The sequence below is a fragment of the Ottowia cancrivicina genome (genome assembly GCF_029813755.1).
In the GTDB taxonomy this organism is placed as follows: domain Bacteria; phylum Pseudomonadota; class Gammaproteobacteria; order Burkholderiales; family Burkholderiaceae_C; genus Ottowia; species Ottowia massiliensis.
In genome coordinates, this window is sequence record NZ_JARVII010000018.1 from 1 (window position 1) to 54420 (window position 54420).

54 protein-coding genes and 1 pseudogene are annotated in these 54420 nt (G+C 63.5%); 32 read left to right on the top strand and 23 right to left on the bottom strand.

What is annotated here, in order from left to right:
- From QB898_RS09000 to QB898_RS09010, 3 genes are all read left to right on the top strand, one after another.
- The coding region (locus tag QB898_RS09000; RefSeq protein WP_279524675.1) for a hypothetical protein at positions 1-201 on the top strand (201 nt) is incomplete at its 5' end.
- A 202-nt stretch (positions 202-403) separates the two neighbouring features.
- Entirely contained in the window at positions 404-880 is a 477-nt protein-coding gene (locus tag QB898_RS09005; protein ID WP_279524676.1) for a hypothetical protein, read from the top strand.
- 115 nt (positions 881-995) lie between these two features.
- Positions 996-1727, top strand: coding sequence for an imidazole glycerol phosphate synthase subunit HisH (locus QB898_RS09010; protein WP_279524677.1), 732 nt, complete (start codon positions 996-998; stop codon positions 1725-1727).
- A gap of 22 nt (positions 1728-1749) precedes the next feature.
- Here the strand turns inward: QB898_RS09010 and QB898_RS09015 are convergent, their stop codons facing one another.
- On the bottom strand, positions 1750-2034 hold the full coding sequence (locus tag QB898_RS09015) for a hypothetical protein (RefSeq protein ID WP_279524678.1): 285 nt from the start codon (positions 2032-2034) through the stop codon (positions 1750-1752).
- A gap of 264 nt (positions 2035-2298) precedes the next feature.
- On the opposite strand from QB898_RS09015, the gene QB898_RS09020 reads away from it, so the two are divergent.
- From QB898_RS09020 to QB898_RS13440, 7 genes are all read left to right on the top strand, one after another.
- Positions 2299-3027 (top strand): hypothetical protein, encoded by a 729-nt coding sequence (locus QB898_RS09020; protein ID WP_279524679.1) that lies wholly within the window; start codon positions 2299-2301, stop codon positions 3025-3027.
- A 106-nt stretch (positions 3028-3133) separates the two neighbouring features.
- The gene (hisA, locus tag QB898_RS09025) at positions 3134-3910 is read left to right on the top strand and encodes a 1-(5-phosphoribosyl)-5-[(5-phosphoribosylamino)methylideneamino]imidazole-4-carboxamide isomerase (RefSeq protein ID WP_279524680.1); all 777 of its coding nucleotides are present in this window, start codon (positions 3134-3136) and stop codon (positions 3908-3910) included.
- Positions 3911-4495: 585 nt separating this feature from the next.
- Positions 4496-5236, top strand: coding sequence for a 7-cyano-7-deazaguanine synthase QueC (queC, locus tag QB898_RS09030; RefSeq protein ID WP_279524681.1), 741 nt, complete (start codon positions 4496-4498; stop codon positions 5234-5236).
- Between the two features lie 324 nt (positions 5237-5560).
- Positions 5561-5962: a type II toxin-antitoxin system Phd/YefM family antitoxin gene (locus QB898_RS09035; RefSeq protein WP_279524682.1), complete on the top strand. Its 402-nt coding sequence runs from the start codon at positions 5561-5563 to the stop codon at positions 5960-5962.
- A 9-nt stretch (positions 5963-5971) separates the two neighbouring features.
- Complete coding sequence (locus QB898_RS09040; protein ID WP_279524683.1) at positions 5972-6421, top strand: TA system VapC family ribonuclease toxin; 450 nt, start codon at positions 5972-5974, stop codon at positions 6419-6421.
- A gap of 20 nt (positions 6422-6441) precedes the next feature.
- Entirely contained in the window at positions 6442-9426 is a 2985-nt protein-coding gene (alaS, locus tag QB898_RS09045; protein ID WP_279524720.1) for an alanine--tRNA ligase, read from the top strand.
- Positions 9427-9709: 283 nt separating this feature from the next.
- Positions 9710-9886 carry a hypothetical protein gene (locus QB898_RS13440; RefSeq protein WP_428982787.1) on the top strand — a complete coding sequence of 59 codons (177 nt, stop codon included), beginning with the start codon at positions 9710-9712 and terminating at the stop codon, positions 9884-9886.
- On the opposite strand, the gene QB898_RS09050 is transcribed toward QB898_RS13440, so the two are convergent.
- Both QB898_RS09050 and QB898_RS13445 read right to left on the bottom strand, forming a co-directional pair.
- Positions 9870-10037, bottom strand: coding sequence for a hypothetical protein (locus QB898_RS09050; protein ID WP_279524684.1), 168 nt, complete (start codon positions 10035-10037; stop codon positions 9870-9872). The two genes, QB898_RS13440 and QB898_RS09050, sit on opposite strands and share 17 nt — an antisense overlap.
- Before the next feature lie 14 nt (positions 10038-10051).
- Positions 10052-10096, bottom strand: a pseudogene (locus tag QB898_RS13445) (hypothetical protein); the annotation flags it as partial.
- A 308-nt stretch (positions 10097-10404) separates the two neighbouring features.
- Here QB898_RS13445 and QB898_RS09055 point away from each other — a divergent pair.
- The gene (locus QB898_RS09055) at positions 10405-10641 is read left to right on the top strand and encodes an alpha/beta hydrolase family protein (protein WP_279524685.1); all 237 of its coding nucleotides are present in this window, start codon (positions 10405-10407) and stop codon (positions 10639-10641) included.
- Positions 10642-10685: 44 nt separating this feature from the next.
- Complete coding sequence (locus QB898_RS09060; protein ID WP_279524686.1) at positions 10686-11030, top strand: alpha/beta hydrolase family protein; 345 nt, start codon at positions 10686-10688, stop codon at positions 11028-11030.
- A 192-nt stretch (positions 11031-11222) separates the two neighbouring features.
- Here the strand turns inward: QB898_RS09060 and QB898_RS09065 are convergent, their stop codons facing one another.
- The 3 genes from QB898_RS09065 to QB898_RS09075 form a co-directional block, all read right to left on the bottom strand.
- Positions 11223-11609, bottom strand: coding sequence for a hypothetical protein (locus QB898_RS09065; RefSeq protein ID WP_279524687.1), 387 nt, complete (start codon positions 11607-11609; stop codon positions 11223-11225).
- A gap of 260 nt (positions 11610-11869) precedes the next feature.
- Positions 11870-12274, bottom strand: coding sequence for an RnfH family protein (locus QB898_RS09070; RefSeq protein WP_279524688.1), 405 nt, complete (start codon positions 12272-12274; stop codon positions 11870-11872).
- Complete coding sequence (locus QB898_RS09075) at positions 12271-12723, bottom strand: type II toxin-antitoxin system RatA family toxin (protein WP_279524689.1); 453 nt, start codon at positions 12721-12723, stop codon at positions 12271-12273. The genes QB898_RS09070 and QB898_RS09075 overlap by 4 nt, the downstream gene beginning before the upstream one ends.
- Before the next feature lie 132 nt (positions 12724-12855).
- Between QB898_RS09075 and smpB the strand changes: the two genes are divergently transcribed.
- Complete coding sequence (gene smpB / locus QB898_RS09080; RefSeq protein WP_050714613.1) at positions 12856-13344, top strand: SsrA-binding protein SmpB; 489 nt, start codon at positions 12856-12858, stop codon at positions 13342-13344.
- A gap of 611 nt (positions 13345-13955) precedes the next feature.
- Here smpB and mutL read toward each other — a convergent pair.
- Positions 13956-15884 (bottom strand): DNA mismatch repair endonuclease MutL, encoded by a 1929-nt coding sequence (mutL, locus tag QB898_RS09085; RefSeq protein ID WP_279524690.1) that lies wholly within the window; start codon positions 15882-15884, stop codon positions 13956-13958.
- A 57-nt stretch (positions 15885-15941) separates the two neighbouring features.
- Between mutL and QB898_RS09090 the strand changes: the two genes are divergently transcribed.
- A complete protein-coding gene (locus QB898_RS09090; RefSeq protein WP_279524691.1) occupies positions 15942-16130 on the top strand; it encodes a hypothetical protein in 189 nt (62 codons plus the stop codon).
- A gap of 47 nt (positions 16131-16177) precedes the next feature.
- The gene (locus QB898_RS09095; protein WP_279524692.1) at positions 16178-17170 is read left to right on the top strand and encodes an ATP-grasp domain-containing protein; all 993 of its coding nucleotides are present in this window, start codon (positions 16178-16180) and stop codon (positions 17168-17170) included.
- Between the two features lie 4 nt (positions 17171-17174).
- Here the strand turns inward: QB898_RS09095 and QB898_RS09100 are convergent, their stop codons facing one another.
- From QB898_RS09100 to QB898_RS09115, 4 genes are all read right to left on the bottom strand, one after another.
- A complete protein-coding gene (locus QB898_RS09100) occupies positions 17175-17957 on the bottom strand; it encodes a ChbG/HpnK family deacetylase (RefSeq protein ID WP_279524693.1) in 783 nt (260 codons plus the stop codon).
- Positions 17929-18372 (bottom strand): GtrA family protein, encoded by a 444-nt coding sequence (locus QB898_RS09105; protein WP_279524694.1) that lies wholly within the window; start codon positions 18370-18372, stop codon positions 17929-17931. Before QB898_RS09105 ends, QB898_RS09100 begins: the two co-directional genes overlap by 29 nt.
- Positions 18369-19364, bottom strand: coding sequence for a glycosyltransferase family 2 protein (locus tag QB898_RS09110; protein WP_279524695.1), 996 nt, complete (start codon positions 19362-19364; stop codon positions 18369-18371). The genes QB898_RS09105 and QB898_RS09110 overlap by 4 nt, the downstream gene beginning before the upstream one ends.
- 256 nt (positions 19365-19620) lie before the next feature.
- A complete protein-coding gene (locus tag QB898_RS09115; protein ID WP_279524696.1) occupies positions 19621-21114 on the bottom strand; it encodes a glycosyltransferase family 39 protein in 1494 nt (497 codons plus the stop codon).
- Positions 21115-21609: 495 nt separating this feature from the next.
- Here QB898_RS09115 and QB898_RS09120 point away from each other — a divergent pair, with 495 nt between their 5' ends.
- A complete protein-coding gene (locus QB898_RS09120) occupies positions 21610-22257 on the top strand; it encodes a DedA family protein (protein WP_050714606.1) in 648 nt (215 codons plus the stop codon).
- A 100-nt stretch (positions 22258-22357) separates the two neighbouring features.
- Here QB898_RS09120 and QB898_RS09125 read toward each other — a convergent pair whose 3' ends face one another.
- Positions 22358-22672, bottom strand: coding sequence for a hypothetical protein (locus QB898_RS09125; RefSeq protein WP_279524697.1), 315 nt, complete (start codon positions 22670-22672; stop codon positions 22358-22360).
- Between the two features lie 29 nt (positions 22673-22701).
- On the opposite strand from QB898_RS09125, the gene QB898_RS09130 reads away from it, so the two are divergent.
- From QB898_RS09130 to rnhB, 8 genes are all read left to right on the top strand, one after another.
- Entirely contained in the window at positions 22702-23034 is a 333-nt protein-coding gene (locus QB898_RS09130; protein ID WP_102284002.1) for a DUF1840 domain-containing protein, read from the top strand.
- Between the two features lie 307 nt (positions 23035-23341).
- The gene (locus QB898_RS09135; protein ID WP_279524698.1) at positions 23342-24286 is read left to right on the top strand and encodes an AAA family ATPase; all 945 of its coding nucleotides are present in this window, start codon (positions 23342-23344) and stop codon (positions 24284-24286) included.
- Between the two features lie 241 nt (positions 24287-24527).
- Positions 24528-25517 (top strand): DUF58 domain-containing protein, encoded by a 990-nt coding sequence (locus tag QB898_RS09140; protein ID WP_279524699.1) that lies wholly within the window; start codon positions 24528-24530, stop codon positions 25515-25517.
- Positions 25518-25729: 212 nt separating this feature from the next.
- Positions 25730-27844 carry a transglutaminase TgpA family protein gene (locus QB898_RS09145; RefSeq protein WP_279524700.1) on the top strand — a complete coding sequence of 705 codons (2115 nt, stop codon included), beginning with the start codon at positions 25730-25732 and terminating at the stop codon, positions 27842-27844.
- A gap of 37 nt (positions 27845-27881) precedes the next feature.
- A complete protein-coding gene (locus tag QB898_RS09150; protein WP_050714599.1) occupies positions 27882-28307 on the top strand; it encodes an acyl-CoA thioesterase in 426 nt (141 codons plus the stop codon).
- A gap of 34 nt (positions 28308-28341) precedes the next feature.
- Positions 28342-28887 carry a DUF2059 domain-containing protein gene (locus QB898_RS09155; protein ID WP_279524701.1) on the top strand — a complete coding sequence of 182 codons (546 nt, stop codon included), beginning with the start codon at positions 28342-28344 and terminating at the stop codon, positions 28885-28887.
- A gap of 12 nt (positions 28888-28899) precedes the next feature.
- Positions 28900-30144: a lipid-A-disaccharide synthase gene (gene lpxB / locus QB898_RS09160; RefSeq protein ID WP_279524702.1), complete on the top strand. Its 1245-nt coding sequence runs from the start codon at positions 28900-28902 to the stop codon at positions 30142-30144.
- Complete coding sequence (rnhB, locus tag QB898_RS09165) at positions 30116-30772, top strand: ribonuclease HII (RefSeq protein WP_279524703.1); 657 nt, start codon at positions 30116-30118, stop codon at positions 30770-30772. The genes lpxB and rnhB overlap by 29 nt, the downstream gene beginning before the upstream one ends.
- 266 nt (positions 30773-31038) lie before the next feature.
- On the opposite strand, the gene QB898_RS09170 is transcribed toward rnhB, so the two are convergent.
- Entirely contained in the window at positions 31039-33237 is a 2199-nt protein-coding gene (locus tag QB898_RS09170; RefSeq protein ID WP_279524704.1) for a TonB-dependent receptor, read from the bottom strand.
- Between the two features lie 791 nt (positions 33238-34028).
- On the opposite strand from QB898_RS09170, the gene QB898_RS09175 reads away from it, so the two are divergent.
- From QB898_RS09175 to QB898_RS09185, 3 genes are all read left to right on the top strand, one after another.
- Positions 34029-34649, top strand: coding sequence for an NAD(P)H-dependent oxidoreductase (locus QB898_RS09175; RefSeq protein WP_216597141.1), 621 nt, complete (start codon positions 34029-34031; stop codon positions 34647-34649).
- Between the two features lie 208 nt (positions 34650-34857).
- Positions 34858-35175, top strand: a complete 318-nt coding sequence (locus tag QB898_RS09180; RefSeq protein ID WP_279524705.1) for an MBL fold metallo-hydrolase — start codon at positions 34858-34860, stop codon at positions 35173-35175.
- 344 nt (positions 35176-35519) lie between these two features.
- Positions 35520-35921, top strand: coding sequence for a GNAT family N-acetyltransferase (locus tag QB898_RS09185; RefSeq protein ID WP_279524706.1), 402 nt, complete (start codon positions 35520-35522; stop codon positions 35919-35921).
- 91 nt (positions 35922-36012) lie between these two features.
- Here QB898_RS09185 and QB898_RS09190 read toward each other — a convergent pair whose 3' ends face one another.
- The 10 genes from QB898_RS09190 to QB898_RS09235 form a co-directional block, all read right to left on the bottom strand.
- Positions 36013-37425 carry a M16 family metallopeptidase gene (locus tag QB898_RS09190; RefSeq protein WP_279524707.1) on the bottom strand — a complete coding sequence of 471 codons (1413 nt, stop codon included), beginning with the start codon at positions 37423-37425 and terminating at the stop codon, positions 36013-36015.
- A gap of 266 nt (positions 37426-37691) precedes the next feature.
- Positions 37692-38357, bottom strand: a complete 666-nt coding sequence (locus QB898_RS09195) for a class I SAM-dependent methyltransferase (RefSeq protein ID WP_279524708.1) — start codon at positions 38355-38357, stop codon at positions 37692-37694.
- 50 nt (positions 38358-38407) lie between these two features.
- Positions 38408-39907: a M16 family metallopeptidase gene (locus tag QB898_RS09200; RefSeq protein WP_279524709.1), complete on the bottom strand. Its 1500-nt coding sequence runs from the start codon at positions 39905-39907 to the stop codon at positions 38408-38410.
- A gap of 660 nt (positions 39908-40567) precedes the next feature.
- Complete coding sequence (locus tag QB898_RS09205; protein ID WP_279524710.1) at positions 40568-41866, bottom strand: citrate synthase; 1299 nt, start codon at positions 41864-41866, stop codon at positions 40568-40570.
- A 37-nt stretch (positions 41867-41903) separates the two neighbouring features.
- On the bottom strand, positions 41904-42173 hold the full coding sequence (locus QB898_RS09210) for an FAD assembly factor SdhE (RefSeq protein ID WP_050714590.1): 270 nt from the start codon (positions 42171-42173) through the stop codon (positions 41904-41906).
- Between the two features lie 40 nt (positions 42174-42213).
- Complete coding sequence (locus QB898_RS09215) at positions 42214-42918, bottom strand: succinate dehydrogenase iron-sulfur subunit (RefSeq protein ID WP_050714589.1); 705 nt, start codon at positions 42916-42918, stop codon at positions 42214-42216.
- Positions 42919-42970: 52 nt separating this feature from the next.
- Entirely contained in the window at positions 42971-44776 is a 1806-nt protein-coding gene (gene sdhA / locus QB898_RS09220; protein ID WP_279524711.1) for a succinate dehydrogenase flavoprotein subunit, read from the bottom strand.
- A 36-nt stretch (positions 44777-44812) separates the two neighbouring features.
- Positions 44813-45181 carry a succinate dehydrogenase, hydrophobic membrane anchor protein gene (gene sdhD, locus QB898_RS09225; RefSeq protein WP_050714587.1) on the bottom strand — a complete coding sequence of 123 codons (369 nt, stop codon included), beginning with the start codon at positions 45179-45181 and terminating at the stop codon, positions 44813-44815.
- Between the two features lie 18 nt (positions 45182-45199).
- Positions 45200-45631: a succinate dehydrogenase, cytochrome b556 subunit gene (gene sdhC / locus QB898_RS09230; protein ID WP_102284014.1), complete on the bottom strand. Its 432-nt coding sequence runs from the start codon at positions 45629-45631 to the stop codon at positions 45200-45202.
- Positions 45632-45796: 165 nt separating this feature from the next.
- Positions 45797-46582 carry a GntR family transcriptional regulator gene (locus tag QB898_RS09235; RefSeq protein ID WP_279524712.1) on the bottom strand — a complete coding sequence of 262 codons (786 nt, stop codon included), beginning with the start codon at positions 46580-46582 and terminating at the stop codon, positions 45797-45799.
- Between the two features lie 125 nt (positions 46583-46707).
- Here QB898_RS09235 and QB898_RS09240 point away from each other — a divergent pair, with 125 nt between their 5' ends.
- From QB898_RS09240 to QB898_RS09260, 5 genes are all read left to right on the top strand, one after another.
- Positions 46708-47694 (top strand): malate dehydrogenase, encoded by a 987-nt coding sequence (locus tag QB898_RS09240; protein WP_279524713.1) that lies wholly within the window; start codon positions 46708-46710, stop codon positions 47692-47694.
- 345 nt (positions 47695-48039) lie between these two features.
- Positions 48040-49041: an HpcH/HpaI aldolase/citrate lyase family protein gene (locus QB898_RS09245; protein ID WP_279524714.1), complete on the top strand. Its 1002-nt coding sequence runs from the start codon at positions 48040-48042 to the stop codon at positions 49039-49041.
- A gap of 33 nt (positions 49042-49074) precedes the next feature.
- Positions 49075-49626, top strand: coding sequence for a hypothetical protein (locus QB898_RS09250; protein WP_279524715.1), 552 nt, complete (start codon positions 49075-49077; stop codon positions 49624-49626).
- A 59-nt stretch (positions 49627-49685) separates the two neighbouring features.
- Entirely contained in the window at positions 49686-52301 is a 2616-nt protein-coding gene (gene acnB, locus QB898_RS09255) for a bifunctional aconitate hydratase 2/2-methylisocitrate dehydratase (RefSeq protein ID WP_279524716.1), read from the top strand.
- Positions 52302-52732: 431 nt separating this feature from the next.
- Entirely contained in the window at positions 52733-54295 is a 1563-nt protein-coding gene (locus QB898_RS09260; RefSeq protein ID WP_279524717.1) for a GTPase/DUF3482 domain-containing protein, read from the top strand.
- Positions 54296-54420: the final 125 nt, after the last annotated feature.

Here is a 54420-nt window from a genome sequence, read left to right on the forward strand (position 1 = left end):
ATTAGCCGCTGGGACTGGACGCATAAGCTAACCATGATTTCATGCAGCGCTTCTGGCTCCATGACGCTGGAAGATGGGCGCAAAGCGCGCTGGGGAATTAGACCCAGCCGCGCGGCTCTCATCAGAATTGATGGAGGAGACTACCAGGAATACTTCTTCTTTTGCTCGAAAGCGGATTGCGGTTTCTCACCATTCTGGTGACAGGCGGCCATTTCAACAATTGCCTTCAAGCGCAGTGCATGAAGGCAATTTTTTTGGAGACGATGACACGCATAAGCCCCAATGCCCCGCCAGAAATCCGCACAATGAATATTCAATACCGGAATCAGAAGTCTTTGCTCATTCAACAGTTTCCCGCAAAATAGGTTCGGAAGCGCTGACAGCTCGATGGAGATAAACCGTCATGAATTCAAAATGGCTAGTCTGCCTGCCTTTCATTATGACGCCTGGCGTCATGTCCTTGGCCCAAGAAATGCCTGTTCATGATACCTGCGTGGATATATTGGAAGAGGACTTTGCAGACGACACGATCACGCTATGCCCATCGCCATTGCCGCCGATCGAAACGATTCAGGTGGAAGGTTACAGTGAAAGCGAAAAGGATGCAGGAGAGCCGGACTGCAATACATTTCATCCGGACGCTGCCACAGTGCGGCGCTATTTCTCAAAAGCGCGGCAAATCAGCGGCCAGGACTGGATGCATACGCTAACCATGGTTCCATGCAGCGCTTATGGCTCTATGACGCTGCAAGGCGGACGCAAAGCAGAATGGAGCGTTAGCCCCAGCCGCGCAGCTCTGATCAGGATTGATGAAGGGGCAAACCAGGAATACTTCTTCTTTTGCTCGAAAGCGGATTGCGGTTTTCCACCATTCTGGTGACAAGCGGCCATTTCAACAATCGCCTTCATGTGGTGCGTGAAGGCGATTTTTATTGGGATAATGGGGCCAAAATTTGCATATACAGACCATGCAGATTGACTTTTTTTGATATGCCATGACCTCTACTTCCGTCGCTATTGTTGATTACGGCATGGGCAATCTGCGCTCCGTGGCGCAAGCCGTGCTGCATGCCGCACAGGGTCTGCCCGTGAGCGTGGCCGTTACCAGCCAGCCGCAGGCCGTGCGCGATGCCGCGCGCGTCATCCTCCCCGGCCAGGGCGCCATGGGCGACTGCATGGCCGCCTTGCGAGCCAGCGGCTTGCAAGAAGCCGTGCTGCAAGCTGCTGCCAGCAAACCGCTTTTGGGCATTTGCGTGGGCATGCAAATGCTGTTGGAGCACAGTGCCGAAGGCCACACCGCCGCTGGCACGCCGGGGCTGGCACTGCTGCCGGGTGAAGTGCTGAAATTCGACTTCGCGGGCCGCCGCGCGCCTGACGGCAGCGCCTGCAAAGTGCCGCAAATGGGCTGGAACCGCGTGCGTCCCTGCACGCATTCAGGCATCCGGCACCCGCTTTGGGAAGGCGTGCGCAACCTGCCCGCGCCGGGCGAAGGCAGGGCCGCCGGGGCCGAAGAAGCGGATGGCGGCGAGCCGTGGTTTTACTTCGTTCACAGCTACTACGCCTGCTGCGCCCGCGCCGAAGACGTAGCGGGCCAGACCGAATATGGCGGCCTGCGCTTTGCCAGCGCCATCGCGCGCGGCAACCTGTTCGCCACGCAGTTCCACCCCGAAAAAAGCGCGGAACAGGGCTTGCGCCTGTTTCGCAATTTCCTGCGCTGGAATCCGTGAAGGCCGCGAGGGCGGCGCTCATTCAGCAGCGCGCCCGGAAAACGGACGAGTAAATGACTGCGCCTGCTCGCATTGCGCAGGGCATCTTGCGCCTTTCAGCATCCACATTCAGCGGGCCTGTGGAGCCGAGACTGCCAAGAATAAACACTGGTTTTTCAGGTGTTTTTTCAGGTTTGCAGTGATGCTTCCTTGATTTTTTGAATAGACTGCGGATTTTCGGGTCATAGGCATATCTTTGCAGGATTCTCCAAATAAGCAGACAAATTTTCCGGCCTGGAATTCCCAGCAATATTCTGAAAATATCCATGAAGTATTCCGGCTTGGTATTTCATTGGGCAGCAGCGCCCGTCGCGCCCATGACCGGGCAAGCCCTGAACGGCCAGATGCGCCCCCCCCCAGTGCCAGCTGCGATAAAGTCGCCGCCGCCATTGGAGGCCAAGACAGCCGCGCCAATGGCAGGCAAAACCGGTGGCGGCGGCCTGCGCCGAAATCTGTGAAAGTGCAGACGCCCATTCAACGCCTTATTCGCTTTCATTCACCCCGTTCATTCAACCCGCTCAGGAGATTCAACATGGAAAACAATGCGCTCATTCAATACGGCTCCACGCAAGACAGCCGCACTTTCCACGCCGTGCGCCAAACCGAGCAAATCTGCGCATGGACGGTGCTGGGCATTGGCGGCTTTTTGCTGCTCGTGCTCATTGCCAATGTGCTCGGCTCGTTTTTCAAACATGGCATAGGCGAGGCCATTTTGGCGCTGCTGCTTGTGGGCGTGGTGCTGTGCCTGGTCTTTGTGGGCGTTACCAAGCTGCTGGAGCTGCTGGTTTTCAAGCCCTGGAAGGCCGTGCGCTACAGCGCCTGCGCCAAGCGCATGGCCGCCGAGGCGCAGCAAAACGGCCTGCGCCCCGTCGCCGCCCATCAGTGGACATGGCCGCAGCCCGGCGTGCTGGCGCTGGACAGGCAGAACAACGCGCTGTTCGCCTGTGTCTGGGGCAACGGCTACGAGCGCTTGCTGCTTTCGCCGCGCGAAGTCATTGGCGTGAAGGTGGAGCGAGAGTCTGAAATCCATACCGATACGAAGCATGGCGGCAGCTTCGCCATCTTTTCCTCCGGCGGCTGGGGCTACCAGTTCGGCAGCCGCTCCAAGTCCAAGTCCGTCACCATTGAGCGCGCTTTTCTGGAGATTCACTACCAGCGCGAAGGCGCGGCCGCGCCCGGGTGGGTGGCCGTTCCTTATGGCGAGGAGCGCCGCGAGGCCGATTCAATGGCCGTGGCCATCCAGCAATGGCAGCGGCAGTAAGCCAGTCTGCCGGCCATTGGCGTGTTTCTTGCAGGAAAACACTCATTGCGCCCGCTGGCGTGCGCGCCAGAATGCACCGGTTTTCTCTTCTTTCCCAGCAGCATCCATGCTTCTCATCCCCGCAATTGATCTGAAAGACGGCCACTGCGTGCGCCTCAAGCAAGGCGACATGGCCCAGGCCACCACCTTCAGCGAAGCGCCCGCCGACATGGCCGCGCACTGGCTGGAGCAAGGCGCGCGCCGCCTGCATCTGGTTGATTTGAATGGCGCCTTTGCCGGCAAGCCGCAGAACATGGCGGCCATTCGCGCCATCTTGCGGCAAGTGGCGGGCCAGGCGCCCGTGCAGCTGGGCGGCGGCATCCGCGATCTGGACACCATTGAAAAGTACCTGGACGCGGGCATCAGCCACGTCATCATCGGCACCGCCGCCGTCAAAAACCCCGGTTTTCTGAAAGACGCCTGCGCCGCGTTTGACAGCCACATCATCGTGGGCCTGGACGCGCGCGAGGGCAAAGTGGCCACCGACGGCTGGAGCCGCGCCACGCACCACGAAGTGACCGATCTGGCGCGCAAGTTCCAGGACTGGGGCGCGCAAAGCATCATCTACACCGACATAGGCCGCGACGGCATGCTCACCGGCATCAACATCGAGGCCACCGTGCGCCTGGCGCAGGCGCTTTCCATCCCCGTCATCGCCTCCGGCGGCCTGTCTTCGATGAGCGACATCGAACAGCTCTGCGCCGTGCAGGGCGAAGGCATTGAAGGCGTCATCTGCGGCCGCGCCATCTACAGCGGCGCGCTGGACTTTGCCGCCGCGCAGGCCCGCGCCGACGCGCTGTGCGCCAGCGCGGACAAGCCAGCGAGCGGCGCGACCCGCGCGTGAGAGCCTGCTCGCAGCCCAGCCTTCATGCACCGGGTTCAGGTTCAGCGCCTCATTTAGCTCCTCTTTTCATGGCATGAGGTCCTAGTAAAACAAGCGCGGGGCAGCTTTTCGATACCTCTGAATTCGCTCCTGTTTCTGATGTTTCATGGTGCTTGCCAGAAGCTGGCTGCCGCCTGCCGCCAAGGGTGAAATGCCCGTGCGGGCCAAGTTGTCCGCTTCTTGATCCTCCAGATAACCTGTTCACACCCCGTTCGCAGACGCCAGAAGCGCAAACTCGGGCGGTCTGCGGCCTTGCAAGCCCTCGCCGGGCTGCAAATTGAATGCAAGTGAGCTGTGCGTGGAGCACAAGCCCCGTTTGCACCTTGCTGCTCCATCCTGATGCGCCGCCCCTGGCGGTCAGACTTTGCGGCCAGATGCTGAACAGGTTCCGGTTAAGGCGGGCCGTCAGTCCGCGCGGCGATGGCGGGCAAGAAGGCCATGTCCGCTTCAGGCCCGAGGCCGCAAGCCCAGCCAGCGCCAGACCTCCAGCATGGCCAAAGCCAGCGATCTGGCCGCCCCTTTATCTTTGTTGTCCCTTTCACCGCCATGTCTGAAGCACACCGCAACGCCCTCGTTCTGTTTTCCGGCGGGCAGGACTCCACCACCTGCCTAGCCTACGCCCTCACGCGCTACGAGCGCGTGGAAACCATCGGCTTTGACTACGGCCAGCGCCATCGCGTGGAGCTGACGCAGCGGCTGGCCGTGCTTGCTGCGCTGCGCCAGCGCTTTGCGGCCTGGAGCGGGCGGCTGGGAGAGGACCACGTGCTCGATTTGCCCGTGCTCGGCCAGATCAGCGACACCGCCATGACGCGCGACATCGCCATCGAAACACAAGCTGGCGGCGTGCCCAACACCTTTGTGCCTGGCCGCAATTTGCTGTTTCTCACCCTGGCGGCGGCGCTGGCCTGGCGGCGCGGCCTGAGCGTCATCGTCACCGGCGTGTGTGAAACCGATTTTTCCGGCTACCCCGATTGCCGCGACGACACCATGAAAGCCCTGCAAGTGGCGCTCACCCTCGGCATGGACCGCCGCTACGTCATCGACACCCCGCTCATGTGGCTGGACAAGGCCGCCACCTGGCAGCTCGCACACGATTTGGGCCAGCAGGCCGACCCCGCAGGCGGCGGCGCAGACCTGGTGCGTCTGATTACCGAGCACACCCACACCTGCTACCTGGGCGACCGCACCCATCGCCACCCCTGGGGCTGGGGCTGCGGCCACTGCCCCGCCTGCGAGCTGCGCGCCCGGGGCTGGGCGAAATACAGCCAGCCGCGCTCAAGCAGCTGATCGCACCTGGCTCGTAGTCGGGCTATGAACAGCTTCCAGGGCCATCTTTAGCTCCTGAAAGCAAAGCTGGACGTGTCTTGACTGATGGTCTGCCCCAAGGTTCAGGCACCAGGAAAGCAGAAAAAGGCTTTTTCCGCTTCTTTATCAATAGCATGGTGTCTTGGCGGAATGTGCGCCAATGCCGTTTCAATGCGCCTTGAATCCGCTCCTCTTTTTAATGCGCTGGTTTGCGGCGGACTGTCTCGATGCCGCCTAGAATCTGGCTGATTCAACCAGTTGGGCCAGGCCGTGCGCCTGGCCTGTTTTTTCGCAAGGAGACCACACATGACTGCCGCCATGCCGGCCGCGAGCGCGGCCACTGTGGGCTTGTTTGAGGCCAAGACCCGTTTGTCCGAATATGTCGCCCGCGCCGAGAGGGGCGAAGAAGTCATCATCACCCGGCACAACAAGCCCGTGGCCCGCATCGTGCCCATGACGGCTGAAGCGCCCGCGCGGCCCGTGCCGCGTTTTGTGCAGCGCACGTTCCAGATGGGACTGCCGCAGCAGCCAGACGCCGGGCTGGCAGGCGAGCTGGACGTGCAGGCATTTTTGGCGCTGGACGCCCGGCTCAATGCCGAGTGGCAAGCGCAGCAAAAACAGCCGCTGCGCTGTTCTGGCCGCTCCAGGCATGCGGCGCAGCAGCCCGCCGCCAGCGCAGATGCCGCAAGCAAAGCCGCCGCAGATTGAGACCGCGCCGTGAAGCTGCCTGATACCAATGTGCTGGTTTACAGCGTCAATGCCAGCAGCCCCCAGCATGCGGCGGCCACAGTCTGGCTGGAGCAGGCGTTTGCCAGCCAGGCCGTGGCCTTTGCCTGGAATGCGCTGATTGGCTTTGTGCGCATTGCCACGCATCCGCGCGTGATGCCCGCGCCCCTGTCGGTGGCCGAGGCCACAGGCGTGGTGGACGAGTGGCTGGCGCATCCGCATGCCGTGCTGGCGCAGCCGGGCGCCCGCCATGCCGATTTGTTTTTCAAGCTCTTGCTGCAATGCGGCGCGGGCGGCAACCTGACCAATGACGCCCACCTGGCCGCGCTGGCCATTGAGCACGAAGCCGCCGTGGGCACGTTTGACGCCGATTTCCTCCAGTTCAGGGGCGTGCAAGTGGACTTGCTGCGCCCTGATTCTTTTTCTTCACAACAACCATGACGACCCATTCAGTCCCCCATATGTCCGTGGCGCAAATCCGCCAGACTTTTCTCGACTTTTTCGCTGCGCGCGGGCACACCATCGTGCCTTCTTCGCCGCTGGTGCCTGCCAATGACCCCACGCTCATGTTCACCAACAGCGGCATGGTGCAGTTCAAGGATGTGTTTCTGGGCGCCGACAAGCGCCCCTACAACCGCGCCACCAGCGTGCAAGCCTGCCTGCGCGCGGGCGGCAAGCACAACGATCTGGAAAACGTGGGCTACACCGCGCGCCACCACACTTTTTTCGAGATGCTGGGCAACTGGAGCTTTGGCGACTATTTCAAGAAAGAAAGCCTGCAATGGGGCTGGGAGCTGCTCACGCAGGTCTACAAGCTGCCGCCCGAGCGCCTGCTGGCCACCGTCTATCACGAAGATGACGAGGCGTATGACATCTGGACGAAAGTCATCGGCCTGCCGCCCGAGCGCGTGATTCGCATCGGCGACAACAAGGGCGGCAAATACAAGAGCGACAACTTCTGGATGATGGCCGACACCGGCCCTTGCGGCCCCAGCAGCGAAATCTTCTACGACCACGGCCCCCACATCCCCGGCGGCCCTCCCGGCAGCCCTGATGAAGACGGCGACCGCTTCATCGAAATCTGGAACCACGTGTTCATGCAGTTCGAAATGCATGAAGACGGCAGCGTCACCCGCCTGCCCGCGCCCTGCGTTGATACCGGCATGGGGCTGGAGCGCGTGGCTGCCATTTTGCAGGGCGTGCACAGCAATTACGAGATTGATTTGTTTCAGGCGCTCATCCGCGCCGCCGCTCGCGAAGTGGGCGTGCCCTTCAGCATGGACGTGCCCAGCCTGAAGGTGATTGCCGATCACATCCGCGCCTGCTCTTTTCTCATTGCCGACGGCGTCATTCCCGGCAACGAAGGGCGCGGCTATGTGCTGCGCCGCATCATCCGCCGCGCCATCCGCCACGGCTACAAGCTGGGGCAGAAAAAGCCTTTCTTCCACAAACTGGTGCGCGACCTGGTGCAGCAAATGGGCGCGGCCTACCCGCGCTTGGCCGAGCAGGAAGCGCGCATCACCGAAACGCTCAAAACCGAGGAAGAGCGCTTTTTCGAAACGCTGGCCCACGGCATGGAAATTTTGGATTGGGAAACTTCAGAGGCAAAAACCATAGAAAACTGGTTGCACTCCGAGGGATATAAAAAAGTAAATTTCCAGCCAGGCCACGACGTTTTAGGTGGCATTTGGTATGAGGCTTTTGAAAAGGATGGCTACACGCAACTAGCCCTCTTTTTAACTAGCGATGTGAATGAGGAGCGTGCGCTTTCCCTATTTGGTGAAAATGGTTTAGCAAAAGAATCATTTTCTCGATGGAGTCAATATGAAACGTCCCTTCCTTTGAGAAAAGACTTGCTTGTTATAGCTGCTCCAAAAATTGACTCGGACGTAAAAAATATATTTGCAAAATTTCAAACATCTAACTCTGAGAGGGTTCGGCTCAAAGAATTGGCTGATTCAGAGTTCAGTCAATCCAGAGTGCTACATGGTGATGTCGCCTTTAAGTTGCACGATACCTATGGCTTTCCACTTGACCTGACGCAAGACGTTTGTCGCGAGCGCTGCGTGACGGTAGACGAGGCAGGCTTCGATGCCGCCATGCGACATCAAAAAGAGAAAGCCCGCGCCGCCGGCAAGTTCAAGATGGACAAGCTGCTCGAATACGAAGGCCCGGCGGGCCTGTTCACCGGCTACGACGAAATGGCCCATGCCGCCTGCCGCGTCACCGCCCTGTATGCCGACGGGCAAAGCGTGGGTGAACTCAAGGCGGGCCAGGCTGGCGTGGTCGTGCTGGACGCCACGCCCTTTTACGCCGAAAGCGGCGGCCAGGTGGGCGATGCCGGCCTGCTCACCGCCCCCGGCGTGGTGTTTGAAGTGGCCGACACGCAAAAAATCAAGGCCGGCGTGCACGGCCACCACGGCGCGCTCACGCAAGGCGCGCTCAAGGTGGGCGACGCCGTGCAGGCGCAAGTGGACACGCAGCGCCGCCAGGCCACCATGCGCAACCACAGCGTCACCCACCTCATGCACAAGGCCCTGCGCGAAGTGCTCGGCAGCCATGTGCAGCAAAAAGGCTCGCTGGTCGATGCCGCCAAAACCCGCTTTGACTTCACGCACGGCGCGCCCGTCACGCCCGAAGAAATCGCCGAAATCGAACGCCGCGTGAACGCCGAAATCCTGGCCAACACCGCCACGCAAGCGCGCGTGATGGACATCGACAGCGCCCGCGAAACCGGCGCCATGATGCTTTTTGGCGAGAAATACGGCGACACCGTGCGCGTGCTCGACATCGGCGCCAGCCGCGAGCTGTGCGGCGGCACCCACGTGGCCCGCACCGGCGACATTGGCCTGTTCAAAATCGTCATGGAAAGCGGCGTGGCCGCCGGCATCCGCCGCGTGGAAGCCATCACGGGCCTGAACGCCCTGAACTGGGCGCAAGCCACCGAAAACGCCGTGCAATCGGCCGCCGCCGCCCTGCACGCCCCCGCTACCGATCTGCAAGGCCGCCTGCGCCAAACGCTCGATCACATCAAAACGCTGGAAAAAGAAGTGGCCCAGCTCAAGGGGCGCCTGGCCAGCGCCCAGGGCGGCGAACTGGCCAGCCAGGCCGTCAGCGTTCATGGCGTGCAGGTGCTCGCCGCCCGCCTCGATGGCGCAGACGCCCAAACCCTGCGCGAGACGATGGACAAGCTCAAAGACAAGCTCAAAACCGCCGCCATCGTGCTGGCCGCCACATCCGAAGGCAAAGTGCAGCTGGCCGCAGGCGTCACGCCCGACACCGTGGGCCGCATCAAGGCAGGCGAACTCGTGAACTTCGTTGCCCAGCAAGTAGGCGGCAAAGGCGGCGGCAAGCCCGACATGGCCATGGCCGGCGGCACCAATGCCGCCGCGTTGCCCCAGGCCCTGCAAAGCGTGCAAGGCTGGGTGGCCGCCAAACTGGCTTGAGAGCCTGCTCGCATCGTGGGAGCGAAAAGCGCGGCCTCGGGCGCGGCTTGCGGCGTTGCGACTCATCCCGATCCGCTCTTTCGCCCCTCACGTTCAAATCATGAACAGGTGCTGAAAGCCAGCGCCCGGGGCGGCCAGGCCCGGGCGGCAAGAGAACGGCCAGAAAGGGAAGCCAAAAGGAAAAGCCCAAAAGGAGCCAAAACAATGAGCAAAGGCCGGCGTCGATTGGGTCTTTGCGGGACACGATTGGCACGCCTTGCGCTTGCAATGGCTCTATCAGCCATTGAACATCAAACGCTTTGTCTGCCAGCAGCGCTCCAAACTTTTGGTTCCGCATCAGTTCTTGGTCTCCTTCGCTGGCATGCCGCTGGCATGGCATCAGAGCGAACTTGAGCAGATTGCCGGCGCATCGCACAAGGCCCGTATCCTGCCAAGTGAGTGGCCTATGGCTTGGCTTTGAGTTCCGCGCCCGGGCTGTGACGGTGCACTTTCACGGTCGTGGAATCGGCCATGGCGTATTGCATATCCGGCGGGTTGCTGACGGCATCAAAGAGTTTTTGCCAGATATGGCCTTGCCCCTGTCGCGAAAGCGCTTGAAGACGGTGTTGCATTTGCCAAATTCTTCAGGCCAATCGCGCCAGGGTCTGCCTGTGCACACGATCCACGGCACGGCCTCTGCAAATCAAGCGCTTATTCGCGCCTCTTGGCCCTGCATCGACAGACGTGCCCAGGCAGTGCGGGGTCATTAGCGCTCACTGCTTGTCGCTTGATACTCATCTTTCCATGGCGGGATTGCAGCCATAAGAGGTGATTTTCAACAATCCCTAGTGGAAAGTGCGCAAAACGGCATTTCATACCCCCTGAATTTGCTCCCGCTCTGTCGAAGCCATTACCTGTCCTTACTCGGGCTTACAACGGAGCCATCATCCTGCTGCCCCCGTTTTGCCTAACGATCAATTCTGGTTTGAAAACTTCCGCATGGGCATCTTCCCGAATCTGTTTGCAGACGGTCAGTTTCTCAAAGATGCCGCCAGCCTGAACCATTTTTTGCGCCAAATCACGCCCAACACCGGTGCGTATGATTTGGGCGTGGTATCCGATGCCGTTGCCGCCGTGTTCGACCGCATTGGCGAAGACGTGTTGATTATCCACTCACAAGGCGGCGGCCCAGGTTGGCAGACCGTGCTGAAAAATCCTGAAAAGAGAAAACCGTAGTTTCCTATGAAACCGGCACCGAGTTTGTTTTCCCCGAAAACGAAATGCCGAGCGTTGCCACACCCGCTAACGACGCCGCCAACATTTCACTCTCGCAACCTATCAGTACCGAACGTTTCGCCCTGCTGACCCAAATGCCCATCATCATCTATTACGGTGATTACATTTCGGCAGACAACCCGCATTGGGCATCGCAGCGGTGGATTGAACGCATCCGTATGGCGCAAGCCTTTGCCGACTGCGTAAATCGCCACGGCGGCGACGCGAGCGTTGTGCAGTTGCCTGACATCGGCATACGCGGCAACAGTCATTTCGCCTTTATCGAAGCAAATAACGTGGAAATCGCTGATGTGTTGGAAAGCTGGTTGGAAGAAAAAGGTCTGAAATAAGCAGCCCGCACACGATAAAGCGAGCCTTCCCTTATTTCCAATCAGTCTTCAAGAAGTTCCATGAACCTCGCCATCACCGCAAGAAAAAAGCTTTTTCCTTGCGGGAATTCCGTTGGATTGCTTGAGGAGCCACCGCAGACAGCATTCGCTGGTGCGGCGGGTTTGGGAAGAATTCGAAATAACCCGAGATGACTATTGGCAGCGATAGCCGTCTCTTTTTTTATACGCTGCCACTTTCGGATAGGCGCAGAGCGGCATTTTTAATAATGTTTGCGCAAGGTTTGCCGCCTCGTCCTTCTTCTCCGCTTGATAGGCGGATGGCGGCGGGCCGCCAGTGGCAAAAGGTGCTGAAAAACGAGGCACGGCGGCCATTTCCTTGTCCGTCAGGCACTTGCGCGCGGCATACACGTTTGCCCCCGGCTTTTCCACAGCTTTGCGCCCGCAGGGTGTGAAAAAGCCGGTTTGCTTTGAACAGGTTCTCGCGCCTGGGGCCGCGAGCGCGGCGCTGCCAAAAAAGAAGGCAGCGGCGGCGAATCCTTGGCTTTCAGTCACTTGCGCGCGCCGTACCGGCTTGTCCACGGCTTGCCCACAGCTTTGCGCCCGGCGCGTGTGCAAAACCGCCGCGCCTGGCTGGTGCGCCCCGCCCATTTTTCAGGCAAATCATGCGCTGCCTTGCCGCGCAAGCACTTGCGCGCGCCATACCGGTTTGCCCACGGCTTTTCCACAGGCTTGGGCCTGGGCGATGGGGACAAATGGAGCAAGTGGAACGAGCCGGGCGGAATCGTGCGAAATCGTGCGGGGATAAGCGGCGCGCCGGACGCCGGATTGCCAACAGGCTCTCAATACCCGGCTTTGCCGCCGGGTCTGCGGCGGGCGAACAGGCCTGCTGCGCGCGCGCCCTGGCTGGCAAAGCGCTCGCGGCGCGCCCGTTTGGGATCGACGCGCAGGGGCCGCCAGATTTCCACGCGATCGCCGTCTTGCAAGGCCGCGCCGGGCGCGCAGGGGCGGCCCCAGATGCCGTAGGCCAGCGCGGCGCGCGCGTTTTCAGGCAGCCCTTGCAGCAGGCCGCTGGCCTGCACGGCCTGCGCCAGGGTGGCGTCTGCGGGCAGATGCAGGCGGGCCAGCTGCACCTGGCGCGCGGCGCTGGCCCAGGCGACGGTGACGCCAATGAGGCCGCTGGCGCCGCCGCATGAGGGGGGGCTGGCGGCGCATGAGGCGGATGAGGGCGGCGCGGCGTTCGTCATGGCTGGCCGTACACCTGCTCGGCGCGCTGGATGAAGGCGTCCACCATCGTGGCGGCGATCTTGTCGAACACGGGGCCGACCAGCGCTGACAGCGCCTTGCTGTCAAAGCCGTAGTCCAGCGCCAGCGTCACGCGGCAGGCGCGCTCGCCCGCCTGCCCCACGGGGGTGAAAGTCCACAGGCCATTGAGCGTGGAAAAGGGGCCTCTGACCAGCTGGATGCGCAGCTCGCGGTCCGCAATGTGCGTGTTGTAGGTGACAAAGCTTTGTTTCAGGCCCTTGAAGGCGATGCCGACTTCGGCGGTCATGCCCTTGCCGTCCGCGTCTTGTCCGATGACGCGGCCCAGGCTGCACCAGGGCAGAAATTCAGGGTAGCGGGCCACGTCCCGCACCAGCTCGAACATCTCGTGGGCGCTATACCAGATAAGAACGGATTTGCGGACGGTTTTCATGGAAAATCTTGCGTTTTTCGCGCGCCTGGCCTTCGGCTGGCCTGGGCGTCAAGCCGCAAATTCTAGAAAACCGCAGGGTTTCAGCCTTTTTCCTGCCTTCCCTCCCGCTTTTCATTCAGCCTTTCTTCACGCATGGCCGCCAAGAAAAAAACCGCTTCCAAAACGCCCAACCCCGTCATTGCCAGCAATAAAAAGGCCGCCTTCAATTACTTTTTTGAAGAGCGCCACGAAGCGGGCATGGTGCTGCAAGGCTGGGAAGTGAAGGCGCTGCGCGCGGGCAAGGCGCAGCTGACCGACGGCTACGTGGTCATTCGCGGCGGGGAGCTGTTTGTCATTGGCTGCCAGATCAACCCGCTGGGCACCGCCAGCACGCATGTGCGCCCCGAGGCGGCGCGCACCAAAAAGCTGCTCATGCACCGCGACGAAATCCGCCGCCTGATCGGCAAGGTGGAGCAAAGGGGCTACACGCTCATTCCGCTGAACCTGCACTGGAAAAATGGCCGCGTGAAGTGCGAAATTGCCCTGGCCAAGGGCAAGGCCGAGCATGACAAGCGCGACACCATCAAGGAACGCGAAGGCAAGCGCGAAGCGCAGCGCGCCATGAAGTCGCTCAGCCGCTGACGGCCCGCCCGCCGCCCGCGCCTGCAAGCGGGCCGCAAGGGGCTGCGAGCCGGAATGCAGGCATTTGGAATGCGCAAGGCATGAGCAGAAGACAAGGCGCAAGGGCGTTATTTCGCTTCTGTTCTTATAGCGCATGGTCCTAGTGGAACCTGCGCCGAGCGGCATTTTCAGCCCTTGAATCCGCTCCTGATTTTGATGCCGCTCTGCCTTCTCATGGCGGATCTGCAAGGCGCGCGAAGGCATGGCGGCGGAGCCAGCCAGGGCCGCCCGGCTTTCGCTCCGCGCCGTTTTCTCTGCGCAAGAGGGCAGGGCGGCGGCAAGGCGCGAGCGGGCCAGCCTGTTCGTTGAACCCGCCGTTTCTGAGGATTCCCGTGCCCGCGCAGGCAGGGGGAATGCGAATGGCCCGCACGGCGTAGAAGAGAAGGAAAGGAGAGCTTGGATTTGCTCCTTGATCCATAGCAAGACGTCCTAGTGAAACGGGCGCAGGGCGGCATTTCAGACCCTTAAATCCGCTCTTGTTTCTGATACGGCTGGGCGCAGGGTCTGCCGCCTTGCGGCCCTCTCGGCTCATCCGGCCCATCGCCCTTTACGGCCAGGCGGCGAACAGCTTTCTAGCGCCCGCGCAGAAAGAGCGCGTCCAGCTCTTTCATGGAGAGTTGCCGCCAGGTGGGGCGGCCGTGGTTGCATTGGTCGGCGCGGTCGGTGGCTTCCATCTGGCGCAGCAGGGCGTTCATTTCCGGCAGGGTGAGGCGGCGCCTGGCGCGGATGGCGCCGTGGCAGGCCATGGTGGCCAGGATTTCGTGGTGGGCGCGTTGCAGCACGGCGCTGCCTTCGGGCAGGGGGCCGTGCTGGATGAGTTCGGCCAGCACGGCGCGGGCCAGCGCCACGGGGTTGCCTGCGGCCAGCGGGGCGGGCACGGCGCGCACGGCCAGGGTTTTGGGCGAGAAGGGCGTGATTTCCATGCCCAGCAGGGCGAGCGTGGCGGCGTGCTCTTCCGCAGCGGCGGCTTCTTGCAAGGTGGCGGCGAAGGTGGCGGGAATCAGCAGCGGCTGGCTTTGCACGCGCGAGGCGGCCAGTTGCGCTTTCATGCGCTCGTAAACGATGCGTTCGTGCGCGGCGTGCATGTCCACGATGACCATGCCGGCGGCGTTTTCGGCCAGCACGTAGACGCCGTGGATTTGCGCGACGGCGCGGCCTAATGGGCCGTCTGCTTCGGGGCTGTCCGCTTCGGGGCCTGCCCCGCCCGGCTGTTGCGGCGCTGCGGCGGCTGGCGGGAAGGCGGGCGGCTCGTTGATTTCGTGCCGGGGGCCAGCGCTCATGGCAACCCAGGCTTCGGCCATGCGCTGCGGCGGCACGCGCGGTTCGGGCGGCCAGGCCGCTGGCCGCGCGGCATGCGGAGCCGTGTGCAGCGTCAAGGGTCGCTGTTCGCCCGCGTGGGCGCTGGCCGGGGCGGCATCCGGGGTGTCGCGCTCAACGCTGGCCGTGCCGCCCGCCGCTGCGTCGCCCGCTTGCGCGGCGCGGCTGGCGGCCAGCGCGTTTTCCACAGCGTGGCGCACGGCCTGGTGCACTTGGCGGCTGTCGCGAAAGCGCACTTCGATTTTGGTGGGGTGCACGTTCACGTCCACGCGGGCGGCATCGACTTGCACGTGCAGCAGCCATACGGGCTGGCGGTGGCCGTGCAGCACGTCTTCATAGGCGCTGCGGGCGGCGTGGCTGATGACTTTGTCGCGCACGTAGCGGCCATTGACCCAGGCGTATTGCTGGTCGGCGCGGCTGCGGGCGGCATCGGGCAGGCCCGCGCGGCCCGTTACGCGCACGCCGCCTTCTTCATGCGCCACGGACAGGCTGCGGGCCAGAAAGTCTTCGCCCAGCACGTCGGCCATGCGCCGCGCCAGCGCCTGCTGCGGCGGCAAGCTGGCGGGCTGCGCGCGCCATTGCTCCAGCAGCTTGCCTTCGTGCCACAGGGCAAAGCCCACGTCGGGCCGCGCCAGCGCGTGGCGGCGCAAAGCTTCCACGCAGTGCGCCAGTTCGGTGGCGTCGGCCTTGAGGAATTTGCGCCGCGCGGGCACGCTGAAGAAAAGCTCTTTGACTTGCACGGTGGTGCCGCGCGCGCGTGCGGCCTGCTGCAATTCGCCCGTGCGCGCCTGAAGCTGCCAGGCGCTGCCGGCCCCTTCGGTGCGCGAGAGCAGCGTTGTTTCGGCCACGGAGGCAATGGCCGCCAGCGCTTCGCCGCGAAAGCCCATCGTGCCCACCGATTCCAGATCGTCCAGGCTGGCGATCTTGCTGGTGGCGTGGCGCTTGAGCGCCGTGGGCAGCTGCGCGGCTTCGATGCCGCTGCCGTCGTCTTCCACGGCAATGAGCCGCACGCCGCCGGCCAGCAGGCGCACGGCAATTTGCGTGGCCCCGGCGTCCAGCGCGTTGTCCAGCAGCTCGCGCACGACCGAGGCGGGGCGCTCGATGACTTCGCCGGCCGCAATCTGGCTGATGAGTTCGTCGGGCAGTTCGCGAATGGGGCGGGCAGGCTGGGGACTGTCGGGCATGGAAACCTTTAATGAAAATTCTGTTAGACTGTGTTACTTCAGAAAGGAGTTCCCGATATGTCCAACAGCCACCAAGACAATGTTACCGCTAAAGCGTTCACCTTGAAGTTTCTTGAGAGATATCCGTCTGTAGATGCAGAGCCGCATGAGTGGCTTTGGCAACCTGTAGCAAATAGGAACTCGCTAGAAATTAAAACTGCTACATTTAGCGGAAAAAATCAAGCTGATGATTACACAAACGAGTAATTCTCTAGATTAATAGAAAGACGCTTCTGGCGTCTTTTTTATTTTGTATGATTGTTATTTTTGGATCCGCAGATAATCCCCATACAAGGGAACTATCCGAAAAAATATGTTTGCATGGGGAAAACGCTCTCGTTATCTCGACAGATAAAACATCTCTTCTGGAAACATATGTATCATTAACGGTTAGAAACAACAAAAATAGCCTTGTTATTAATCAAAAAGACATTTCCTGTAACATTGATGAAGTTTCTTCCGCTTTTGTTTGGCAACCAATATTTCAATTTTTTTCATCTGCCAAGAATAATTTCTCGCAAGATGAAAAATTTTGGTTCTTTTCTTGGAGGGATACGCTGAATGGAATATATGCATTACTTGCCAATAAAAATGTCGTGATTAATGGCTCAGTCATAAACACATTGAATAACCAGAATAAATTGATGTATCATTGTTCGCTGATGGGGTTAAGTGTTAGATTTCCAGAATTTTTTATTGGAAATAATAAAAAAGATATATTGAATTTTCTTCTTTGGCATAAAACGTGTATTATTAAGACGTTGCATCAAATGCAATTGGTCGTCCACGATGAGCCGACGATGTTTCTTGCAAAAAGAGTAAATGCGGAGGATTTTATGGACTTTGGCACTGAAGGAGAGTGCCCTATTTTTATTCAAAAATTTATTGAGAAAATATATGATGTGAGAGTAACAGTTATTGGTGATAATTTTATTGCATGCAAGATCGATGCATCCAAATCAGAATATGGAAAAGTAGACTGGAGAGTGTATGATATGGCTCATACGCCACACTCAAAATTTGCTCTTCCAGGCAAGATAAAGAATGACATTCAAATAATAAAAAAGAAGCTCTCTATGGAGTATATGACAATTGATTTTTGTATTGATGCAAGGGGGGATTTTTGGATATTGGATATTAATCCGTTTGGAAAATATTTATGGATCGAGGATGCCATCGGAGAGCCAATAACAGAGTTGCTGGCAAAATATCTAATTAATAGAAGGCGAGCGGAAGCGTCTTTATAAATATTTAATTAATTGTGTTTGGCATTTCCCCCCACGCCTGCCCCCGGCAGCCATGCTGCCGCCAAAGTTCGGCGAAGGCGTCGCTGGCGAGCCAGTGCCATTCGCGTTCACGGGCGGGGCGGATTTCGTCCTGCCAGCCGGCATCGGGCACGGCGGGGTGGCACATGATGAGCGCGCCTTGCGCAGGGGCGGCGGCCAGCCAGGTTTGCCAGCGGCGGGCCAGGGCGGCGGCGTCGCCGTCGAAGGCATAGACGCCGCCCAGGCAGGCGTTTTGCCGCCAGTGCATGCAGTGGCGGTCCACCCAGCGGCCGCCCAGGGCGTGGATGAGGCGCGATTTGGCGTCGGCCAGCAGCGGGCGCGTGCTGCGCAGGGCCACGGGCGGGCCGTAGCGGCGGCGCGCTTCGGCCAGCAGGCGCTCGCGCACTTGCGGAAACTGGTGCACGTGCTGGTGGCCGTCGATGAAGGCGGGGGGCTGGCCGATCTGGTCTTCAAAGGCGTCCATCTGCCGCGCGATGGTTTCTTGCAGCGCGGCGGCGGGCCAGGCGCGCAGCCAGCTGCGGGCCATCACCTGCCCGAGCGTGCCTTGCCGCGCCAGGCCCGTGAGGTCAAAGTGCAGGCCGATGTCGATGCCCGCCTGCCGCAAGGCGGCCAGCTCATCGGGCGCGATGCGGCCCAGGCTCATGAAGCTGGCCGCGTGCACGCGCCCCAGCGCGGCCAGGCGGCACACGGCCTGATTGACGGCGGGCGACAGGCCCAGGTCATCCACGTTGAGGGTGATGTGTTTCATGCCTGAAGGCCCAGAACTTGCCGAGCGCAAAGGTGGCGAGCGTGACCAGCGCGGTGGCGGCCAGCCACGCCGCTTGATAGGCCGCCGGCCCCAGCAGGCGCAGGCCCGCCAGAAACAGCGCGTGATTGAGCGCAAAGCCGCACAGCGAGCTGGCCAGCCAGCGCCACAGGCTGGCGAGCCAGCGCCCGCGCGCGCCCGCATTTGCATCCGCGCGGGTTTGCCGGAAGGTGAACCGGTAATGCCCCGCAAAGCTGACGGCAAAGGCCACGGCAAACGCGCCCACGTTGCCCCACTGCGGCGCCAGCCCGGCGCGCACCAGCAGCACCAGCGCCGCAAAGTGCGTGGCCGCCGCCGCTGCGCCCACCAGCGCGAAGCAGCCCGCCTGCCGGGCGGCGGCGTTCATGGCAGCGCTCATGGCAGCGGCTCCGGCGGCGGCGCGTCTGGCGCACGGCCTGGCGCGTTGTCCGGCCCGCCGCTTTGCCATTCGTAGTCGATCACGTAGATGGGGCGCTGCTTCACTTCTTCATAAATGCGGCCCACGTATTCGCCCATCACGCCCAGGCAGATGAGCTGCACGCCAGCGGAAAACATGATGCCCGCCACCACCGTGGCCCAGCCGGGCACGTCGCGCCCGAACAGCAGCGTGTCGGCCACGATGAACAGGCCGTAGAGCATGGAAGCGAGCGACACCAGCAGCCCCGTGCGCGAAATCCAGCGCAGCGGCTTTTGCGAAAAAGAGGTGATGCCCACCAGCGCCAGCTCCATCAGGCTGGCGTAGTTGAACTTGCTGCGCCCCTGCGCGCGCGGCGGGGCGGCAAAGGGCAGATACACGGTGTTGAAACCCACCCAGGCATACAGCCCCTTCATGAAGCGCTGGCGCTCGGGCAGCGCCAGCAGGGCATTGACCACCTTGCGGCGCATCAGGCGGAAGTCGCCCGCGCTGGGCCTGATTTCATAGCGCGCGTTGTCCTGCATGAAGCGGTAAAAGCCGCGCTTGAGCAGGCGCATCAGCCCGCCTTCGTGCGGGCGCTCGGCCTGAATGGCGGCCACCATGTCCGCGCCGCCCTCGCCCAGCTGGAGCATTTGCGCCAGCACGGGCACGGGGTGCTGGCCGTCGGCGTCCATCATGGCCACCCAATCGCCTTGCGCGGCGGCCAGCCCCGCGCTCAAGGCCGCTTCCTTGCCGAAATTGCGCGAAAAGGCAATAAAGCGCAGCGCCACATGGGCGGGCAGGCGCGCCTGCTGGGCGCGGCAGGCGGCATCCACCGCGTCACGGCTGCCGTCATTGACCACAACGACCTCTTGCCGCCCCGGCCGCTGCCCCAGCCACTCGCACAAAACGGGCAAAAACGCAGCCAGCGCCTGGGCATCGTTATAGACGGGCAGGATGACGGAAAGGGCAATCATGGCGGGGCAGGGCGGCGAAAGCTCCGGAGGCTGCAAGGGCGCAATGCAATGACTCGGCGCAGCGACTCAATGGCAGGCGCCGGCCTGCCAGGCGAAGCGGCAAAGAAAGGCCGGAGCGGGAGCTTGGCAGCATCAGAAACAGGAGCAAATTAAAGGGGGTTGAAAATGGCGTTTGCGCAGATTCCACTAGGACATCATGCTATGGAAGAAGGAGCAAATAAAGGCTGCGCTCACAGCCTGCCCCTGGAACAAGCGCTCAGTCCTGCTTCAGGCAGGCAGGCGGAATATAGGCGCGCCAGCGCACCCGCAGCGGCTCGCGGCCCGGCAGCTTGCCCCACGGCAGCTGCCACTGGCCCTCGCGCACGGCCAGGCCGCGCGCCTCCTCCAGCAGTGGCGCCGAAGGCGTCTTGCCGCCGCCGGGCCACAACATCAGGCTGCCGCAGCGCTGCACGCGCCGCGCGTTCATCCACGGAGAGTAGGCCGGGTCGTCTTCCACCATCACCGAAGGCGGGCCGGGCAGGGCCGAAGCCGCCAGGCCCGACAGCCAGCCGTCGCCGCTCACGCTGTCCAGCGGGCAGCGGCTCAGGGCCTGCCACTGGGCCTGCACGGCCTGCGCCAGCGCGGCCTGCGGCCAGTCCATGCGCGAAGGCTTGCCGCGCCACTGCGCGCCCCAGGCCAGCAGGGCCGCCATCGCCGCCGTCAGCGCCGCCAGCCACACGGCCAGCCCCGCCAGCAAGCGGCGGCCCTGCCGCGCCAGAGCCTGCGGATCGCGCGGCAGCAGGCTGGCCAGCATCAGGCCCGACAGGCCCCACATCGGCATGCCCCACTGGTCATGCAGCCCCACGCCCAGCGCCAGCCCCGCCAGCGTCAGCAGCAAGGCCGGAGCCAGCCCCATGAACCACACGAACAGCAAATCCTCGCGTGCGCGCCGTGGCCGTGAATCAGCCCCGCCCGCCGCAGGCCAGCGCAAACGCGCCCGCGCCAGCAAGGCCAGCAGCGCCAGCGGCGCATGGCTGGCGGCCTGCGCGCCCAGGAAATTCAGCGCGCTGCCGCGCCCGCCGCCGTGCCCCGCCTCCAAGGCGCGCTCATGCGCATAAACAAAAGGCAGCCAGTCATGCTGCGCCAGCCACAGCGCATGGGGCGAAAAAGCCAGCGCCGCCGCTGCCAGCGCCAGCCACGGCCCCGGCGTGCGCAACAGGCGGCGCGCGGGCGTGGCCAGCATGAACAGCCCGGCGGCGGCCAGCAGCACCGCCACCGAATACTTCACCATCAGCCCCAGCCCCGCCAGCGCGCCCAGCAGCAGCCAGAAAGCCGGGTTTCTCTCCGTCAGCGCCACATGAAAGGCCCACAGAAAACCCGCCCACACGGGCAGCTGCGCCAGGTTGTGGTTGAACTCCAGCGAGGGCAGCGTGTAATAGAACACCGCCAGCAGCAGCGCGCTGCCCAGCGCCGCCTGCGGCGGCTCAAGCACCCGCCGCCCCAGCCGCCATGTCAGCCACAGCGCCAGCGCCACGCACAACTGCCCCAGCAAATACGGCCCCAGCGCGCCAAAACAGCGGAAAAACACGTACAGCAGCCAGGAAGAAAGCGGCGGGTGCTTGTAATAGCCCCACTGCCATTCATGCCCCCAGTAAATGCCCTCCACCACATCCAGCGGAAAACTGGCCGCCAGCGCGGCGGGCAAAGCCGCCCACAATGAAAAATACGCCAGCAACCCCGCCAGCCCGGCGAGCGCCTGGCGACGCGTCAAAATACTTTCCGTCATTGTCCTGCCTGCCCTGATTTTCTTGATGAAAATCAAGACACATTCACTCCATTCAATTTGGCGTCAGGGGCCTTATTCGCCAGAACGCCGGATGGCGCGCGATGCTAGCGTATAACTGCGTATGGCACGGCGCGGTCCGGCGCAATAGCTTGATTTTTGTCAAGCGCAAAGACGGGCGGGCTTTCCAGGCGAACGCCATTGAACCGCTCCCGAACCGCTCCCGAAACGCTATTGAAGTGCCGCCGCGCCGCGCTTTTGACCGGCTTTCCGTGAGAAACAGCTGCGGGCCGCGCGGCCTTGCCTGCCTGAAACGCAATGGCGCATGGAAAAATGATTCCGTGAAATCGCGCTAGCGCATTTCGCGCGCAGAAAGCCTGAAAATCACTTTCATATTGCCGCAAAAGCCCGCTCCAGCCCGCGCGCGAATTTGCGCCGGGGGCGGCGGCAGGCCGCGCTGCGCCGCCCCATAATCGCCGCCCCATGGATCTGATTGCGCAACTTCTTGACTTCGTTTTGCATGTGGACAGGCACCTGGGCGCCTTCGTGGCCGATTACGGCGCGTGGGTGTATGCGCTGCTGTTTCTCATCGTGTTCGTGGAAACGGGCGTGGTGGTGATGCCGTTTTTGCCGGGCGATTCGCTGCTGTTCATCACCGGCGCGCTGGCCGGCGCGGGGCTGGTGGATCTGCCGCTGGCCTGCCTGGCGCTGCTGGCGGCGGCCATTGCGGGCGACCAGTGCAACTACGCCATTGGCCGCTACGTTGGCCCCAAGGTTTTTCACTGGGAAAACTCGCGCCTGTTCAACCGCCGGGCGTTTGACGCGGCGCACGCTTTCTACGAACGCCACGGCGGCGTGACGGTGATCGTGGCGCGCTTCATGCCCTTCATCCGCACCTTCGCGCCCTTTGTGGCGGGCGTGGCGGCCATGAGCCGCAGGCGCTTCACGCTGTTCAACGTGGCGGGGGCGTTCGTCTGGGTGATTGGCCTGTGCCTGGCGGGCTACTGGTTTGGCAACCTGCCGTGGGTGCAGGCGCATTTGAGCAAGATCATCTGGGCCATGATCATCCTGCCGGGCCTGGCCGCGCTGCTGGGCGGCTGGCGCGCGCGGCGCAGGCCCTCAGCGGCCTGAGCGCCTGCCCAGAAAGCCTGCCCGGCACTTGAACAAGCCCTGAAGCCGGGGCAGCCGGACGGCCCCGCCCGCTGGAGAAACATCAAAAACAAGAGCGGATTCAATGGGGTGAAAATGCCGCTTTGCGCAATCTCCACCAGGACATCTTGCTATGAATGCAGGAGCGAAACAAAGCCGTGCATTCAGCCTTGTCCGCGCCCTGAAGCCGCTTTGAGTCTGCGGCGCAGGCCAAAAATGGCCGCGCAAAACCGCGCGCGGAAATAAACAGGGTTAAGCCGGCCGGGGCCTGAAAGCCTGTTTGCCATCTGGCTGTGGGCGCGAAAAGCGCGAAAATCCGTTTTGCCGTGATTTTCACGGTATTCAAATGAGAAAACCGCGCGGGTTTGCGGCATTTGGCCGCCTGCCCGCCCGGCATAAACACTGTTTTGGGAAAGGAGAGAGACCATGCTCTACAAATTCAAATCGCAGGCGGCGGCTGAAGTCATCATGCTGCAATCGAGCGCCGAGGAACTGCTCAAAATCATCGGCAAGGCGCCGGGCGCCACGGGCATCATCACGGTGGAGCAGATTCCGGCGGCCATTGCCGCGCTGCGGCAGGCGGTGGCCGAAAGCGAAGCGGCGGAAAAAAGCCGGGCCGAGGCAAGCGCCGCGCCAGATGGCGAGGGCGATGACGAAGAAGCCGATGAGCCGGTGCTGCCCCATCAGCTGGTGGCCCCCTTCGTGCGCCTGCTGGAAGCCAGCGCGGCCGAAGGCAAGGCCGTGGTGTGGGGCGTGTGAAAACCGCCGCGCGGCCTGCCCGCGCCGGGCGGCTTGCGGCGTGGCAAATCCCCGCCGGGCCGTGTGGCCCGGCTGCGCCTGGCAGTCCAGCTTGCCGCGTCTTCTTGCCCCTGCCTTTTCGTCTCGGCCTTTCGCCTCTTGCGGGCAGGCCGTGAAGGGTCCGGGGCGCTGGGCCATCCGGAAAACCGCCGCGCCTGGTTGCAGGCTGCGGCGGTTTTTTTGCGTGGCGGCGGCAGTAATTGTCAATCGGGCTATTTTTTTGAGTCTTTCGTGAAATTTTGTTGCCTAATCCGCTAACTTCATGGGCATGACGACTGCAACTTCCGTTTCTCCTCAAATCACCGAAAAAATCCAGGCCGTGCTGCGCCAGCTCAATGGCGTAATCGCCGGCAAGCCCGCGCAGGTGCAAGACAGCGTGGTGTGCCTGCTGGCGGGCGGCCATTTGCTGATTGAAGACGTGCCGGGCGTGGGCAAAACCACGCTGGCGCAGGCGCTGGCGCGCACTTTCGGGCTGGCGTTCTCGCGCGTGCAGTTCACGGCCGATCTGATGCCCAGCGATCTTTCCGGCGTGTCGGTGTATGACCGCGCGAGCGAGCGCTTTACCTTTCACCCCGGCCCCGTGTTTTCGCAAGTGCTGCTGGCCGACGAAATCAACCGCGCCAGCCCCAAAACGCAAAGCGCGCTGCTGGAAGCGATGGAAGAAAAACAGGTGAGCGTGGAAGGCGAAACGCGCCCGCTGCCTTCGCCCTTTTTCGTGATCGCCACGCAAAACCCGCTGGAGCAGCTGGGCACTTACGCGCTGCCCGAATCGCAGCTGGACCGCTTCCTGATGCGCATCAGCCTGGGCTACCCCGACCGCGCCGCCGAGCGCGCCCTGCTGGCGGGCCAAAGCCGCCGCGAGATGCTGGAGACGCTGCCGCCCGTGCTCTCGGCCGCCGATCTGGCCGCGCTGCAAGCGGCTGTCGATCAGGTGCATGTGGCCGATCCGCTGCTGGACTACGTGCAGGAGCTGATCGCCGCCACGCGCTCGGGCCAGTGGTTTGCGCAGGGGCTGTCGCCGCGCGCGGGCATCGCCCTCATGCGCGCCGCGCGCGCGCAGGCGCTGATCGAGGGGCGCAACTATGTGGCCCCGGACGATGTGCAGGCCATCTTCCCGCAGTGCGCCGCCCACCGCATGACGCCCGCCAGCGCCGCAGGCCGGGGCGCGCTGGAGCAGACGCAGGCCATGCTGGAGGCGGTGCCGCTGCCGTGAACGCCGGGCGAAAAAGGGTATTGATGCCGCGCCAAGGCCCGGCAAGCGGGCTTCAACCGTTTTTTCCGCAGCCGCCGGCCTGGAAATACGCCAGCGCGCATGCGAAAAGCGGATTTGAAAAACACGAAATGGCGCGAATCGGCTGATTCAAAAGCGAATTCAAAAGCGAATCCAAAAGCGCAAAAGCGAATTGACCGCCTGTTTCCAGAGCCGGGAAAACCACAAAAACCGCAGAAAAACCATGACCGCTCCAACCCTCCGCGCCCCCCGCTGGTGGCAGTGGCGCGCGCGCCTGCGCCAGTGGTGGCAGGGCCGCCTGACGGCGGCCGACGCCGTGCTGCTGACGCAGCGCAACGTGTACATCCTGCCCACGCGGGCGGGGCTGATGCTGGCCCTCACGCTGGGCGTGCTGCTGATTGCCTCCATCAACTACCAGCTCAATCTGGGCTACCTCTTTACCTTTTTGCTGGCCGGGTGCGCGGCGGCGGGCGTATGGGTGGGGCACGGCACTTTGCGCGGGCTGGGGCTGAAGCTCTTGCCGCCGCAGCCGGTGTTTGCGGGGCAGCCGGCGTTTCTGGACGTGCGCCTGTCCAGCGCGCGCGCCGCGCCGCGCCATGCCATTGGCCTGGCGGTGATGGGCGCAGGCCGCGAAGACGCGCGCTGGGCCTGGGCCGACGTGCCCGCGCGCGGCGAAGCGGCGCTGCAAACGAGCTTTTGCCCCGCGCGGCGCGGCCTGCACGCCGCGCCTTTGCTGGTGGTGCAGACGCTTTTTCCGCTGGGCGCTTTCCGCATCTGGACGGTGTGGAAGCCCGCCGCCCAGGTGCTGGCCTGGCCCGCGCCGGAGGTGAACGCGCCGCCGCTGCCCGTGGGCGAGGCGCGCGCGGGCGCGGGGCAGGCCGCCAGCCGCGAGCGCGCGCCAGGCGAGTTTGACGGCGTGCGCCCCTGGCAGCGCGGCGACACGCTGCGGCAGGTGGTGTGGAAGAAGTTCGCCAAATCCGGCGAGCTGGTCAGCCGCGACGCGCAGCACTTGCAGCGCCAGCAGCTGTGGCTGGACTTTGCCCGCACGGGCGCGCCTGATGCGGAATCGCGCCTGTCGCGCCTGGCGGCCTGGGTGCTGGCGGCTGACGCGCGCCAGCTGGAATACGGCCTGCGCCTGCCGGGGCTGGAAATCGAGCCTGACAGCGGCGCAGCGCACAAGCTGCGCTGCCTGCGGGCGCTGGCGCTGTGCTGAGAGACTGCCGCCCGTTCCGGTTTTCAGGTTTTCGCCCCGCAGGGCCAGACTCTGAACAGGCTCCCAAAAAACGCAGGCGAACACCCCGTTATTTAGCTCCTTGATTCATAGCATGATGTCCTAGTGGAAACTGCGCAGAAGCCTTTTTCCATGCCGCTTGATTTGCTCCTCTTTCTGATGCCGCCGGGCCACGGCCTGCCGCCGCTGATCACATGAACGCTTTCAGACAACGCCTTGCCAGCCTGCCGCGCGACGCGCGCGACACCTTGTTTTTGCTGCTTGTGATCGCCTGGGTGGTGCTGCCGCACACGGGCAGCCTGCCCGTCTGGTGCAGCGCGCTGGCCGCTGGCGTGCTGCTGTGGCGCGGCCGCCTGGCTGTGGCGCAGCGGCCCCTGCCGGGGCGCTGGGCGCTGCTGGCGGCGCTGGGGCTGGCGCTGGCGGGCACGCTGTTTTCCTACCGCACGCTGCTGGGGCGCGAGGCGGGTGTGGCGCTGCTGGCGGCGCTGCTGGCGCTCAAGACGCTGGAGCTGCGCGCGCGGCGCGATGCCTTCGTGGTGTTCTTCCTGGGCTTTTTCCTGCTGCTGGCGGGCTTTTTCAACTCGCAGTCCATGCTGGCGGCTGCCGCCGCGCTGCTGGGGCTGCTGGGGTTGCTGACGGCGCTGGTCAATGCCCACCGGCCCGTGGGGCGGCCCAGCCTGCTGGAATCGGCCCGCATGGCCGGCTGGCTGGCGCTGACGGGCGCGCCGCTGATGCTGGCGCTGTTTCTGCTTTTTCCGCGCTTTGCGCCGCTGTGGGGCCTGCCCAGTGACGCGCTGCAAGGCAAGACGGGCCTGTCTTCCAGCATGGAAGTGGGCAGCGTGGCCAAGCTGGCGCTGGACGAAGGCATCGCCATGCGCATCAAGTTCGACGGCAGCCCGCCGCCGCAAAGCGCGCTGTACTTTCGCGGCCCCGTGCTCTCGCACTTTGACGGACGGCGCTGGACGGCCGCCGCGCCAGGCCCTGGCAGCCGCGCGGACGGCAGCCAGAGCGGGCGCGGCCCCGAAGGCCCCGAAGGCCCCGAAGACGCGGCCACCCTCATGCCCGGCCCCGGCGACTTGCAGGTGGCGGGCAGCCCCGTGCGCTACGAAGTCACGCTGGAGCCTAGCCAGCGCCTGTGGCTGCTGCCGCTGGACGTGGCCAGCCAGCCGCCTGAGCTGCCTGCGGGCATGCGCGCGCGCATGACGGCCGACATGCAATGGATGAGCTGGCGGCCCATCACCGACTTGCTGCGCTACCGCGCCGTGAGCCATCCGCAGTTTCGCTACGGCCTCAAAAACCCTTTTCGCAAAGACCGCCCGCCCGATCTGCGCCCCTGGCTGCAACTGCCCGCCGGCAGCAACCCGCGCACGCAGGCGCTGGCCGGGCAAATGCGCCAGCAAACCGGCGGCGACGCGCGCGCGCTGATGCAAGCCGCCCTGCAACGCCTGCGCACGGGCGGCTACACCTACACGCTGGAGCCGGGCGTCAGCGGCCAGCACAGCGCCGACGCGTTCTGGTTTGACTCCAAAGAGGGCTTCTGCGAGCACATTGCCTCGGCCTTTGTGCTGCTCATGCGCGGCGCGGGCGTGCCTGCGCGCATCGTCACCGGCTTTCAGGGCGGCGAACTCAACAGCGTGGACGGCTACTGGGCCGTGCGCAACGCCGACGCCCACGCCTGGGCCGAAGTGTGGCTGCCAGATGAAGGCTGGACGCGGGTGGACCCCACCGGCGCCGTCATGCCCGGCCGCATCGGCCAGTACCAGCGCCTGCGCGCGCCCGACGGGCTGATGGCCGGCACCATCAACACCCTCAGCCCCGGCCTGCTGGCGCAGCTGCGCGCCTTGTGGGAAGCGGCGGACAACTCCTGGAAGCAGTGGGTCATCAACTACACGCAAACCCGCCAGTTCGACCTGATGAAAAGCCTGGGCATGCGCAACCCCGACTGGATGAGCCTGCTGCGCCTGAGCGGCATCCTGCTGGCGCTGGCGGGCCTGGCCGCCGCCGGCTGGGCCTTGTGGGAGCGCCGCCAGCGCGACCCCTGGCTGCGCGCCCTGGCCCATGCCCGCCAGCGGCTGGCGCAAGCGGGCCTGCCCCTGCCCGCCAGCGCCACGCCGCGCGCGCTGGCCGCCGCCGTGCAGGCCGCCCCCTGGCCCCAAGAGCTGCGCCAGCCGTGGCGGCAAAGCCTGCTGGCGCTGGAAGCCTGGCGCTATGCGCCGCCTGCCAGCGGCCACGGCCACAGCGCATCGGCGCTGGCCGCCCTGCGCCGCCAGTTGCAGCGCCTGCCGCTGCCCGCGCCGCCGAAAAGATAATGCGCCGCTTTGCCCTTTTCACTCTTTCCGACTTTTTATGCGAATCGAACTGCCCGATCTTTCCCAGCGCCAGCCCATGCACGAAAGCCTGATTGCCATCCGCTGGGGCGACATGGACGCGCTCGGCCACGTGAACAACAGCGTGTATCTGCAATACATGGACGTGGCGCGCGTGGACTGGCTGCACAAAATCGGCTGCCCGGTGGACCCGCGCGGCTTCGGGCCGGTGGTGATTAACGCCTTCTGCAATTTTCACCGCCAGTTTGAATATCCGGGCCAGGTGCTTTTGAAAATGTACGCGGGCGAATCAGGCCGCAGCTCGTTTGAAACCTGGGTGACCATGGAAAAAGCCGAAAAACCCGGCGAAATCTGCGCCAGCGGCGGCGCCACCATTATCTGGGTCGATCGGCAGGCGCAAAAATCGGCGCCATTGCCGGACTGGTTGCGCGCGCTGCTGAGCTGACGTTTTTCTTTTTTCAATCAACCGGACTTTCATCATGAAACTCAAATCCGCTTTGGCGCTCGCCGCCTTTTGCCTGTCCTTCAACCTTTGCGCCGCGCCTGCCACGGACGCATCGATCGAGGAGCTGCTCAATCTCACGCAAGTCCAATCAACGCTGGATGCCGCCTACGCCCAGTTGGAGCAGGTGATGAAAGACGGCATGAACCAGACGCTGCAAGGCCAGCGCATGAACCCGAAGCAGCAGGCCGCTGCCGACAAATTGCCGGCGCGCATGGCCAAAATCATACGCGAAGAAATGACGTGGGAGAAAATGAAACCGCAATTGATGGTGGTTTATCGCGACATTTTCACGCAGGAAGAAATCAACGGGCTGATCGATTTTTACAAAACGCCCACCGGCCAGACCATGACGCGCAAAATGCCGCAGGTTCTGCAAAAATCGGTGCAGATTTCGCAAAACATGATGATGCAGGTGATGCCGAAAATGCAGCAACTCATGCAGGAAACGGTGGATGAAATCAGGGCCGCCGGTGAAAATGAAAATGCCGGCAAGGAAAAATCAGGCAAGAATCGCAAATAATATTTTGCCGGAATGACCGCCACGCCTGCGCCTTCGCCTTTTTTCGCCCTTGCCGCCGCCGAGCCATCGGGCGATTTATTGGGCGCGCATCTGCTGGCGGCCTTGCGCGCTGCCTGGCCCGGCTTGCGCTCGGCGGGCATTGGCGGCGAGCGCATGGCGCAGCAAGGCTTTGACGCCTGGTGGCCCGTGGAAAAGCTCTCGGTGCGCGGCTATCTGGAAGTGCTGCCGCGCCTGCCCGCGCTTTTGCGCCTGCGCGGCAGCCTGGGCACGCGGCTGCTGGCGCAGCGGCCCGACGCGTTCATCGGCATCGACGCGCCTGATTTCAACTTCGCGCTGGAAGCGCGCCTGAAAGCCGCCGGCGTGAAAACCGTGCACTTCGTCAGCCCCTCGTTCTGGGCCTGGCGCGCGGGCAAGCTGCCGCGCCTGAAAGCGGCGGCTGATCTCGTGCTGTGCCTGTTTCCTTTCGAGCCTGACTGGCTGCGCGAACACGGCATCGCCGCCACTTACGTGGGCCACCCGCTGGCGCAGCACATTCCCATGCAGCCAGACGCCGATGCCGCCCGCGCCAGCCTGGGCCTGCCCGCGCGCGCGGACGCTGTCAGCTCAGGAAACCCGCCCGTCATTGCCCTGCTGCCCGGCAGCCGCAGCGCCGAAATCGCGCACCTGGCCCCGCGCTTTTTCCGCGCCGCCGCGCTCATTGGGCAGGCGCGCCCTGGCGCGCGCTTTCTCGTGCCCGCCGTGCCGCACCTGCTGGAGCGCGTGCGCGCGCTGGCCGCCGCCAGCGGGCTGGGCGAAGCCGTGCACGTGCTGCCCGGCCAGTCTCACCAGGCCCTGGCCGCGTGCGATGTGGCGCTGGTGGCCAGCGGCACCGCCACGCTGGAAGCGGCCCTGTTCAAGCGCCCGATGGTCATCGCCTATGCCATGCCCGCCTTCAGCTACTGGCTCATGCGCCGCCAGCGCCAGCTGCCCTGGGTGGGCCTGCCCAACATCCTGTGCGCTCCTGCCCAATGGCTGCGCCGCCCGCCCGGCGTGGCCGCCCGCGCACATGCTGATGCGGCTGACGCGCCTTTCATCGTGCCCGAACTCATCCAGCACGCCGCCACCCCGCAGGCGCTGGCCGCCGCCACGCTGGCCTGGCTGGAAGACCCCGTTCGCGTTCTCGCCACGCAAGAGCGCTTCGCCCAGCTGCACCGCGACCTGCTGCGCGACACCCCCCAGCTCGCCTGCCATGCCATCCAAAGCCTTCTTGCGCGCTGAACAAGTTCCGCTCGATTGGGCCGCGCCGGGCCTGACCGCCGGCGTGGACGAAGCCGGGCGCGGCCCGCTGGCCGGCCCCGTGGTGGCCGCCGCCGTCATCCTGGACCCGCGCCAGGGCATCGCCGGCCTGGCCGACTCCAAAAAACTCACTGCCCGCCGCCGCGAACAGCTTTTTGACCAGATCCAGGACAAAGCCCTGTGCTGCGCCATCGGCCAGGCCAGCGTGGAAGAAATCGACCGCCTCAACATCCTGCAAGCCACCTTGCTGGCCATGCAGCGCGCCGTGGCCGGCCTGCGCCTGGTGCCCGCCCGCGTGCTGGTGGACGGCAACCGCCTGCCGCGCCTGCCCATGCTGGCCGAAGCCATCGTTGGCGGCGACGCCAAAGTGCCCGCCATCAGCGCCGCCTCCATCCTCGCCAAAGTCCACCGCGACCGCTGGTGCGAGCAAATCGACGCCGAATACCCCCAATACGGCTTTGCCGCCCACAAAGGCTACGGCACCGCAGCCCACCTGGCCGCCCTGCGCCAGCACGGCCCCACCCCGTGGCACCGCCGCAGCTTCGCCCCCGTGGCCCAGGCGCTGCGGCAGGCCGGGCAAGAGGCCGCTGGCGCGATGCAAGCCGCCTGACGCCCGGCAACAGGGCGGCGGGCGGCCTCGCGCAAAGAGCAGGGCAGGGCGGCGCGCCACATCAAAAACAGGAGCGAATTTAAGGGCGCTTTGAAAGGCGTCTGCGCTTATTTCACTAGGACGTAATGCTCTTTTTCAAGGAGCATTTTTAGCGGGCCGCGTCAGCATCAGCCAGCATCAAGGAGTGGCTTTTGAAAAGGCCGGCCCGGCTGGGCTTGGCCGCTCATCCGGATGGTTCTGATGCGCGGCCAGGCTCATGGCCAGGTTCAGAAATCCACGCTCACGCTGAGCGTGTAGCGGCGCGGCGAGGCGGCCACGAGGTAGCCGTTTCCGGGGTAGCCGCCCACAGAGGCCCAGTGGCGGCGGTTCGTGGCGTTGTCCACGCGCAGCCGCCAGGTGACGACGCGGCCGGCCACTTCCATCAGGTAGCGCGCGCCCACGTCCAGCCGCGTCCAGCCGGGTGCGCGCAAGGTGTTGGCGGCGTCGGCGTAGCTGGCGCCGGTGTGGATGAGGCGGGCGTCCAGCGCCAGGCCGGTTGCGCCGGGCACGTCCCATTCGGCGCCCAGATTGGCTTGCAGGCGGGGCACGCCAATCACGCGCTTGCCTTCGGTGCGGGCTTCGCCCGTGCGGGTTTGCTTGGCGTCCAGCCAGGTGGCGCCGCCCAGCAGGCGCAGGCCGCGCACGGCTTCGCCAAAGACGGTGAATTCCAGCCCCTGGTGGCGGTCGCGCCCTTGCGCGGTGAATACCTTGTCGGCTGTCAGCAGCGAACGCGGCTTGGTGGTAGAGAAAAAGGCCAGCCCCAGCCCCAGGCGGCCCGCGTCGTATTTCAGGCCGATTTCCTTTTGCTTGGAGACGTAGGGCGGCAGCATCTGGCCCACGTTCACGGCGGTGCCGGGCGCGGTCTGGCCCTGGCTCAAACCTTCGATGTAGTTGGCGTAAAGCGACAGGCCCTGCACGGGCTTGTAAACCACGCCCACGGCGGGGCTGGTACGCTTTTTGTCGTAGCGCGCGGTTTGCTGCGCGCTGCCGTAGGCGTAATCGCGTATGTCCATGCGCTGGTGGCGCAAGCCCAGGGTAATGCGCAGGCGCTCATCCAGCAGCGAGAGGGTGTCGCCCAGGGCAAAGCTGTTCAGGCGCGTGCGGCCCGTGCGCTTCGGGCTGGCCAGATCGCCGCCGCGCAAGGCGCTGGGGCCGAAGGCGGGCTGCGCGTGATAGACGGGCTGGTAGAGGTTGGCCGCGAGGGTGTTGCGCCAGTCCATCGCGTAGGCGTTGTCCTTGCTGAAATCAAAAGCGGCGGCCGAGGCCACCCATTCATGGCCCACGCCGCCGGTGCGCGCCTGCCCGCGCACGCCGATTTCGCCGGTGCGCACGTGGTCTTCGCGCGTGTTGTCAAAGCGGTAGACCGTGCCCGCGCCCGTGGCGGCGTTGTGCAAGGTGAGGTTGGCCAGCGAGTTGGCCTCTTGCCCGTGGCGCCAGCCCAGGGCGGCCCAGGCGGTGACGGCGTCGCTTGCGTCGTGCTCGGCGCGCAAGGTGGCGTAAACGTCGCGCTCGTCGGAATACGTCCAGGGCTGGGCGAAGTTGGACTGCACATCAGGCGGCGCGGGCACGTGCGTTACGCCCGAGAGCGTGACGTTGGTGCGCGTCTGGTTCAGGCGGTGGTCTTGCCAGCCGATGTCGGCGGAAATGCGCGTGCGGCTGCCGCGCCAGTCCAGCCCCAGCGCGGCCAGCGAAAGTTTGGCTTTCTCATGGTCAATGGCCGTGCCGCCCTGGCGGCGCGCCAGGTTCAGGCGGATGCCGCTGGACTGCTCCGGCCCGAAGCGGCGCGCCACATCCAGCGCGGCCTGCTTTTCGCCGCCGCTGCCCGCGCGCAGCTCCACGCGCGAAAGCGGCTCGTTGGGCGCGCGCTTGGGCAGCAAATTGAGCGTGCCGCCCAGGCCCCCGCCGCCGGGCGCCGCGCCATTGAGAAAGGCCGATGCGCCGCGCAGCACTTCCACGCGCTCGAACAGCTCGGCGGCAATGTATTGGCGCGGCAGCAGGCCATACAGGCCGTTGTAGGCCGTGTCGTCCGAGCTGACGATGAAGCCGCGCATGAAATACGCCTCCTGAAAGTTGCCAAAGCCGCGCGCCACGCGCACGCCGGGGTCGTTTTGCAGCACATCGCCCACGCTGCGCGCCTGCCGGTCGGCAATCAGCTCGCTGGTGTAGCTGGTGATGGAAAAAGGCGTGTCCATCGCATCTTGTGTGCCCAGCAGCCCCACGCGCGCGCCGCGCGCCACCTGCCCGCCGGCATAAGCGCGCGACAAGCCTTTGGCCGAGGCATCGGCGCTGGCGCTCACCGTCACGGTTTGCAGCGTGGCGTCATCAGGGGCATCGTCCGCTTCGGGGCGGGTTTGGGCCTGGGCGGCCAGACAGGCGCTCAAGGCGGCCAGGGCCAGCGCGCGGCGGCGCAGGGCAGGGGAGTTCATGGCATGAAGGAGGAAAAAACGGCTTCAGATGCGAACAGTTCTGAAAAGCATTACAGCCGCAGGGTTGCAAAAGCGCGTGCAAGAAAGTCTCACGAAAGTCTCACGCGCCGGAAGGCGGATTATCTGCGGGGCAGCAAAGCTTGTTGCATGTGTCGTCAAATGTGACGGACTGGCAGGGCTGGCCGCACCCCGGCGGCTTTGCTGCCCTGCCCCAGCCTTTTCCAGCGAAGCAGGCGCCCACGCGAGCCAGGCCGGGCAGCTGGCGGTTTGCGTGGGCATGACGGAGCGCGGAAGCAAGCTGGATTTGCTCCTGGATCCATAGCGTGATGTCCTAGTGGAATGGGCGCAGCAGCCGTTTTCATGGGTTTAAATTTGCTCCTCTTTTTGTGGAATCACACAGGCCCATCAGGAGCAAAGGCGCGGCCTTGCTCTGGGCAACAGCCTCGCCGTCCATGCGCCAACGCCGGTGCGTGCAGTCTGTTCGGGTTTGGCAACGGCGGGGCAGCCGCCTGCCGTCCCGGCGCAGAAAATTCAAAACGTGCAAAAAATCATCTGGCTGAAAATCACCCAATGTCTGAAGCGGTAAAAGCAAAATCTCTCAAATAAAACTTTCCCGATCCGCTGGCGGTTTATCAGGCGCGCAATCTTGCGCCCGGTATGGAAAAAATGATGGCCATTCTGAAAGCCATGTGACTTCATGAAAGCGCAAGCAGGTATTTGAATGAGGCCGTGCTTAAAATCAGAATTCCCGTGCCCCGGCCATTTTGTCAAAACGGGCGGAGCGGGGCGAAATGCTGGCCAGCCTGATGAAAGCGCTGGCCCGGCGCTTTCATTTCACCTTATTCAAGGAGATTGCCATGCCTAAAACCCTGATCATTCTCGCCCACCCCAATCTTGCGCAATCCACCGTCAATAAACATTGGGCGGCTGCGCTGCGGCGGCATGCCGATCGCTTCACGGTTCACGAACTCTACGCCGCCTATCCCCAGGGCAAGATTGACGTGACCGCTGAACAGAAATTGGTAGAAAGCCACGATGCGCTGGTGTGGCAGTTTCCCGTGTACTGGTTCAACTGCCCGCCGCTGCTGAAGCAGTGGATTGATGAAGTGCTGACCTATGGCTGGGCATACGGCTCGAAGGGCAAGGCGCTGGCAGGCAGAAAAATCGCGCTCGCCGTTTCGCTCGGCGCGCCTGCCAAAGACTACCGCGCAGACGGCGCTGTCGGCTGCACCGTTGCCGAAGCGCTGCGCCCATTTGAACTCACGGCGAAATACTGCGGCGCAGACTACCGCCCGCCGTTTGCCTTCCATACGATAGACAGCAACGCCGGATACAGCGAAGCCGCGCAACAGGCGGCAGCGCAGAGCGCGGCGGACTATTTGGCCTGGCTGACAGCGCTGCAACAGGCGTGATGCCGCCTGCAAGCGGATCAGGCCAGGCTGCCGGAGAATGCGCCTGGGCGCCAAACAGAAACTTCATGCGCTCCGGCCTTGTTCCTGAACCTGACGCCAGGCCGCTGCAACCATAGGCATATTCCCACGGCGCGGCCCAAAACCGCTGGTTTCCCCACATTTCCATTATCCGGAACCCGCGCCATTCTTCACGGGCCGGCCTTTTGCCATGACCCACGCGCCCGCCGTGGCCGAATTGCCGGCAATCGGCGCCGTGCTGATTTCGCACGGTCATTGTGACCATCTCGATTACTGCGCCATTCAGGAAATCGACTCCGGAGCCAAACGCTTTTTCGTGCCGCTGGGCGTGAAGGCGCATTTGCAACGCTGGGGTGTGCGGCGCAATACCACGCTTTGGGGCGGCTATGCCATCAAATCACCCGGCATGCCGCTTTATACCGCTTTATTTCAGCGCCGACAGCGGCTTTGGGAAGCATTTTTCAGGCATCATTTCAAAATATGCTCCATTCGATTTTGTCATGATTGAAAACGGCGTCTGCCCAGGCAAAAGTGGCGGGAAAGCGTGCAGTAGCTTGCGCAGCGCATGCCCCACGCCGGGAACGCATGTTAAAAAGAAGAGAAAATCAAAAGGCGGAAATAAGCCAATGTCCTGATGCAGAGTGGAAAATCTGTTATCAATGCGGAAGCGAATATGATTTTTATGGCCCCAAATCAAGTGCGACGCACGCGGCGCGAAAGCCTTGACGGCATGAAAACTTCCATTTATCTTCGACGGCGGTTGCGGCAGCCATTGGGCGACAGGCAACGGCAGTATGGGGCCGCCATGAAAGCCGCAACCGTTGCGTCATGATCTTTTACTGGAGATGAAAGATGGAAATCATCAGGAATGGCGCCGATTTATCGGCATATTTGAGAAACATCAATGATATCTATGAATCCAATGGCTGGGGTCGCGGCTATTCGGACGAAAAAATCAGGAAAATGTTTTCCGCCTCGATCTACAGGCTGGCGGTGGCCGATGGCGCTGCCGTGGGCCTGCTGCGGGCTTACGGCGACAATGTGGTGGAAACACACGTGACGGAGCTGGCCGTTCACAAAAATCATCAGGGCAAGGGATATGGCAGCCTGCTGATGAAGGATTTACTGGACGCCTTTTCGCATACGGCTGTTTACGTGATGGCCTTTTCTGAAAACAGAGGATTTTTTGAACGGTTCAACCTGAAGGACCGATCATCGAAATTCACGGTATATGCCGTGGCGGCCAGGCAATAACACGCAATCCAATAACGCGCGGGCAATAATGCATCGCCGCGTTGAAAAAAAGCAGCGCCCGGGCGCTGCTTTTTTCTGGGCTGAAAGGGCCTCAATGCGTGGGCGCGGCGCGGGCGGCGTCTGCCGTATCTGCCGCCTTTGTCTTGGGGCCGACGATGACGGTGACCATGCGCTCAGGCTGGAGCACGCGGGCGAAGGCGGCTTTGACGTCACTGGCGCTGACTTGCTCGACCTGGCGTGTCCAGGTGTCCAGGTAGTCGTCAGGCAGGCCGTTCCAGGCGATGTTGGAAACCTGGGCCAGAAGGCTGGCGTTGCTGTCCATGCGCAGGGCGAAGCCGCCGATGAGGTTGTCTTTGGCGGCTTTGAGCTGGGCCTCGGTGGGGCCTTGCCGCACAAAGTCTTGCAGCACTTGCCGGGCCACTTGCACAGCCTGGGCGGCCTGGTCGGGGCGGGTTTGCAGGCCGATGGAGAAGGCGCCGGCGTGCAGGGTGGGCTGGAAGTGGCTGTAGGCGCCGTAGCTCAGGCCGCGTTTTTCGCGCACTTCGTTCATGAGCAGCGATGAAAAGCCGTTGCCGCCCAGCACGTGGTTGCCCACAAGCAGGGCGAAGTAATCCGGGTCGCTGCGCTTGTGGCCGGGCTGGCCGATGAGCACGTGGGCTTGCGCGGACTGGAAGGGAATGTCGATTTGCTCGGCTTTTTTGAGCGGCGGCACTTCGGGCACGGCGGGCAGGGGGGCGCATTCGCCGTTTTTGCCGCTTTGGGGCAGGCGGGCCAGCAGGCGGGCGGCGATGTCGCCGGCTTGCTCGCGGGAGATGCTGCCGACCAGGCTGACTTTGGCGCGGCAGGCGGCCAGGGCTTGCTGGTGCAGCGCTTTCATGTCTGCCACGGTGATGGCGGCCAGGCTTTGGGGCGTGGCGTCGCGCCCGTAGGGGTGGCCGCCGTACACGGCGGCGCCAAACGCGCGCTGGGCGACGGGGCCGGGGCGGGTGAGCGATTCGGCAATGGCGGCCGACATGCGCTCGCGCTCGCGCGCCCACACGGCGGGGGCAAAGGCCGGTTCGGCGATTTCGCGCGCGGCCAGGGCCACGGCGCGGGGCAGCAGGGCCTCGTCGGTCAGGCTGCGCAGGCGGATGCTCAGGCGGTCGCTGCTGGCGCTGGCGGCAAAGCGCGCGCCCAAATCGGCCCAGGCTTCGCCCAGGCGGTTTTCATCCAGCGCCAGCTGGCGGCCTTCGGCGCGCACGCCTTTGGTGAGCATGAGCGCAGTGGCGTCGGCCAGGCCCGCCTTGGCGGCGGGGTCGCGGCGGCTGCCGGCGTCAAAGTCGATTTGCACGTCCAGCATGGGGATGGAAGGGCTGGCGGCAAACCAGACTTGCGCGCCGCTGGGCAGGGTGAAGTGCTCAATGGGCGCGGCGGCCTGGGCGCGGCCGGGCCAGGCCAGCAAGGCGGCAAAAGCGCAAGCGCCTGCAAGCAGGGCGCGGCGCGCGGCGGGGGCAAGAGAAGTCATGGTGTGTTTCCCGGATGCAGAAGATTTCAGGATGGGGTTTCGGGCCTGGCTTGCGAGCCTGTTCAATGCCCGGAGTCTGTTTGTGCGCCAGCGCTGCTCTGGCGTGTTTTGCTCCGTTTTCAAGAGCGAATCAAGGGCTTAAAAAACGCCCCTTTCGCAATGTTTCGCAGGACTGCTCACTATTAAACCAATAGCAAAATGAGTGGTGGATTTCAGGGCGTGGACGGTTGCGAAAAACGGTTGAAGGCCAGGCTCTGAACAAGTTCTCAGGGCTTGCGGCCCACAAAGCGGATGACGCTGGCTGTGCCGTTGTGAAACTGCCCTTCGTGCAGCTGCACCACGGTCTCTTGCAGCACCAGCGGCTCCAGGCCCGCGCCGTCGATGAAGTCGGCGCGGATTTCGTCCAGCGAAAAAAGCGCCTGCTCGTCTTGCGGGCCGCCAATGGCGGGGTTGGCCCGCACGCGCGGCAGGTTGCTTTTGGCGTAGCCCTCGAAGATGAGGTGGCCGCCAGCGGCCAGCGCCTGCGCCACTTTGCGGTGGCTGGCGCTTTTGATGGCGGGCGCAAAGTGGGCAAAAACCAGCGCAGCGGCGTCAAACTGGCCGGGCGGCAGCGGCATGTCTTGCACGCTGCCCACCTGATAGGCCAGCCGATCGGCCACGCCAAAGGCGGCGGCCAGGGCCAGCGCCTTGCGGCGGCCTTGTTCGCTCAAGTCAAAGGCCGCCACTTGCCAGCCCATGCGCGCTGCGTGCGCGGCGTTGCGCCCTTCGCCTTCGGCAGGCAGCAGCAGGCGGCCGGCGGGCAGATCGGCCAGCTGCTGGCTGAAAAAGGCGTTGGGCGCAGTGCCATAGGCATAGGCGGGCGCGGCGTAGCGGCGGTTCCAGAAGGCCGCCGGGTCTTGGGAAGCGGCTGGAGCGGCTGGATGAGCGGACATGGCTGCAACGGGCAATGGCAAAAAGCGGCGGCTGGTCGGCAACGCGCCCTTCAGTGCCGCAGCCCGGCGGGGGCCGGACGCGGGCGCGGGCGGTTTTTCAGGCTTTGGGGCGCCAGCGTGGCGGCGGTCATCTGCTCGTCGCCAAAGTATTGGCGGGCCACGGCCTGCACTTGCGCGGGGGTGATGGCGCGCAGGCGTTCGATGAGTTTTTCATCGGCATCCAGCGGCAGGCCCAGCGCCCAGTAGCTGCCCAGCTCCTGCGCTTGCGCCATGACGGAATCGCGCTTGTAAACCTGGCCGGCAATCCACTGCGTTTTCACGCGCTCCAACTCGGCCTGGCCCACGCCTTCGCGGGCGATACGGGCCACTTCGGCGCGCAGCGCTGCTTCGGCCTGCGCGGGCGTGCGGCCTTTGGCGGGCACGGCCAGCAGGCTGAAAAGCTGCGGGCCACGGCCCATCAGGCCGTTGTCGGCATTCACGCTGTCGGCCACGCGGTCTTTGCCTTGCACGAGGGCGCGCTCCAGGCGCGCGCCCTGGTAGCCGTCCAGCACGGCGGCCAGCACCGTCAGGGCCAGCGCGTCGTCGTTTTCAGGCGTGGCTGCCAGCCCTTGCAGGCCGGGCACTTTGAACACCAGCGACACCACGGCCTGCTCGGCCGGGGCGCGCAGCTCCAGGCGGCGCGGGCCGTGCTGCTGCGGCTCGGGGCGGGGCTTGCGCCCGGGCACGGCGCGGGCGGGGATGCGGCCATAGGTTTTTTGCGCCAGCGCCAGCACGGCGGCCGGGTCCACGTCGCCCGCCACCACCACGGCGGCGTTGGCGGGCACATACCAGCTCTGGCGGAAGGCGCGCACGTCATCGGCCGTCATGGAATCCAGATCGCCCATCCAGCCAATCACGGGCCGGTGATAGGGCGAGGCCACGAAGGCGGCGGCCATCTGCTGCTCATAAAGCCGCGCGCGGGGCTGGTCGTCGGTGCGCAGGCGGCGCTCTTCCTTGACCACGGCCATCTCGCGCGTGAATTCGTCATCGGGCCACTGGTTGTTTTCAAAGCTGTCGGCTTGCAGCGCCATCACTTGCGGCAGCGCGGCGGCGGGTACTTGCTGGAAATACGCCGTGTAGTCGGAGGTGGTGAAGGCGTTGTCGCGCCCGCCCAGCAGCGCCACGCGGCGCGAGATTTCGCCGGGACCGAGCTTTTTGGTGCCCTTGAACATCATGTGCTCCAGCATGTGGGCGATGCCGCTGGCGCCGTCCACTTCGTCGATGGAGCCGACGCGCACCCACAGCATCTGCACGGCCACGGGCGAGCGGCGGTCAGGCTTGACGATGAGCGTCAGCCCGTTGTCCAGCCGGGCCTGGTACACGCCGGCGGCTACTTGCGCCAGCACATTGGGCGGCTGCGGCGGCTGTTGCGCATCAGGCGCGGCCTGCGGCGCATGGGCTGTCTGGGCCGTCTGGCTGGTTTCGGGATGGCTGGCGCAGCCGTGCAGCACGGCGCCGCCTGCCAGCAGCAGCGCCACGGCGGCGGCGCGGAAACTGGGAGTGAAGGTCATAGAAGAAAAAGCGGAAAGAGAGAAAAGAAACAGAAAGCCCATTCGTGGCAATGCCCAAAGCTCCGGTCACGGCCTGGCCGTGGGCGCTGAAAGGGCAGGGCGCAATGGCAAGGCGCGGGCAAGGCGAAGGACGGATGAACAGCTAATGGGCGGCAGGCTTCTTTCGCTACTTTATTCATAGCGATATGTCCTAGTGGAAAGTGCGCGATAAGGCATTTTGACCCCTTCAATTTGCTCCTGTTTTTTGATGTTGCCGGACAGATAAACCCATCCGGAGCTTGGCCTGCCGCCCTGGAATCTGCGGCCGGGCGCTTTGGAGCCTGTGCAGAGTCTGGCCGTGAGAGGCGAAGCGCAGATCGGATGGGCAGCAAGAGGCAAACCGCAGATGGGTTTCGCGGCCCATTGAGGATTTGCCAGGCCGCAGGCGGGCGCATGATATCCATTCGCAAAAAGCGGAGGCTTCATGGGACGGGGCATCCGGAGTGCGCGCCGGATCAGGCTGTGCTGGCCGGGCTGGAAAACCGGAAGCCTGGCGGCAGCATCGTGACGCCTTGAGTCCGCCCTTGCCGGCCGGATGAAAGGGCCGCCAGCGGGTAAAGCAAAGCCCGCCAGCGCGAAGCGCGCAGGGCGGGCTGAAAGCGTGTGCAGTCAAGAGGGAAATTACAGCTTCACATCGCGGCGGGGCGCGCCCACGTAGAGCTGGCGGGGGCGGCCAATCTTGTATTCAGGGTCGCCGATCATTTCGTTGAGCTGGGCAATCCAGCCCACGGTGCGCGCCAGGGCGAAGATGCCGGTGAAGAGCTTGACGGGAATGCCGATGGCGCGCTGGACGATGCCGGAGTAGAAGTCCACGTTCGGATAGAGCTTGCGCTGCACGAAGTAGTCGTCTTCCAGGGCGATTTGCTCGACTTTCTTGGCCAGGGCGAACAGGGGGTCTTTTTCCAGGCCCAGTTCGGTCAGCACTTCATTGCAGGTTTGCTGCATGAGCTTGGCGCGGGGGTCGTAGTTCTTGTAGACGCGGTGGCCAAAGCCCATGAGGCGCACGCCGGAGTTTTTGTCTTTGACTTTTTCCATGAACTCGCCGACTTTGGCCAGGCCCCCGTGTTTCTGGATGTCTTCCAGCATGTGCAGGCAGGCTTCGTTGGCGCCGCCGTGCGCCGGCCCCCACAGGCACGCCACGCCCGCAGCGATGGCCGCGAACGGGTTGGTGCCGGAGCTGCCGCACAGGCGCACGGTGGAGGTGGAAGCGTTCTGCTCGTGATCGGCATGGAGGATGAAGATGCGGTCCATCGCGCGTTCAATGACGGGATTGACCCGGTAATCCTCGCAAGGCGTGGCGAACATCATGTTCAGGAAGTTGCCCGCGTAGCTGAGATGGTTCTTCGGATACATGTACGGCTCGCCCTTGCCGTATTTGTAGGCCATGGCCACCAGCGTGGGCATTTTGGCGATGAGCTGGATGGCCGCGCGGTCCCGGTGTTCGGCGTTATGGATGTCGGTGTTCTCGTGATAGAAGGCCGACATGGCGCCAACCAGGCCCGTGAGCACGGCCATGGGGTGCGCGTCACGGCGAAAGCCGCGCATGAAAAAGTGCATTTGCTCGTGCACCATGGTGTGCTTGAGCACGAGCTGGTGAAATTCGTCGCGCTGGCTGGCGTTGGGCAGCTCGCCTTTGAGCAGCAGGTAGCAGGTGTCGAGGTAATCGCACTGTTCGGCCAGTTGCTCGATGGGGTGGCCACGGTAGAGGAGTTCGCCCTTGTCGCCATCAATGTAGGTAATGGTGGACTGGCATGAAGCCGTGGAGAGAAAACCGGGGTCGTACGTGAACATGCCGGTTTGACCGTAGAGCTTGCGGATGTCGATCACGTCCGGGCCAATCGCGCCTTCATAAACAGGCAGTTCAATGGGCTGCTTGCCGTTGGCAAACGAGAGGGTGGCTTTGTTTTCTGAAAGTTTCATGGTCATCTCCTCGGTGAATAGGTGGTAAAGCGTGCTTTCAGCCCCTGAGCAAGGCCAGCACCTGGCGCACTGGCTGCGAATCCAGATCGCCCGAAGGCTCCTTGCGGGCCAGCAGGAGATCCAGCAGGTCGTTGTCAGCCAGATTCATCAGTTGCAGCAGGGCGTCCGCCTGAACGCGGGTGATGGCCTGCCCGCTGCGCGTGAAGAATTTTTCAATGAGCAAGTCGTTTTCGAGCATGCCCCGGCGGCAGCGCCACTTGAGCTTGCCCAGTTCATGAGCATCCAGAAAGGCCTGGGTGTCTTTCATATCGCGCACAGTGCAGGATGGCCGTGATGGCAGCAGCCGTTTACAGCGCGCGGCGCGCCATGAGTTCCTTGATTTTGCTGATGGCCTTTGAGGGATTGAGGCCCTTGGGGCACACGTCCACGCAATTCATGATGGTGTGGCAGCGGAACAGGCGGTAGGGGTCTTCCAGGTTGTCCAGGCGCGCGTTGGTGGCCTGGTCACGGCTGTCGGCAATGAAACGGTAGGCCTGAAGCAGCCCGGCGGGGCCAACGAATTTGTCAGGGTTCCACCAGAAGCTGGGGCAGCTGGTAGAGCAGCTGGCGCACAGGATGCATTCGTACAGCCCATTGAGTTCTTCGCGCTCTTCCGGCGATTGGAGGCGCTCTTTTTCAGGCGGCGGGGTTTCGTTGATCAGATAGGGCTTGATGGATTCGTACTGGGCGAAAAACTGGGTCATGTCCACGATCAAGTCACGCACCACGGGCAGGCCCGGCAGGGGCTTGAGCACGATCGGATCTTTGAGCGTGCGCAAATTGGTCAGGCACGCTAGGCCATTTTTGCCGTTGATGTTCATCGCGTCAGAGCCACAGACGCCCTCGCGGCAGGAGCGGCGGAAGGCCAGGCTGGGGTCATGCGCCTTGAGCTTGACAAGCGCATCCAGCAGCATGCGTTCATTGCCTTGCAATTCAAGCTCAACCGTTTCCATGCGGGGCTTGGCGTCTTTGTCCGGGTCGTAGCGGTAAATCTTGAAAGTACGTTTTTGCATCGTGTTCGCCTCTTTTTTGCGGGGCCTGGAGAGAAAGTTCGCGTAACTGCGCTTAGAACGTGCGGACTTTGGGAGGAATCGTCTCGGTGGTCAGCGGCTGCGTGCGGACAGGCTTGTAAGAGAGGCTGTTGGTCGCGCTGTGCCACAGCGTGTGCTTCATCCAGTGCACGTCATCACGCCCCAAAGGAGCTGGCTCGTAATCGGCGGGATGTTCGTAATCCAGCACGCTGTGGGCGCCACGGCATTCATGCCGGGCCGCAGCGGAAGTCATGGTGGCCTGGGCCACTTCGATCATGTTGTTGACTTCCAGCGCTTCAATGCGGGCGGTATTGAAAACCTTGGAGGTGTCTGCCAGCCCTACGGACAGGGCGCGTTCGCGCAAGGCGTTGATTTTTTCCACGCCTTCATCCATGAGCGCCTGCGTGCGGAAAACGCCCGCGTGCGCCTGCATGGTGCGGCGGATTTCATTGGCCACATCCTGCGAGTACTCGCCATTGGGGTTGTTCTCGACACGGTTGAGGCGCTCCAGCGAGAAATCGGCAGCATCAGCTGGCAGCGGCTTGTGCGCGCCTTGTTCGTGATGCTTGATGATGTGATTGCCAGCTGCCTTGCCGAAAACCAGCAGGTCAAGCAGGGAATTCGTTCCCAGCCGGTTGGCGCCGTGCACGCTGACGCATGAGCATTCGCCCACGGCGTAGAGGCCATTGACGATTTCGTTGTCGCTGCGGCTGGTCTGGACGGCAACCTGGCCGTGAATATTGGTGGGGATGCCGCCCATCTGGTAGTGGATGGTGGGCACCACGGGAATCGGTTCCTTGGTGATGTCCACGTTGGCGAAATTGATGCCGATTTCAAACACCGAGGGCAGGCGCTTGTGGATGGTTTCCGCGCCCAGGTGGTCAAGCTTGAGAACCACGTAATCCTTGTTGGGGCCGCAGCCCCGGCCTTCCTTGATTTCCTGGTCCATGGAGCGGGACACGAAATCACGCGGCGCCAGATCCTTCAGCGTTGGGGCGTAACGCTCCATGAAACGCTCGCCATTGCAGTTGAGCAAGATGGCACCTTCGCCCCGGCAGCCTTCCGTCAGCAAAACACCAGCGCCCGCCACGCCCGTGGGGTGGAATTGCCAGAACTCCATGTCTTGCAGCGGAATGCCCGCGCGGGCGGCCATGCCCAGTCCATCGCCCGTGTTGATGAAAGCGTTGGTCGAGGCCGCGAAAATGCGGCCCGCGCCGCCTGTAGCCAGCAAGACGGTTTTGGCGTGCAGCACGTAGAAATCGCCTGTTTCCATTTCCAGCGCCGTCACGCCCACCACGTCGCCATCGGCATCCCGGATGAGATCAAGCGCCATCCATTCGACAAAGAAGGTGGTATGGGCCTTGACGTTTTGCTGATACAGCGTATGCAGCATGGCGTGCCCCGTGCGGTCGGCAGCGGCGCAGGCGCGTTGCACGGGTTTTTCGCCATAGTTGGCCGTGTGGCCGCCAAAGGGGCGCTGATAGATGGTGCCGTCGGCGTTGCGGTCAAACGGCATGCCGAAATGCTCCAGCTCGTAAACCACCTTGGGCGCTTCCTGGCACATGAATTCGATGGCGTCCTGATCGCCCAGCCAGTCACCGCCTTTGACGGTGTCGTAGAAGTGGTAATGCCAGTTGTCTTCGCTCATGTTGCCCAGGCTGGCGCCAACGCCGCCCTGGGCGGCCACCGTGTGGGAGCGGGTAGGGAAGACCTTGGAGAGCACAGCCACATTCAGGCCCGCCCGCGCCAGTTGCAGCGAGGCGCGCATGCCGGAGCCGCCTGCGCCGACGATGACCACGTCAAATTTGCGGACGGTGATTTTGTCTTTGGTGTATGTCATGTTCGTGGGGAAAAAACTTGCGGGAAAGACAGTCGCTTACAGGCGCCACAGAACCTGAACGGCCCAGCCTGCGCAGCTGATGAGCCAGACGATGGCCAACATATAGAAAACCATGCGCAGGCTGGTTGGCTTGGCGTAATCCATCAACACTTCACGGGCGCCGACCCAGGCGTGCCATGCCAGCGCCACAATAGCCGTGAAGGTCAGCGTCTTCATCCATTGCGAAGAAAAGATTGCCGCCCAGCGGGTGTAGTCCAGCGGGCCGCTGGTCAAAAGAATCTGCGCCACCAGCACAAGCGTGAAAGCCACGATCGCCAGGGCGGATACGCGCTGCGCCAGCCAATCGCGCAAGCCATAGTGCGCGCCTACCACGAGGCGTCGGGAACCGTAATTCACAGCAGCCATTTCTTTCTCCAGTTCAAATCAATACAGCCCGAACAGCTTGGCGCCCAACAGCACGGTGAGGCTCAGGCTCACCGCCAGCACCACCAATGCGGAACGCTTGCCAAACTCCTTGCTCAGTTTGTGCGTCAGCTCCATGTAGATATGGCGGATGCCTGCGCACAAGTGGTGCATGAACGCCCAGATCAGCGCCAGCACCGCGAGCTTGACAATGAAGGCGGGAAATATCCAGATGCCGTGTTCGAACGCAGCCGTGAACTGCATGAAAGAGATTTCGGACGAAATCGACTTGTCGAACAGCCAGATGATGAAAGGCAGCATCAGAATCATCAGAACGCCGCTGATGCGATGCAGGATGGAAACCTTCGCGGCCCAAGGAAGGCGGTAAGTCGTCAAATCCTTGAAGACATTCAGGTTTCTGAATTCAGGCCGTTTGCGGGCTGCTTCTGTCATGAGTACTTCCTTTTCGTGGGAGGGATGCTTCGATAGTCATGTGTCTTTTATAAGACACCTTGAAGTGAAGCAATTTGCGGATTCTATTGCAACGACGTGTATATCTTCGCAAGCTTGCGAAATCTGGAGAGGCTTGACGGGAAATAGAAAAACATCTCTATTTCTTCAACTCAGACGGTTGTGATAGTGGCGTGAATCCGTGCGGTACAAGCCTTTGCGCAGCTCCATGGGGCGGTTGCCATAGGTGAAAGCAATGCGTTCCACGCTCAGCAGCGGCGTGGAAACCGGAATCTGCAAAAGAGCCGCCTGCTGCACGTCAGGCAAAACCGCGCGAATCTTTTCATCGGCACGCACCATGCGCACACCGAATTCCGATTCAAAGAAGGCGTACAAGGAACCCGGATACGCCGACAGGCGATGCGCCGTCAGCCCCCTGAAAGGTTCGCCAGGCAGCCACAGGTCTTCCACGATGGTGGGAATGCCGCCAAATGAAAGCACGCGCCGCGCCTGGATGATGCTTTCGCCCGTTTTCAAGGCCAGCGCCCGCGCCACATCGGCAGTGGCCCGGGCGCGTTTGCATTCCACGATTTCCCGTTGCGCGGGCTGTTCCGCATCTGCTTGATCTACATCAGGCATCAAGCGCAAAAAACGGTACTGCACCTGCTGTTCGGCGTGCGTGGCCACAAAGGTGCCCCGCCCCTGGCGGCGCACCAGCAAATGCCCGGCGGCCAGTTCGTCAATCGCCTTGCGCACCGTTCCCTGGCTGACGCCAAACCGCGCCGCCAGCTCCATTTCGCTGGGAATCACCTCTGCGGGCTTCCATTCGCCTTGTTGCAGGCTGCGCAGGATCAGATCCCTGATTTGTTGATAAAGCGGCCGGAATGAAGGCGTTGCCGCTGGCTGCGCCGCCAGGCTGGCCGTGGGTGCTTCTGATGGGAGAACGCTGTTCATTGCCATCAATCATATCTTATATAAGACACAGGACAGAAACCGGCGAAACCGTTAAACTCAGTGCGGATCTGGTTGTGGCAGCCGCCCTTCCTTGTTTCAAACCAACCCACTGGAGACTCCTGGATATGAGCAAAAAACCCGTCCGTGTTGCCGTGACTGGCGCAGCAGGCCAGATTGGCTATGCCCTTCTGTTTCGCATCGCTTCTGGCGAAATGCTGGGCAAAGATCAGCCTGTCATCCTGCAATTGCTTGAAATTCCCGATGAAAAAGCCCAAAAGGCCCTCAAGGGCGTGATGATGGAGCTGCAAGACTGCGCTTTCCCTTTGCTGGCAGGCATGCAGGCGCATTCGGATCCGATGACGGCCTTCAAGGATGCGGATTACGCCCTGCTGGTGGGCGCGCGCCCGCGCGGCCCCGGCATGGAACGCTCCGACCTACTGGCCGCCAATGCGCAAATCTTCACGGCCCAAGGCAAGGCGCTGAACGCCGTCGCCAGCCGCAACGTAAAAGTGCTCGTGGTCGGCAACCCCGCCAACACCAATGCCTACATCGCCATGAAATCGGCCCCTGATCTGCCGGCCAAGAACTTCACCGCCATGCTGCGGCTGGATCACAACCGCGCTGCCAGCCAGATTGCCGAAAAAACGGGCAAGCCGGTCAAAGACATCAAAAAGCTCACTGTCTGGGGCAACCACTCCCCCACCATGTATGCCGATTACCGCTTCGCCACCATTGACGGGCAAAGCGTGAAAGACATGATCAACGACCAGGAATGGAACGCCAATGTTTTCCTGCCCACCGTGGGCAAGCGCGGCGCGGCCATCATCGAAGCGCGCGGCCTGTCTTCGGCAGCCAGCGCTGCCAACGCGGCCATTGACCACATGAGCGACTGGGCGCTGGGCACGAATGGCGAATGGGTCACCATGGGCATTCCCTCGCAAGGCTGGTACGGCATTCCGCAAGGCGTGGTCTTCGGTTTTCCCGTGACCTGCGAAAACGGCGAATACAAAGTGGTTGAGGGGCTGGAAATCGACGCTTTCAGCCAGGAGCGCATCAACAAGACGCTGGCCGAACTGCAAGGCGAGCAAGAAGGCGTCAAGCACTTGCTGTAAGAACCTGTTTCGAGTCTTGCCGCGAACCGGTTTGACCGCCGGTTCAGCCCCTGAAGTCATCCGCCATTTCGCTATTGATTTGATGGCATCAAAGTCAATAAAAGCGTGCGACAGAGGCATTTTCAGGGGCTGGAATTTGCTCTCAAAAACAGAGTAAACCGCACAAAACAAGACTCGCCTGTTTGCACTTTTGCACCCACGGACAAATCGAAAGCAGGCTCTGGCAACCAACACCCCGCGCTGGCATGCCTGAATGTCAGTGCCGCCGGTTCAACCGTTTTGCAACCTTTCCCGTTCGCGCCAGAAGCCGGTTTCCATCTTGTTTTCAATAGCCGAAAGAGCCGCATGACAAACCTGAGCGCATTTGCCCTGCATCCCCGCAGCGTGCTGCTGGCCGCGCAGGCCAGCCGGGGCATGCTGCCCGTGTGCGACCACTACAGCGGCGTGGAAGCGCGCATGCGCAAGAGCCTGCAATTGCAGGCCGAAATGACGGAAGAATTTGGCGCCTGCGTGTTTGACGTCACGCTGGACTGCGAAGACGGCGCGCCCGCTGGCGGCGAAGCCGAACACGCCGCGCTGGTTGGCGAGCTGGCCTTGTCCGCGCCTGCAAAAGCCCGCGTGGGCGTGCGCGTTCATCCCGTGGATCACCCCGCATTCACGCAAGACCTGGCCGCCATCCTGCCCCGCGCCGGGCATCGCCTGGCCTACGTCATGCTGCCCAAGGTGGAATCGGTTCATGACGTAACCCGGGCCGAAGAAGCCCTCTTGTCCATCTACCCCCAGGGCCTGCCGCTGCATGCGCTGATCGAGTCGCCCGCCGCCGTGCACCGGGCGTTTGACATTGCTGCCCATCCGCGCGTGGAATCCTTGAGCTTTGGCCTCATGGACTTTGTTTCGGCCCATGCAGGCGCCATACCGGCACAAGGCATGGGCGCGCAAGGCCAGTTCAGCCATCCGCTCGTGGTGCGCGCCAAGCTGGAAATCGCTTCTGCCGCCCATGCTTTCGGCAAAGTGCCCTCGCACTGCGTGGTGACTGAATTCAATGACGCCGCCGCGCTCAGGCAAGCCGCCTGCCGCGCCGCGCAGCAGCTGGGCTACACGCGCATGTGGAGCATTCACCCCGCGCAAATCCGTCCCATCCTCGAAGCCTTCGCGCCTGACGAGCGCCAGATCGACGAGGCCACGGCCATCCTCCTGGCCGCGCAGCAAGCCCGCTGGGGGCCTATCAGCCATCAGGGCCGTCTGCATGACCGTGCCAGCTACCGCCACTACTGGCAGCTGCTGGAGCGCGCCCACACCACAGGCCGTGCGCTTCCCCGCGAAGCGCGCGCCTGGTTTTCCAACTGATCTTTCCGCAACCCTGAAGAGAAAGCACGCACCATGAAACCCGCTCTCATCGCCCTCGTTGCCGCCGCCTGCCTGATGTCCCTGGGCACGGCTCACGCCGCCGAAAACAAGCCCCAAAAGCCCGCCGCAGCGCAAAAAGCGGCCAAAAAGCCCGTAAAGCGCGCTGCCAAAAAAACCGCCAAATCCAAGGCCGCAGCGCCCAAACCCGCGCCTGCCGCCGCCGTTGATCAGCCTTTGACGGAAGCTGAAAAAAACATCGCCAAACTCGTGCACACCGGCACGATTTCCTGTGATCTGAACACCAAGGTTTCGCTGGAGCCTGACGCCGACAACCCGGGCCACTTCTTCCTGCACATGGGCAAGCTGCGCTACCACATGCGCCCCATGGAAAGCCGCACTGGCGCCGTGCGCCTGGAAGACACCCGCGCCCGCGCCCTGTGGCTGCAACTGGGCAACAAATCCATGCTGATGGACCAGAAACAAGGCAAGCGCATTGCCGACGGCTGCATGTCGCCCGAGCAGCGCGAGTTCTCCGCGCAAATGGACAAGATGCCCCGCCAGAGCCTGTTTGATCAAAAACCCTGAACCTGGCTCAACGCAAGCCAGCGTTTTTCGTTTTCATACCCATAAAAGGAGAATCCCACATGTTAAAAGCCTATCGTGAACACGTCGCCGAACGCGCGGCGCTGGGCATCCCGCCGCTGGCGCTCAATGCCAAACAGACCGAAGAGCTGATCGAACTCATCAAGAACCCGCCCGCCGGCGAAGCCGAATTCCTGATGGATCTGCTCACCCACCGCGTGCCGCCCGGCGTGGACAACGCGGCCAAGGTCAAGGCTTCATTTCTGGCCGCCGTGGCGCATGGCGACATCCAGGTCGCCCTCATCAGCCGCGCCAAGGCCACCGAGCTGCTGGGCACCATGGTCGGCGGCTACAACGTGCACCCGCTCATCGAACTGCTGGACGACAAGGACGACGCCGTCGCAGACGCCGCTGCCAGCGCGCTCAAGAAAACGCTGCTGATGTTCGATTTCTTCAACGACGTGGCCGCCAAGGCCAAGGCGGGCAACGCGCGCGCCAAGGCCGTCATCCAGAGCTGGGCCGATGCCGAGTGGTTCACCAGCCGCCCCAAAGTGCCCGAAAAAATCACCGTCACCGTCTTCAAGGTGCCCGGCGAAACCAACACCGACGACCTCTCTCCCGCCCCCGACGCCTGGAGCCGCCCGGACATTCCGCTGCACTACCTGGCGATGCTGAAAAACACCCGCCCCGACGCCCCCTTCAAGCCCGAAGAAGACGGCAAGCGCGGCCCCATCCAGTTCATTGAAGACCTGAAGAAAAAAGGCCACGTCGTCGCCTACGTGGGCGACGTGGTCGGCACCGGCTCCAGCCGCAAATCGGCCACCAACAGCGTCATCTGGGCCACCGGGCAAGACATCCCCTTCGTGCCCAACAAGCGCTTTGGCGGCGTCACCCTGGGCGGCAAGATTGCCCCCATCTTCTTCAACACGCAGGAAGACTCCGGCTCGCTGCCCATCGAAGTGGACGTCAGCCAGATGGACATGGGCGATGTCATCGACATCTACCCCTACGAAGGCCGCATCGAAAAAGCCGGCCAGAAGATTGCCGACTTCGCGCTCAAGAGCGAAGTGCTGCTTGACGAAGTGCAGGCCGGCGGCCGCATCAACCTCATCATCGGCCGGGGCCTGACGGCCAAGGCGCGCGACTTCCTCGGCCTGCCCGCTTCCAGCGCCTTCCGCCTGCCCAAGGCCCCCGTGGACACCGGCAAGGGCTTCACCCTCGCGCAGAAGATGGTGGGCCGCGCCTGCGGCCTGCCTGAAGGCAAAGGCATTCGCCCCGGCACCTATTGCGAGCCGCGCATGACCACTGTCGGCAGCCAGGACACCACCGGCCCCATGACGCGCGACGAACTCAAAGACCTGGCCTGCCTGGGCTTTTCTGCCGACATGGTGATGCAGTCCTTCTGTCACACCGCCGCCTACCCCAAGCCGGTGGACGTGAAAACCCACCGCGAGCTGCCCGCCTTCATCAGCACGCGCGGCGGCGTTGCCCTGCGCCCGGGCGACGGCGTTATCCATTCCTGGCTCAACCGTCTGCTGCTGCCCGACACCGTGGGCACCGGCGGCGACAGCCACACGCGCTTTCCCATCGGCATCAGCTTTCCGGCAGGCTCCGGCCTGGTCGCCTTTGCCGCCGCCACCGGCGTCATGCCGCTGGACATGCCTGAAAGCGTGCTCGTGCGCTTCAAGGGCGAGCTGCAACCGGGCGTGACCCTGCGCGACCTCGTGCACGCCATCCCGCTCTACGCCATCAAGCAGGGCCTGCTCACCGTGGCCAAGGCGGGCAAGAAAAACATCTTCTCCGGCCGCATCCTGGAAATCGAGGGCCTGCCCAACCTGAAAGTGGAACAAGCCTTCGAGCTGTCAGACGCCTCCGCCGAACGCTCGGCCGCCGGCTGCACCATCAAGCTGGACAAGGCGCCCATCATCGAGTACCTCCAATCCAACGTCGTGCTCATGAAAAACATGATCGCCGACGGCTACCAGGACGCCAAGACGCTGGCACGCCGCATCGAGAAAGTGGAGCAATGGCTTGCCAACCCGCAGCTGCTTGAAGCCGATGCCGACGCCGAATACGCCGCCGTCATCGAAATCGACATGAACGAAATCAAGGAGCCGATCGTCTGCTGCCCCAACGACCCGGACGACGCCAAAACCCTCTCCGACGTGGCCGGCACCAAGATCGACGAAGCCTTCATTGGCTCGTGCATGACCAACATCGGGCACTTCCGCGCCGCCGCCAAGCTGCTGGGCGGCCAGCGCGACATCCCGGTGCAGCTGTGGATCGCCCCGCCCACCAAGATGGATCAAAACGAACTCATCAAGGAAGGCCACTACGCCGCCTTCGGCGCCTCCGGCGCGCGCACCGAAATGCCCGGCTGCTCGCTGTGCATGGGCAACCAGGCGCAAGTGCGCGCGGGCGCCACCGTCATCTCCACCAGCACCCGCAACTTCCCCAACCGCCTGGGCAAGAACACCAACGTCTTTCTCGGCTCGGCGGAACTCACGGCCATCGCCTCGCGCCTGGGCAAACTGCCCACCCGCGAGGAATACCTCAAGGAAATGGGCATCGTGGACTCCGACAAAGCCGGCATCTACCGCTACATGAACTTCGACCAGATTCCCGAATACGCCGAAGTCGCCGAAGGCCTGGGCAACGCGCTGGAGCAGCACCCCTGAAGCGCGCCTGCTGACCACGGCGCGGACGCCAAAGCGCCCGTGCCGTGGGAAGCATCAGAAATAGGAGCGAATTCAGAGGGGGTAAAACACCCTCTCGCGCAATTTTCACTAGGACCTCATGCTATGAATCAAGGAGCAAAATAAAGGGGGTGAAATGGCGCGCTTCATCTGCGCCGCTGTGCATGCCATCCCAATCCGCCCGTCTCCATCCCGCTCTTGCCGCGCTCACGGGCAGAGGCATGAGCAGGGCGCTGAAGCAGGGCACTGATTCCCCTGGCGATCCAGACCCCGGCAGCCGCTTTGGGCTGCCGGGGTTTTTTCATGTCCGCTTTCATGCCCGCAGCCGCGCCCGGGGCGGGCCTTCGCCCCTGCCTGGCGCCGCCTGCTGATTTCTGCGCCCGGCGCTGCCGCCCCGGCGACAATTCGCGCCCATGACCGCGCCTGCCTCCATGAGCACCCCGTCCGAAGCCCCCGCGCAGGCGTCTGCGTCCGGCTCATCCGCCGCCCCGTCTGCCTTGCGGATTGCCGTGGTGGGCCACACGAACGCGGGCAAAACCTCGCTTTTGCGCACGCTCACGCGGCGGGCGGCGTTTGGCGAAGTCTCTGACCGGCCCGGCGTCACGCGGCACGTCGAGCGCATCGACCTGCTGCTGCAAGGCGAAGTGGCCGTGCGCTTTTTCGACACGCCGGGCCTGGAAGACGCCGTGGCGCTGCTCGACTACCTGCAAGAGCTGCCCGCCCAAAGCCTGCCCGCGCACCCCAGCCGCACCGACCGCGTGCGCGCCTTTTTGAGCGGCCCCGAAGCGCATGCCAGCTTCGAGCAGGAAGCCAAAGTGCTGCGCGCCCTGCTTGAACACGCAGACGCGGCCATGCTCGTCATCGACACGCGCGCGCCCGTGCTGCCCAAATACCGCGCCGAAATGGAAGCGCTGGCCTGGTGCGCGCGCCCCATCATGCCCGTGCTCAATTTCGTGCGCGCCGCAGGCAGCCGCCAGGACGGCTGGCGCGCCGCCTTGCGCGATGCGGGCCTGCACGCCTGCGCGGCGTTTGACGCCGTTGCTCCCTTCAACGGGGCCGAAACCGCGCTGTACCGCGACCTGGCCGCGCTGCTGCCCGAGCGCCGCCGCCAGCTTGAAGACATTGCCCGCCAGCTTGAGCAGCAGGCGCAAGACCGCCAGCGCGCCGCGCGCCTGGCCATCGCCAGCGCCCTTGTCAGCGTGGCCGCCATGCGCCGGTCCATCGCCGCAGGCGAATACGCCGATCCGGCGCGGCGCGACGCCTTCATCCACGCCTTCCAGCAAGACTGCGCGGCCCATGCCCGCCGGGCCGCGCAGGCGCTGCTGCGCGCGCACGCCTTCGGGCCGGAAGACGCCGAAGCCGCCAGCCTGCCGCAACTGGCCCAGCGCTGGGAGGACGACCTGTTCAACCCCGCCTTGCTCAAAGAAGCTGGCCGCCGCCTGGGCCTGGGCGCGGCCATTGGCGCGGGCATCGGCGCGGTGGCCGACGTGGCATTGGCGGGCCTGTCGCTGGGCGCCGCCGCCACGCTGGGCGGCGCCATTGGCAGCGCCCTGAGCGGCGGCTGGCAGCCCCTGGCTGGCAAGCTGCGCGGCCGCCTCACCGGCACGCAGGAACTCACGGCGCAAGACGCCGTGCTCGCCCTGCTGGCCGCGCGCCTTCTGGCGCTCAACCAGGCCCTCACGCAGCGCGGGCACGCCGCCCAGCACAAGCTGCGCGCGGCCGAATGGGAAGAGGGCAGCCAGCAAGCCGCCCAGGCCCGCCAGCTGACGGCCACGCTGGCGGACGCCCTGCGCCCGGCCCGCGCTCACCCGGACTGGGAAGAGCGCCCCGGCGCGCCGCCCGTTTTTGACCCCGGGCGTGACGCCCTGACGCAACGCGTGGCCAGCCTGCTGCCCGCAGCGGAGCCGGAAACGCCCGCCGCCAGCCCCGGCGCCGCAAGGCAGCCTGAAACGCCAGCGGCCTGGCCCGGGGAATGACGCCACTTTGGCCCCAGCCCAACCTTCCCGCCGCCCCAAGCGGCCCCAATCAGCTTCAAGCCAGCCGATAGCGCCTTCATGACGCGCCGAAATCCGCTCCTTGATCCATAGCATGAGGTCCTGGC

What these genes read in the sequence shown, in the direction of transcription:
- QB898_RS09005 (WP_279524676.1), top strand. Translation starts at nt 404, where the DNA reads ATGAATTCAAAATGGCTAGTCTGCCTGCCTTTCATTATGACGCCTGGC.
- QB898_RS09010 (WP_279524677.1), top strand. Translation starts at nt 996, where the DNA reads ATGACCTCTACTTCCGTCGCTATTGTTGATTACGGCATGGGCAATCTG.
- QB898_RS09015 (WP_279524678.1), bottom strand. Translation starts at nt 2,034, where the DNA reads ATGGATATTTTCAGAATATTGCTGGGAATTCCAGGCCGGAAAATTTGT.
- QB898_RS09020 (WP_279524679.1), top strand. Translation starts at nt 2,299, where the DNA reads ATGGAAAACAATGCGCTCATTCAATACGGCTCCACGCAAGACAGCCGC.
- hisA (WP_279524680.1), top strand. Translation starts at nt 3,134, where the DNA reads ATGCTTCTCATCCCCGCAATTGATCTGAAAGACGGCCACTGCGTGCGC.
- queC (WP_279524681.1), top strand. Translation starts at nt 4,496, where the DNA reads ATGTCTGAAGCACACCGCAACGCCCTCGTTCTGTTTTCCGGCGGGCAG.
- QB898_RS09035 (WP_279524682.1), top strand. Translation starts at nt 5,561, where the DNA reads ATGACTGCCGCCATGCCGGCCGCGAGCGCGGCCACTGTGGGCTTGTTT.
- alaS (WP_279524720.1), top strand. Translation starts at nt 6,442, where the DNA reads ATGTCCGTGGCGCAAATCCGCCAGACTTTTCTCGACTTTTTCGCTGCG.
- QB898_RS09050 (WP_279524684.1), bottom strand. Translation starts at nt 10,037, where the DNA reads ATGCAACACCGTCTTCAAGCGCTTTCGCGACAGGGGCAAGGCCATATC.
- QB898_RS09055 (WP_279524685.1), top strand. Translation starts at nt 10,405, where the DNA reads ATGGGCATCTTCCCGAATCTGTTTGCAGACGGTCAGTTTCTCAAAGAT.
- QB898_RS09060 (WP_279524686.1), top strand. Translation starts at nt 10,686, where the DNA reads ATGCCGAGCGTTGCCACACCCGCTAACGACGCCGCCAACATTTCACTC.
- QB898_RS09070 (WP_279524688.1), bottom strand. Translation starts at nt 12,274, where the DNA reads ATGACGAACGCCGCGCCGCCCTCATCCGCCTCATGCGCCGCCAGCCCC.
- QB898_RS09075 (WP_279524689.1), bottom strand. Translation starts at nt 12,723, where the DNA reads ATGAAAACCGTCCGCAAATCCGTTCTTATCTGGTATAGCGCCCACGAG.
- smpB (WP_050714613.1), top strand. Translation starts at nt 12,856, where the DNA reads ATGGCCGCCAAGAAAAAAACCGCTTCCAAAACGCCCAACCCCGTCATT.
- mutL (WP_279524690.1), bottom strand. Translation starts at nt 15,884, where the DNA reads ATGCCCGACAGTCCCCAGCCTGCCCGCCCCATTCGCGAACTGCCCGAC.
- QB898_RS09090 (WP_279524691.1), top strand. Translation starts at nt 15,942, where the DNA reads ATGTCCAACAGCCACCAAGACAATGTTACCGCTAAAGCGTTCACCTTG.
- QB898_RS09095 (WP_279524692.1), top strand. Translation starts at nt 16,178, where the DNA reads ATGATTGTTATTTTTGGATCCGCAGATAATCCCCATACAAGGGAACTA.
- QB898_RS09100 (WP_279524693.1), bottom strand. Translation starts at nt 17,957, where the DNA reads ATGAAACACATCACCCTCAACGTGGATGACCTGGGCCTGTCGCCCGCC.
- QB898_RS09105 (WP_279524694.1), bottom strand. Translation starts at nt 18,372, where the DNA reads ATGAGCGCTGCCATGAACGCCGCCGCCCGGCAGGCGGGCTGCTTCGCG.
- QB898_RS09110 (WP_279524695.1), bottom strand. Translation starts at nt 19,364, where the DNA reads ATGATTGCCCTTTCCGTCATCCTGCCCGTCTATAACGATGCCCAGGCG.
- QB898_RS09120 (WP_050714606.1), top strand. Translation starts at nt 21,610, where the DNA reads ATGGATCTGATTGCGCAACTTCTTGACTTCGTTTTGCATGTGGACAGG.
- QB898_RS09125 (WP_279524697.1), bottom strand. Translation starts at nt 22,672, where the DNA reads ATGCCGGGCGGGCAGGCGGCCAAATGCCGCAAACCCGCGCGGTTTTCT.
- QB898_RS09130 (WP_102284002.1), top strand. Translation starts at nt 22,702, where the DNA reads ATGCTCTACAAATTCAAATCGCAGGCGGCGGCTGAAGTCATCATGCTG.
- QB898_RS09135 (WP_279524698.1), top strand. Translation starts at nt 23,342, where the DNA reads ATGACGACTGCAACTTCCGTTTCTCCTCAAATCACCGAAAAAATCCAG.
- QB898_RS09140 (WP_279524699.1), top strand. Translation starts at nt 24,528, where the DNA reads ATGACCGCTCCAACCCTCCGCGCCCCCCGCTGGTGGCAGTGGCGCGCG.
- QB898_RS09145 (WP_279524700.1), top strand. Translation starts at nt 25,730, where the DNA reads ATGAACGCTTTCAGACAACGCCTTGCCAGCCTGCCGCGCGACGCGCGC.
- QB898_RS09150 (WP_050714599.1), top strand. Translation starts at nt 27,882, where the DNA reads ATGCGAATCGAACTGCCCGATCTTTCCCAGCGCCAGCCCATGCACGAA.
- QB898_RS09155 (WP_279524701.1), top strand. Translation starts at nt 28,342, where the DNA reads ATGAAACTCAAATCCGCTTTGGCGCTCGCCGCCTTTTGCCTGTCCTTC.
- lpxB (WP_279524702.1), top strand. Translation starts at nt 28,900, where the DNA reads ATGACCGCCACGCCTGCGCCTTCGCCTTTTTTCGCCCTTGCCGCCGCC.
- rnhB (WP_279524703.1), top strand. Translation starts at nt 30,116, where the DNA reads ATGCCATCCAAAGCCTTCTTGCGCGCTGAACAAGTTCCGCTCGATTGG.
- QB898_RS09170 (WP_279524704.1), bottom strand. Translation starts at nt 33,237, where the DNA reads ATGAACTCCCCTGCCCTGCGCCGCCGCGCGCTGGCCCTGGCCGCCTTG.
- QB898_RS09175 (WP_216597141.1), top strand. Translation starts at nt 34,029, where the DNA reads ATGCTGGCCAGCCTGATGAAAGCGCTGGCCCGGCGCTTTCATTTCACC.
- QB898_RS09180 (WP_279524705.1), top strand. Translation starts at nt 34,858, where the DNA reads ATGACCCACGCGCCCGCCGTGGCCGAATTGCCGGCAATCGGCGCCGTG.
- QB898_RS09185 (WP_279524706.1), top strand. Translation starts at nt 35,520, where the DNA reads ATGGAAATCATCAGGAATGGCGCCGATTTATCGGCATATTTGAGAAAC.
- QB898_RS09190 (WP_279524707.1), bottom strand. Translation starts at nt 37,425, where the DNA reads ATGACTTCTCTTGCCCCCGCCGCGCGCCGCGCCCTGCTTGCAGGCGCT.
- QB898_RS09195 (WP_279524708.1), bottom strand. Translation starts at nt 38,357, where the DNA reads ATGTCCGCTCATCCAGCCGCTCCAGCCGCTTCCCAAGACCCGGCGGCC.
- QB898_RS09200 (WP_279524709.1), bottom strand. Translation starts at nt 39,907, where the DNA reads ATGACCTTCACTCCCAGTTTCCGCGCCGCCGCCGTGGCGCTGCTGCTG.
- QB898_RS09205 (WP_279524710.1), bottom strand. Translation starts at nt 41,866, where the DNA reads ATGAAACTTTCAGAAAACAAAGCCACCCTCTCGTTTGCCAACGGCAAG.
- QB898_RS09210 (WP_050714590.1), bottom strand. Translation starts at nt 42,173, where the DNA reads ATGAAAGACACCCAGGCCTTTCTGGATGCTCATGAACTGGGCAAGCTC.
- QB898_RS09215 (WP_050714589.1), bottom strand. Translation starts at nt 42,918, where the DNA reads ATGCAAAAACGTACTTTCAAGATTTACCGCTACGACCCGGACAAAGAC.
- sdhA (WP_279524711.1), bottom strand. Translation starts at nt 44,776, where the DNA reads ATGACATACACCAAAGACAAAATCACCGTCCGCAAATTTGACGTGGTC.
- sdhD (WP_050714587.1), bottom strand. Translation starts at nt 45,181, where the DNA reads ATGGCTGCTGTGAATTACGGTTCCCGACGCCTCGTGGTAGGCGCGCAC.
- sdhC (WP_102284014.1), bottom strand. Translation starts at nt 45,631, where the DNA reads ATGACAGAAGCAGCCCGCAAACGGCCTGAATTCAGAAACCTGAATGTC.
- QB898_RS09235 (WP_279524712.1), bottom strand. Translation starts at nt 46,582, where the DNA reads ATGAACAGCGTTCTCCCATCAGAAGCACCCACGGCCAGCCTGGCGGCG.
- QB898_RS09240 (WP_279524713.1), top strand. Translation starts at nt 46,708, where the DNA reads ATGAGCAAAAAACCCGTCCGTGTTGCCGTGACTGGCGCAGCAGGCCAG.
- QB898_RS09245 (WP_279524714.1), top strand. Translation starts at nt 48,040, where the DNA reads ATGACAAACCTGAGCGCATTTGCCCTGCATCCCCGCAGCGTGCTGCTG.
- QB898_RS09250 (WP_279524715.1), top strand. Translation starts at nt 49,075, where the DNA reads ATGAAACCCGCTCTCATCGCCCTCGTTGCCGCCGCCTGCCTGATGTCC.
- acnB (WP_279524716.1), top strand. Translation starts at nt 49,686, where the DNA reads ATGTTAAAAGCCTATCGTGAACACGTCGCCGAACGCGCGGCGCTGGGC.
- QB898_RS09260 (WP_279524717.1), top strand. Translation starts at nt 52,733, where the DNA reads ATGACCGCGCCTGCCTCCATGAGCACCCCGTCCGAAGCCCCCGCGCAG.